54 protein-coding genes (2 of these 54 only partly in view) are annotated in these 57,671 nt (G+C 56.9%); 18 read left to right on the top strand and 36 right to left on the bottom strand.

What is annotated here, in order from left to right; genetic code table 11:
- The 8 genes from tolA to cydA all read right to left on the bottom strand — a co-directional run.
- Window positions 1-548, bottom strand: partial view of a cell envelope integrity protein TolA gene (gene tolA / locus ABLV30_RS10020; protein ID WP_038424229.1) — the start only. Its footprint begins 778 nt before the window's first position; the window shows 548 of its 1,326 coding nt (coding positions 1-548); it begins with the start codon at window positions 546-548; its stop codon lies beyond the left edge, outside the window.
- 105 nt (window positions 549-653) lie between these two features.
- Window positions 654-1,082 carry a colicin uptake protein TolR gene (gene tolR, locus ABLV30_RS10015; protein ID WP_004130580.1) on the bottom strand — a complete coding sequence of 143 codons (429 nt, stop codon included), beginning with the start codon at window positions 1,080-1,082 and terminating at the stop codon, window positions 654-656.
- A gap of 3 nt (window positions 1,083-1,085) precedes the next feature.
- Window positions 1,086-1,778 (bottom strand): Tol-Pal system protein TolQ, encoded by a 693-nt coding sequence (gene tolQ / locus ABLV30_RS10010; RefSeq protein WP_014228456.1) that lies wholly within the window; start codon window positions 1,776-1,778, stop codon window positions 1,086-1,088.
- On the bottom strand, window positions 1,775-2,179 hold the full coding sequence (gene ybgC, locus ABLV30_RS10005) for a tol-pal system-associated acyl-CoA thioesterase (protein WP_004100330.1): 405 nt from the start codon (window positions 2,177-2,179) through the stop codon (window positions 1,775-1,777). The genes tolQ and ybgC overlap by 4 nt, the downstream gene beginning before the upstream one ends.
- Window positions 2,180-2,328: 149 nt before the next feature.
- Window positions 2,329-2,619 (bottom strand): cyd operon protein YbgE, encoded by a 291-nt coding sequence (ybgE, locus tag ABLV30_RS10000; RefSeq protein WP_004100327.1) that lies wholly within the window; start codon window positions 2,617-2,619, stop codon window positions 2,329-2,331.
- Window positions 2,619-2,732, bottom strand: coding sequence for a cytochrome bd-I oxidase subunit CydX (gene cydX / locus ABLV30_RS09995; protein ID WP_004100325.1), 114 nt, complete (start codon window positions 2,730-2,732; stop codon window positions 2,619-2,621). The genes ybgE and cydX overlap by 1 nt, the downstream gene beginning before the upstream one ends.
- A gap of 15 nt (window positions 2,733-2,747) precedes the next feature.
- Window positions 2,748-3,887, bottom strand: coding sequence for a cytochrome d ubiquinol oxidase subunit II (cydB, locus tag ABLV30_RS09990; RefSeq protein WP_004848954.1), 1,140 nt, complete (start codon window positions 3,885-3,887; stop codon window positions 2,748-2,750).
- Between the two features lie 15 nt (window positions 3,888-3,902).
- Window positions 3,903-5,471: a cytochrome ubiquinol oxidase subunit I gene (gene cydA, locus ABLV30_RS09985; RefSeq protein ID WP_004130574.1), complete on the bottom strand. Its 1,569-nt coding sequence runs from the start codon at window positions 5,469-5,471 to the stop codon at window positions 3,903-3,905.
- A 1,228-nt stretch (window positions 5,472-6,699) separates the two neighbouring features.
- Between cydA and glmS the strand changes: the two genes are divergently transcribed.
- The 10 genes from glmS (at window position 6,700) to cobO (ending at window position 17,757) form a co-directional block, all read left to right on the top strand.
- Window positions 6,700-7,149, top strand: a complete 450-nt coding sequence (glmS, locus tag ABLV30_RS09980) for a methylaspartate mutase subunit S (protein WP_049084020.1) — start codon at window positions 6,700-6,702, stop codon at window positions 7,147-7,149.
- Window positions 7,149-8,537, top strand: a complete 1,389-nt coding sequence (gene glmL, locus ABLV30_RS09975; RefSeq protein ID WP_014228454.1) for a methylaspartate mutase accessory protein GlmL — start codon at window positions 7,149-7,151, stop codon at window positions 8,535-8,537. The genes glmS and glmL overlap by 1 nt, the downstream gene beginning before the upstream one ends.
- Window positions 8,538-8,553: 16 nt before the next feature.
- Window positions 8,554-9,999, top strand: coding sequence for a methylaspartate mutase subunit E (locus ABLV30_RS09970; protein ID WP_004848945.1), 1,446 nt, complete (start codon window positions 8,554-8,556; stop codon window positions 9,997-9,999).
- Complete coding sequence (locus ABLV30_RS09965) at window positions 9,999-11,240, top strand: methylaspartate ammonia-lyase (protein ID WP_025108135.1); 1,242 nt, start codon at window positions 9,999-10,001, stop codon at window positions 11,238-11,240. Before ABLV30_RS09970 ends, ABLV30_RS09965 begins: the two co-directional genes overlap by 1 nt.
- Before the next feature lie 3 nt (window positions 11,241-11,243).
- Window positions 11,244-12,614, top strand: a complete 1,371-nt coding sequence (locus ABLV30_RS09960; RefSeq protein ID WP_014228452.1) for an acyclic terpene utilization AtuA family protein — start codon at window positions 11,244-11,246, stop codon at window positions 12,612-12,614.
- Window positions 12,611-12,928, top strand: a complete 318-nt coding sequence (locus tag ABLV30_RS09955; protein ID WP_025108137.1) for a DUF4387 domain-containing protein — start codon at window positions 12,611-12,613, stop codon at window positions 12,926-12,928. Before ABLV30_RS09960 ends, ABLV30_RS09955 begins: the two co-directional genes overlap by 4 nt.
- Window positions 12,929-13,097: 169 nt before the next feature.
- Window positions 13,098-14,405: a dicarboxylate/amino acid:cation symporter gene (locus ABLV30_RS09950; protein ID WP_265801460.1), complete on the top strand. Its 1,308-nt coding sequence runs from the start codon at window positions 13,098-13,100 to the stop codon at window positions 14,403-14,405.
- Between the two features lie 74 nt (window positions 14,406-14,479).
- Entirely contained in the window at window positions 14,480-15,481 is a 1,002-nt protein-coding gene (gene glsA, locus ABLV30_RS09945; RefSeq protein WP_265801462.1) for a glutaminase A, read from the top strand.
- Window positions 15,482-15,492: 11 nt separating this feature from the next.
- Window positions 15,493-17,145: a class I fumarate hydratase gene (locus ABLV30_RS09940; RefSeq protein ID WP_014228449.1), complete on the top strand. Its 1,653-nt coding sequence runs from the start codon at window positions 15,493-15,495 to the stop codon at window positions 17,143-17,145.
- 9 nt (window positions 17,146-17,154) lie between these two features.
- Window positions 17,155-17,757, top strand: coding sequence for a cob(I)yrinic acid a,c-diamide adenosyltransferase (cobO, locus tag ABLV30_RS09935; protein ID WP_046878623.1), 603 nt, complete (start codon window positions 17,155-17,157; stop codon window positions 17,755-17,757).
- A 2-nt stretch (window positions 17,758-17,759) separates the two neighbouring features.
- On the opposite strand, the gene ABLV30_RS09930 is transcribed toward cobO, so the two are convergent.
- From ABLV30_RS09930 to sdhC, 11 genes are all read right to left on the bottom strand, one after another.
- Complete coding sequence (locus ABLV30_RS09930) at window positions 17,760-18,017, bottom strand: hypothetical protein (RefSeq protein WP_265801464.1); 258 nt, start codon at window positions 18,015-18,017, stop codon at window positions 17,760-17,762.
- Window positions 18,018-18,024: 7 nt separating this feature from the next.
- The gene (locus ABLV30_RS09925; protein WP_004848928.1) at window positions 18,025-18,927 is read right to left on the bottom strand and encodes a LysR family transcriptional regulator; all 903 of its coding nucleotides are present in this window, start codon (window positions 18,925-18,927) and stop codon (window positions 18,025-18,027) included.
- Between the two features lie 396 nt (window positions 18,928-19,323).
- A complete protein-coding gene (locus ABLV30_RS09920) occupies window positions 19,324-20,094 on the bottom strand; it encodes an AraC family transcriptional regulator (RefSeq protein WP_064358416.1) in 771 nt (256 codons plus the stop codon).
- 166 nt (window positions 20,095-20,260) lie between these two features.
- Complete coding sequence (gene sucD, locus ABLV30_RS09915) at window positions 20,261-21,130, bottom strand: succinate--CoA ligase subunit alpha (protein ID WP_004100288.1); 870 nt, start codon at window positions 21,128-21,130, stop codon at window positions 20,261-20,263.
- Window positions 21,130-22,296 (bottom strand): ADP-forming succinate--CoA ligase subunit beta, encoded by a 1,167-nt coding sequence (gene sucC / locus ABLV30_RS09910; RefSeq protein ID WP_004848923.1) that lies wholly within the window; start codon window positions 22,294-22,296, stop codon window positions 21,130-21,132. Before sucC ends, sucD begins: the two co-directional genes overlap by 1 nt.
- A gap of 99 nt (window positions 22,297-22,395) precedes the next feature.
- Window positions 22,396-23,619, bottom strand: a complete 1,224-nt coding sequence (gene odhB / locus ABLV30_RS09905; RefSeq protein ID WP_049071821.1) for a 2-oxoglutarate dehydrogenase complex dihydrolipoyllysine-residue succinyltransferase — start codon at window positions 23,617-23,619, stop codon at window positions 22,396-22,398.
- A 14-nt stretch (window positions 23,620-23,633) separates the two neighbouring features.
- The gene (gene sucA, locus ABLV30_RS09900) at window positions 23,634-26,441 is read right to left on the bottom strand and encodes a 2-oxoglutarate dehydrogenase E1 component (protein ID WP_004130528.1); all 2,808 of its coding nucleotides are present in this window, start codon (window positions 26,439-26,441) and stop codon (window positions 23,634-23,636) included.
- Between the two features lie 378 nt (window positions 26,442-26,819).
- Window positions 26,820-27,536, bottom strand: a complete 717-nt coding sequence (sdhB, locus tag ABLV30_RS09895) for a succinate dehydrogenase iron-sulfur subunit SdhB (protein ID WP_004130526.1) — start codon at window positions 27,534-27,536, stop codon at window positions 26,820-26,822.
- Between the two features lie 15 nt (window positions 27,537-27,551).
- A complete protein-coding gene (gene sdhA, locus ABLV30_RS09890) occupies window positions 27,552-29,318 on the bottom strand; it encodes a succinate dehydrogenase flavoprotein subunit (RefSeq protein ID WP_025106368.1) in 1,767 nt (588 codons plus the stop codon).
- Window positions 29,318-29,665 (bottom strand): succinate dehydrogenase membrane anchor subunit, encoded by a 348-nt coding sequence (gene sdhD / locus ABLV30_RS09885; protein WP_004100278.1) that lies wholly within the window; start codon window positions 29,663-29,665, stop codon window positions 29,318-29,320. Before sdhD ends, sdhA begins: the two co-directional genes overlap by 1 nt.
- Window positions 29,659-30,063 carry a succinate dehydrogenase cytochrome b556 subunit gene (gene sdhC, locus ABLV30_RS09880; protein ID WP_014837839.1) on the bottom strand — a complete coding sequence of 135 codons (405 nt, stop codon included), beginning with the start codon at window positions 30,061-30,063 and terminating at the stop codon, window positions 29,659-29,661. The genes sdhD and sdhC overlap by 7 nt, the downstream gene beginning before the upstream one ends.
- A 639-nt stretch (window positions 30,064-30,702) precedes the next feature.
- Between sdhC and gltA the strand changes: the two genes are divergently transcribed.
- Entirely contained in the window at window positions 30,703-31,986 is a 1,284-nt protein-coding gene (gltA, locus tag ABLV30_RS09875; RefSeq protein WP_004100276.1) for a citrate synthase, read from the top strand.
- Window positions 31,987-32,031: 45 nt separating this feature from the next.
- Here gltA and nei read toward each other — a convergent pair whose 3' ends face one another.
- The 8 genes from nei to ABLV30_RS09835 all read right to left on the bottom strand — a co-directional run bounded on the left by nei (window position 32,032) and on the right by ABLV30_RS09835 (window position 38,350).
- Entirely contained in the window at window positions 32,032-32,823 is a 792-nt protein-coding gene (gene nei / locus ABLV30_RS09870; protein WP_049080769.1) for an endonuclease VIII, read from the bottom strand.
- Between the two features lie 15 nt (window positions 32,824-32,838).
- Complete coding sequence (gene pcp, locus ABLV30_RS09865; RefSeq protein WP_014228439.1) at window positions 32,839-33,483, bottom strand: pyroglutamyl-peptidase I; 645 nt, start codon at window positions 33,481-33,483, stop codon at window positions 32,839-32,841.
- A gap of 9 nt (window positions 33,484-33,492) precedes the next feature.
- Window positions 33,493-34,488: a DUF979 domain-containing protein gene (locus ABLV30_RS09860; protein WP_025106370.1), complete on the bottom strand. Its 996-nt coding sequence runs from the start codon at window positions 34,486-34,488 to the stop codon at window positions 33,493-33,495.
- Entirely contained in the window at window positions 34,485-35,210 is a 726-nt protein-coding gene (locus tag ABLV30_RS09855; protein ID WP_004130515.1) for a DUF969 domain-containing protein, read from the bottom strand. Before ABLV30_RS09855 ends, ABLV30_RS09860 begins: the two co-directional genes overlap by 4 nt.
- Before the next feature lie 62 nt (window positions 35,211-35,272).
- Entirely contained in the window at window positions 35,273-36,019 is a 747-nt protein-coding gene (gene pxpA / locus ABLV30_RS09850) for a 5-oxoprolinase subunit PxpA (protein WP_025106372.1), read from the bottom strand.
- The gene (gene pxpC / locus ABLV30_RS09845; RefSeq protein WP_009651642.1) at window positions 36,009-36,941 is read right to left on the bottom strand and encodes a 5-oxoprolinase subunit PxpC; all 933 of its coding nucleotides are present in this window, start codon (window positions 36,939-36,941) and stop codon (window positions 36,009-36,011) included. The genes pxpA and pxpC overlap by 11 nt, the downstream gene beginning before the upstream one ends.
- The gene (gene pxpB / locus ABLV30_RS09840; RefSeq protein WP_048261204.1) at window positions 36,935-37,591 is read right to left on the bottom strand and encodes a 5-oxoprolinase subunit PxpB; all 657 of its coding nucleotides are present in this window, start codon (window positions 37,589-37,591) and stop codon (window positions 36,935-36,937) included. Before pxpB ends, pxpC begins: the two co-directional genes overlap by 7 nt.
- Window positions 37,592-37,606: 15 nt before the next feature.
- Entirely contained in the window at window positions 37,607-38,350 is a 744-nt protein-coding gene (locus ABLV30_RS09835; RefSeq protein ID WP_014228436.1) for a type 2 GTP cyclohydrolase I, read from the bottom strand.
- Window positions 38,351-38,620: 270 nt separating this feature from the next.
- On the opposite strand from ABLV30_RS09835, the gene dtpD reads away from it, so the two are divergent.
- Window positions 38,621-40,102, top strand: a complete 1,482-nt coding sequence (gene dtpD, locus ABLV30_RS09830) for a dipeptide permease DtpD (protein WP_048261206.1) — start codon at window positions 38,621-38,623, stop codon at window positions 40,100-40,102.
- Here the strand turns inward: dtpD and phrB are convergent.
- Window positions 40,065-41,513, bottom strand: a complete 1,449-nt coding sequence (gene phrB / locus ABLV30_RS09825) for a deoxyribodipyrimidine photo-lyase (protein ID WP_265801471.1) — start codon at window positions 41,511-41,513, stop codon at window positions 40,065-40,067. The two genes, dtpD and phrB, sit on opposite strands and share 38 nt — an antisense overlap.
- A gap of 244 nt (window positions 41,514-41,757) precedes the next feature.
- On the bottom strand, window positions 41,758-41,964 hold the full coding sequence (locus tag ABLV30_RS09820; protein WP_004848892.1) for a DUF2517 family protein: 207 nt from the start codon (window positions 41,962-41,964) through the stop codon (window positions 41,758-41,760).
- A gap of 309 nt (window positions 41,965-42,273) precedes the next feature.
- On the opposite strand from ABLV30_RS09820, the gene kdpF reads away from it, so the two are divergent.
- Genes kdpF through kdpE form a run of 6 tightly spaced genes read left to right on the top strand, consistent with a single transcriptional unit; the run spans window position 42,274 to window position 50,062 of the window.
- Window positions 42,274-42,363, top strand: a complete 90-nt coding sequence (kdpF, locus tag ABLV30_RS09815; RefSeq protein WP_009651669.1) for a K(+)-transporting ATPase subunit F — start codon at window positions 42,274-42,276, stop codon at window positions 42,361-42,363.
- Window positions 42,363-44,042: a potassium-transporting ATPase subunit KdpA gene (gene kdpA, locus ABLV30_RS09810; protein WP_025106376.1), complete on the top strand. Its 1,680-nt coding sequence runs from the start codon at window positions 42,363-42,365 to the stop codon at window positions 44,040-44,042. Before kdpF ends, kdpA begins: the two co-directional genes overlap by 1 nt.
- Window positions 44,043-44,063: 21 nt before the next feature.
- Window positions 44,064-46,112 carry a potassium-transporting ATPase subunit KdpB gene (gene kdpB / locus ABLV30_RS09805; RefSeq protein ID WP_004848888.1) on the top strand — a complete coding sequence of 683 codons (2,049 nt, stop codon included), beginning with the start codon at window positions 44,064-44,066 and terminating at the stop codon, window positions 46,110-46,112.
- A gap of 10 nt (window positions 46,113-46,122) precedes the next feature.
- The gene (gene kdpC, locus ABLV30_RS09800) at window positions 46,123-46,698 is read left to right on the top strand and encodes a potassium-transporting ATPase subunit KdpC (protein ID WP_064404739.1); all 576 of its coding nucleotides are present in this window, start codon (window positions 46,123-46,125) and stop codon (window positions 46,696-46,698) included.
- 2 nt (window positions 46,699-46,700) lie between these two features.
- Window positions 46,701-49,388, top strand: coding sequence for a two-component system sensor histidine kinase KdpD (kdpD, locus tag ABLV30_RS09795; protein ID WP_025106378.1), 2,688 nt, complete (start codon window positions 46,701-46,703; stop codon window positions 49,386-49,388).
- The gene (gene kdpE, locus ABLV30_RS09790) at window positions 49,385-50,062 is read left to right on the top strand and encodes a two-component system response regulator KdpE (protein WP_025106379.1); all 678 of its coding nucleotides are present in this window, start codon (window positions 49,385-49,387) and stop codon (window positions 50,060-50,062) included. The genes kdpD and kdpE overlap by 4 nt, the downstream gene beginning before the upstream one ends.
- Window positions 50,063-50,295: 233 nt before the next feature.
- On the opposite strand, the gene araD is transcribed toward kdpE, so the two are convergent.
- From araD to ABLV30_RS09755, 7 genes are all read right to left on the bottom strand, one after another.
- Complete coding sequence (gene araD / locus ABLV30_RS09785; protein ID WP_224262132.1) at window positions 50,296-50,991, bottom strand: L-ribulose-5-phosphate 4-epimerase; 696 nt, start codon at window positions 50,989-50,991, stop codon at window positions 50,296-50,298.
- Window positions 50,981-51,880 carry an L-ribulose-5-phosphate 3-epimerase gene (locus ABLV30_RS09780; protein WP_025106381.1) on the bottom strand — a complete coding sequence of 300 codons (900 nt, stop codon included), beginning with the start codon at window positions 51,878-51,880 and terminating at the stop codon, window positions 50,981-50,983. The genes araD and ABLV30_RS09780 overlap by 11 nt, the downstream gene beginning before the upstream one ends.
- On the bottom strand, window positions 51,877-53,355 hold the full coding sequence (locus tag ABLV30_RS09775; RefSeq protein ID WP_064375136.1) for an FGGY-family carbohydrate kinase: 1,479 nt from the start codon (window positions 53,353-53,355) through the stop codon (window positions 51,877-51,879). Before ABLV30_RS09775 ends, ABLV30_RS09780 begins: the two co-directional genes overlap by 4 nt.
- Window positions 53,356-53,382: 27 nt before the next feature.
- Window positions 53,383-54,312, bottom strand: coding sequence for an ABC transporter permease (locus ABLV30_RS09770; RefSeq protein WP_046878552.1), 930 nt, complete (start codon window positions 54,310-54,312; stop codon window positions 53,383-53,385).
- A gap of 67 nt (window positions 54,313-54,379) precedes the next feature.
- Window positions 54,380-55,864, bottom strand: coding sequence for a sugar ABC transporter ATP-binding protein (locus ABLV30_RS09765; RefSeq protein ID WP_004848870.1), 1,485 nt, complete (start codon window positions 55,862-55,864; stop codon window positions 54,380-54,382).
- Window positions 55,865-55,969: 105 nt separating this feature from the next.
- Window positions 55,970-56,836 (bottom strand): ABC transporter substrate-binding protein, encoded by an 867-nt coding sequence (locus ABLV30_RS09760; RefSeq protein ID WP_014228426.1) that lies wholly within the window; start codon window positions 56,834-56,836, stop codon window positions 55,970-55,972.
- Between the two features lie 280 nt (window positions 56,837-57,116).
- Window positions 57,117-57,671 carry the 3' portion of an erythritol/L-threitol dehydrogenase gene (locus tag ABLV30_RS09755; protein WP_004848867.1) on the bottom strand. Its footprint extends 519 nt past the window's final position, so only the last 555 of its 1,074 coding nucleotides appear in the window; the start codon falls outside the window, past its right edge — the gene reads right to left on this strand; its stop codon occupies window positions 57,117-57,119.

The following is a 57,671-nucleotide window of genomic DNA, read 5'->3' as shown; positions in this document are numbered from 1 at the left end:
TTCGCATCCGCCGCCGCTTTCGCCGCAGCGGCTTCGGCTGCTTTCGCCTGCGCATCGGCCTTCGCTTTCGCGTCAGCGGCGGCTTTGGCGGCAGCTTCCTGCGCCTCTTTCGCCTGTGCGTCCGCTTTGGCTTTGGCCGCTGCGGCGGCTTTCGCCGCGGCTTCTTCCGCCTGTTTCTGCTGTTCTTTCGCCTCTTTAGCCGCTTCCTGCGCCTGTAGACGATCCTGTTCCAGCTGTTTCAGCCGTTCCTGCTCGGCGGCCTGTTTTTCACGTAGCTCTTCCGCCTGCTGCTGAGCCTGCTTTTCACGCTGCTCGGCGGCGCGGCGGGCGCTGGCCTGCTGCTGCTGTTGGCGGTCATAATTCTTCACAACCGCCCCCGGATCGACCATTACCGCATCGATAGAGGAACCTCCGCCACCCCCGGCAGAAGCATCCAGATGCTCGTCAAACGAACTCCAGATCAGCAGCGCTATCAATACGATGTGCAGCGCGACTGATACTATGATCGCTCGTTTAAGCTTGTCGTTTTGTTCGGTTGCCTTTGACACTATCGGTTCCCAAAAACTGTTCGCCTGTTCCCGTTATATGACGTCGGCCACGAGACGCTGTTGTCCCAAAGCCGACGTGCTGGCGGGCGTGCATATTGCGAGCGATTAGATCGGCTTGGTCATCAAGCCAACCGATTTAACCCCTGCGCTGTGCAACAGGTTAAGCGCTTTAATAATCTCATCGTATGGCACCTCTTTAGCACCGCCGATCAGGAACACCGTTTTCTCATTCGCCTCAAGTCGACGCCTGGCTTCCGCAATAACCTGTTCCGGCGGCAGCTGCGATAACGTTTCCGGGCCAACTTTCACGCTGTACTGCCCGACGCCGGAGACTTCAACGATCACCGGCGGCTCATCGTTGCTTTTCACCGCCTGCGACTCCGTTGCGTCCGGTAGGTCGACCTCTACGCTCTGCGTAATGATCGGCGCTGTCGCCATAAAGATCAGCAACAGCACCAACAGGACATCCAGCAGCGGAACGATGTTGATCTCGGACTTCAGTTCGCGACGTCCGCGTCCACGTGCTCTGGCCATGGCTTACCCCTTATTGCTTTCGCTGCTGGTAAACGCCTGACGGTGCAGAATGGCGGTGAACTCTTCCATAAAGTTGTCGTAGTTCAGCTCAAGTTTGTTCACGCGCTGGTTCAGACGGTTATAGGCCATAACCGCCGGGATAGCGGCAAAAAGACCAATTGCCGTCGCGATGAGCGCTTCTGCGATACCCGGCGCAACCATTTGCAGCGTCGCCTGTTTTACCGCGCCCAGCGCGATAAAGGCATGCATGATCCCCCATACGGTACCAAACAGACCGATATATGGGCTGATAGAACCCACCGTACCGAGGAACGGGATGTGGGTTTCCAGGGTTTCCAGCTCGCGGTTCATCGAAATACGCATGGCGCGCGACGCCCCTTCGACAATCGCTTCCGGCGCATGGCTGTTCGCACGATGCAGACGCGCAAACTCTTTGAAGCCGCTGTAGAAGATTTGTTCCGAACCGGTCAGATTATCGCGACGACCCTGGCTTTCCTGGTACAAACGAGAAAGCTCGATACCGGACCAGAACTTATCTTCAAACGCTTCGGCCTCACGTGACGCCGAATTGAGGATACGCGTTCTCTGAATAATGATGGCCCAGGAGGCGATGGAAAAACAAACTAAAATCAACATGATAAGTTTAACCAGAAGGCTCGCCTTCAGGAACAAATCAAGGATATTCATCTCAGTCACTGCTTAAACTCCGCGACAATAGACTTGGGAAGCGCACGAGGCTTCATTAAGAGTGGATCAACGCACACGATAAGAACCTCAGCTTCATTCAAAACGACGTTCTCGGCGTTGACGATTCGCTGCGTGAAAACCAGGGTAGCTCCTCGCATTGAGGTTATCTCCGTCTGGATTTCGAGCATGTCGTCGAGTCTGGCGGGCGCAAAATACTCCAGCGTCATTTTGCGAACCACAAAGGCAACTCGTTCAGCCAGCAAAACCTGTTGGCTGAAGTGATGATGGCGCAGCATCTCTGTGCGTGCTCTTTCATAGAAAGCGACGTAGCTGGCGTGGTAAACCACACCACCGGCGTCGGTGTCTTCGTAATAGACCCGAACCGGCCATCGAAACAGCGTTGTATTCACTTTACATCCCGGTAATGCAACAAAAGGTTAGTGCTTTCAAACTTCGCTACTATACGCGCGGGAATCGTGGTTTGGAATGGGGGAAAGTAAACGAGGAGTAAATTTTTATGGGCTTATGCAAGCCCATATGGTTAACAGAGATTTCTTATTCAAAAGAAGAAAAAGAACAGGCCCAAAACGAGCACAATATCAGCGATAAGCGGACAAAAAATTCCCTGCCAGTGAATGGCGCGCGGGCGGAAGCCCACGCCGTGGATAACGCCGGTACAAACCGCCCACATCAGCAGGAAGCCGTGCCAGATTTCCAGCTCGCTGGTTTTGGCCGCAAAGCGCGACGGATCCCAGAAGATGCAGCCCGCTAGCGCCAGCGCCATCAATAAGGAAAGCGCCCTTAACGGGCGCTTGTCCATTATCGCGTAAAGAGTCGCGATAATACTCATCAGTGTTCTTCTTTACCTGCTTTGGTGGCTTCCACGTGCTCAAGCGCCAGCGCGGTAATCACCCCAAAAGCACAGGCAAGAAGCGTTCCCAAAATCCATGCGAAATACCACATATATAGCTCCTTACCTTAGTACAGCGAGTGGGTGTTCTTTTCGATGTCTTCGCGAGTGATGCGACCGAACATTTTCCAGTAACACCAGGCGGTGTAGGCCAGAATAATCGGTACGAAGACAATCGCCACGTAAGTCATCAGGTTCAGCGTCAGCTGGCTGGAGGTCGCATCCCACATGGTCAGGCTCGCGTTCATCGCCGTGCTTGATGGCATAATGAACGGGAACATGGCGATACCGGCAGTCAGAATGATGCACGCCAGCGTCAGCGAGGAGAACAGAAACGCCCATGCGCCTTTATCCGCTTTTGTCGAGATGACGGTCAGCAGCGGCAGCGCCACGCCCAGAGCAGGAATCGCCCACAGCGCCGGCATGTTATTAAAGTTCACCATCCACGCGCCGGCTTCACGCGCGACTTCTTTGGTCAGCGGGTTAGACGGGCCGGTATGATCCATCACCGATTTCACCACATAACCGTCGATACCGTAGTAGACCCAAACGCCCGCCAGCGCGAAGCAGACCAGCGTCACCAGCGCCGCCACCGTAGACACGGAGCGGGTGCGCAGGTGCAGTTCACCCACGGTACGCATCTGCAGATAGGTCGCGCCCTGCGTCAGGATCATCGCCACGCTAACAATACCGGCCAGCAGGCCAAACGGATTCAGCAGCTGGAAGAAGTTACCGGTGTAGTACAGGCGCAGATATTCATCAACGTGGAACGGAACGCCCTGCAGCAGGTTGCCGAACGCCACGCCAATCACCAGCGGCGGCACGAAGCTGCCGACGAAGATGCCCCAGTCCCACATGTTACGCCAGCGGTTATCCTCAATCTTCGAGCGGTAGTCGAAACCCACCGGACGGAAGAATAAAGAGGCCAGCACCAGGATCATGGCCACATAGAAGCCGGAAAACGCGGCGGCGTAGACCATCGGCCAGGCGGCAAACAGCGCGCCGCCGGCGGTGATCAGCCACACCTGGTTTCCGTCCCAGTGCGGGGCAATGGCGTTAATCATAATTCGACGCTCGGTGTCGTTACGACCGAGGAAACGGGTGAGCATCCCCACCCCCATGTCGAAGCCATCGGCGACGGCAAAACCAATAAGCAAAATGCCGATCAGCAGCCACCAGATAAAACGCAATACTTCATAATCGATCATTTGACGACTCCTGTCTTAGCGTGCCGACTGAATAGCCGCAGAGGACTGTTCAAAGTGATAGCGACCGGTTTTCAGGCTGCTTGGTCCTTTACGGGCAAACTTGAACATGAGGAACAGTTCAGCCACCAGGAACAGCGTGTACAGGCCACAAATCAGCACCATAGAGAAGATCAGGTCGCCCGCGGTCAGCGACGAGTTCGCGACGGCCGTCGGCAGCACCTCACCAATAGCCCACGGCTGACGGCCATATTCGGCGACAAACCAACCCGATTCAACGGCAATCCACGGCAGCGGCAGGCCATAGAACGCGGCGCGCAGCAGCCATTTTTTCTCACCGATGCGGTTGCGAATCACGCTCCAGAAGGAGGCGCCGATAATCAACAGCATCAGCACGCCGCACGCTACCATGATACGGAAGGCGAAGTAGAGCGGCGCCACGGCAGGAATAGAGTCCTTGGTCGCCAGAGCAATCTGCTCTTCCGTCGCGTCAGAGACGTTGTCGGTATAGCGTTTCAGCAGCAGACCGTAGCCCAGATCTTTCTTCACGTCGTTAAAGCGATCGCGCACGGCCTGGTCGGTTGAACCGGCACGCAGCTGTTCCAGCAGCGCGTAAGCTTTCATCCCGTTACGGATACGCTCTTCGTGCTGAACCATGAGGTCTTTCAGGCCGGTAACCTGTTTATCCACGGATCGAGTCGCAATGATGCCCAGCGCGTAAGGAATTTGAATCGCGAAGCGGTTCTCCTGCGCCTTCTGATCGGGAATACCAAACAGGGTAAAGGCCGCCGGAGCAGGCTGAGTTTCCCATTCAGCTTCGATAGCCGCCAGTTTGGTTTTCTGCACGTCGCCCATTTCGTAGCCGGATTCATCACCGAGAACGATAACGGAGAGAATCGCCGCCATACCGAAGCTGGCTGCGATAGCGAAGGAGCGCTTGGCAAAAGCGAAGTCGCGGCCTTTGAGCATATACCAGGAGCTGATGGCAAGAATGAACATCGCGCCGGTCACGTAGCCTGACGCCACGGTATGAACGAACTTAACCTGAGCAACCGGGTTCAGGACCAGCTCAGAGAAGCTGACCATCTCCATACGCATGGTTTCAAAGTTGAAGTCCGACGCAATCGGGTTCTGCATCCAGCCGTTAGCGACGAGGATCCACAGCGCCGACAGGTTGGAGCCCAGCGCCACCAGCCAGGTCACGGCCATGTGCTGAACTTTGCCCAGACGATCCCAACCGAAGAAGAACAGACCGACAAAGGTAGATTCGAGGAAGAAGGCCATCAAACCTTCAATGGCCAGCGGCGCACCGAAGATATCGCCCACATAGTGAGAGTAGTAAGACCAGTTAGTCCCGAACTGGAACTCCATGGTCAGACCGGTTGCCACACCCAGCGCGAAGTTGATACCAAACAACTTGCCCCAGAACTTGGTCATATCTTTATAAATCTGTTTGCCGGAAAGGACGTAGACCGTTTCCATGATGGCCAGCAGGAACGCCATACCTAGCGTCAGCGGCACAAACAGGAAGTGGTACATCGCGGTCAAGGCAAACTGTAAGCGCGACAGTTCGACTATATCTAACATCATGACTCCTTGCTCATCGCATGAAGACTCCGAGAGTGAACCCCGTTAGAAAGGGTCACACGCATGCCCCAATACAAATTTATTTGCTTCTTCTCGTCACGCCCGTTTTCTCATGCAAGAAAACGATAGTAATGAGAAGTTACAAACATGTTAACAAAACACCCAAATTGATCCCGTGATTATATTACGCTGCAAAACCCTTACAATAAATAGGTTTTTATTGTGATAAATTTGCAGTTTTCGACAGCGATCAATTTATAGCGAAAATACCAGATTTCGGTCAATTTGATCAGCGACAATTTAACTCCATTTCGCGACCTTTTCCAAGTTTTAAACATTGATTTAAATCAATTTTCATTTTAAATGTTAATTATGTATACCGTGTACCGTACAGGTAAACACTAGGTTAACAATATGTTTTTCAAGAGTATCAACGGTTACTGAAAATGATAGTCCATTTATTTCGCCGCGGAGGGGAATTTAATGGGATGAGCGCTGGGCGCATTAATCCGGGCATCAGCTGACAATGTCGTGTAGCTCACAGATTTTTTTTATCAAGTTAATGCCCTAAATTTTTTTGCTTATTACATTTATCATTGCGTTTACTTTCAATTAACACAGATGCGTAACTATCTCATTATCAAGTAAATGCGGCGTACATTCTCTTTCTCGTCGTTTTGTGACGCAACGCACCCTGCTCTTTATGCAGCAGACTTTCCCCCTTGCGCTTTTATCCACCCCGGACAGCTGCTCTCCTGCCCCACTCCGCCATTCAACAAAAATGAAATATTAAATAAACAAATCACCATTTTATATCTTTAATCTAACAAATTCGCCGTGACGCATATAAAAAACAGCACATAAATTCCGTTACTATGCTCACAGAAAAATTTAAAGAATTGTATTTACCGCTTATTATCAAAGGCAAAATAAACGCAAAATATAAAATAAGACCTTGCTCACAAACATCGCAATCTATTTATTAAAAAGATCTGAACAGAAATAACCCCAGACAATAAAAAAACTAACAACATCATGATACAAAAGGATTTTTTAAATAAAAATCAAAAACAAGATTTTTTTGAAAGATATTCTGAAAATAGATCAATTGCTTCCCCCCTTCGAACCACAGACACTCCAGCCCTATTAACAGGCGGCCATCATCAACGCTGCAAATATTAGAAAGTCGTTTTTATTTTTATACCATCAGCCTTACAGAGGATTACCCATGAAGAAATCAACACTTGTTATTGGCGTCATTGGTGCTGACTGCCATGCAGTAGGCAACAAAGTCCTGGACCGCGTTTTTACTGCCCATGATTTTCGCGTAATCAATCTGGGGGTGATGGTCAGTCAGGATGAATATATCGATGCCGCTATCGAAACCGGCGCGGACGCCATCGTTGTCTCGTCTATTTACGGCCACGGCGATATCGACTGCCTGGGCCTGCGCGAACGCTGCATCGAACGCGGTAACGGCGATATTCTTCTTTACGTTGGCGGCAACCTGGTGGTCGGTAAGCATGATTTTGCCGACGTCGAGGCCAAATTCAAAGAGATGGGCTTCAATCGCGTCTTTGCCCCAAGCCACGATCTGGAAGACGTCTGCAGGCTGATGGCGAACGATATCAACCAGCGCCACGGCGTTGAACAGCAGTGTCTGGAAGAGGCTATCTGATGCAAACCGTCTCTGTCGATATCGGCTCGACGTGGACCAAAGCGGCCCTCTTCGCACAGGAGGGGGATGAGCTGACGCTGGTAAACCACGTTCTGACCCCGACCACTACCCATCACCTGGCGGAAGGTTTTTTTGCCAGCCTGAACCGGGTGCTTAACGTTGCCGATGCGCGCCCGTTGCTGCACCGCGGTGACGTCACGCTGAAATACTCTTCATCGGCAAAAGGCGGTCTTGCCGTTGCCGCGATGGGTCTGGTGCCGTCCATCACCCTGGAATCAGCAAAAGTCACCGCCCACTCGGCGGGGGCCAAAATCGCCCAATACTACGCCTACAAACTCAACCGCCACGATATCCAGGCGCTGGAAGCCACGCCGCCGGATATCCTGCTGTTTACCGGCGGAACCGACGGCGGCGAGGAGAGCTACGGCCTGGCCAACGCCCATGCGCTGGCGGAGTCAACGCTCGACTGCGCCATTATCTATGCCGGAAACCGGGATATTCAGGACGAGGTTCAGGCCATCCTTGGCCACAAAGATTTGACCACGGTAGACAACATTCTGCCCGATCTCGATCACCCTAATCCCTACGCTGCCCGCAAGGCGATTTGCGATGTCTTCTTATCCCGAATCGTCAAAGGTAAAGGGCTGGACGTGATTGTCGCGGAAACCGGCGAAGAGCCGATGCCAACGCCGTGGACCGTCTACGAGCTGGTAAAAACCATCAGCCATTACGACAGCGCGTGGAAAGAGTTCATGCTGATCGATATGGGCGGCGCCACCACCGACGTCTACTCAGCCAGCGCCAACACGCTCTCTCCGGATACCGTTCTGCACGGGGTTCCGGAACCGTTTGTTAAACGTACGGTAGAAGGCGATCTCGGCATGCGCGTTTCAGCTGTCGTGGTCGGTGAAAGTACTCAGGAGCTGGTGAACGTGGTGTTTGCCCACCAGCCGCAGCGTCAGGAGGCCTTTTACCGCTACCTGCGCCATCTGGTCGCTCAGCCGGATTATCTGCCGCTCAATGAGGAAGAAAAATATTTCGACACCGTGCTGGCCGGGCTGTGCGTCGGCTACGCCAGCGAACGCCACGCGGGCACCAAAAAGCAGGTCTGCACCTGCGTGGGCAACGTCGATTTACAGATGGGCCGCGATCTGACCCCCGTGCGTAAAGTCGTCGGTTCCGGTGGATGGCTCTCCCGCGCCAGCGGCTTCGACATCCACCGCTGGCTGAAATACCGCGAACTGGATGACGACGGCAGACGCATTCTCCTGCCAACCCGGTTTGATTATTACCGCGATGCAAAAGGCCTGCTTCCGCTGCTGGCAAACGTTGCCAGGCTCTACCCCGAGCTCGCCGCTCGCACCAGCATTCACTGTTTAACCCTATAAATGAAGGCAGCTACGAATGGAACTTCGAAATAAAAAATTAACCCACGACGAATTCATGACCGAGCGGCATCAGGTATTGCAGACCTGGCATACCGGCAAGGACGTTGAGCACTTCGAAGATGGCGTGAAGTACCAGCAAACCATTCCTGAGAAAAAACGCTTTTCTCACGCTCTGCTTAAGGCCGACCAGGAGGGTAAAACCCTGAGCCAGCCGCGCGCGGGCGTGGCGCTGATGGATGAACATATTGCGCTGCTCAAAACCCTGCAGGAAGAGTGCGATCTGCTGCCCAGCACCATCGATGCCTATACCCGCCTCAACCGTTACGAAGAAGCGGCGGTCGGCATACAGAAATCCATCGAGGCGGGAACCTCCAAACTGAATGGTTTGCCGGTGGTTAACCACGGCGTCGCCGCCTGCCGCCGGATGACCGAAGCGCTGGAAAAACCGGTCCAGGTACGTCACGGTACGCCAGACGCGCGCCTGCTGGCGGAAATCTCCATGGCCAGCGGCTTTACCAGCTACGAAGGCGGCGGTATCTCCTACAACATTCCCTACGCCAAGCGCGTCACTCTGGAGAAGTCGATTCGCGACTGGCAGTACTGCGACCGCCTGATGGGCCTGTATGAAGAACACGGCATTCGTATTAACCGCGAACCGTTCGGCCCGCTGACCGGCACCCTGATCCCACCGTTTATGTCCCACGCGGTGGCCATTATCGAAGGTCTGCTGGCGCTGGAACAGGGCGTCAAGTCAATCACCGTCGGCTACGGCCAGGTCGGCAGCCTGACCCAGGACATCGCGGCGATTAAATCTCTTCGCGAACTCTCCCACGAATACTTTGGCAATTACGGATTCGACGATTATGAGCTGAGTACCGTCTTCCACCAGTGGATGGGCGGCTTTCCGGAAGATGAATCAAAAGCCTTTGCCATTATCTCCTGGGGCGCGGCGGTAGCCGGGATGTCCGGCGCCACCAAAGTGATCACCAAGAGCCCGCATGAAGCGTTCGGTATTCCCACCGCGGCGGCCAACGCGCAGGGGCTGAGGGCATCCCGCCAGATGCTCAATATGGTCAGCGATCAGAAGTTCCCGCCCTGCGCCGCGGTTGAGCAGGAAGTGGAGCTGATAAAAAGCGAGGTTCGCGCGGTGCTGAAGAAAGTGTTCGAGCTGGGCAACGGCGACATCGCCCGCGGTACGGTGCTGGCCTTTGAAGCGGGCGTCCTGGACGTGCCTTTTGCCCCCGCATCCTGCAACGCGGGCAAAATTTTGCCGGTTCGCGACAATGCCGGCGCCATTCGAGTGCTTGAAGCCGGCGCGGTTCCGCTGCCGAAGGACATCCTCGCCCTGCACCACGATTACGTCGCTGAACGTGCGCATTTTGAAGGACGCAAACCCTCATTCCAGATGGTTGTTGATGACATCAACGCGGTATCCCACAGTAAATTAATAGGAAGACCATAATGAAAATTAAACAGGCCCTTTTCACCGCTGGCTACTCTTCATTCTATTTTGACGATCAGCAGGCGATTAAAAACGGCGCGGGTCATGATGGGTTCATTTATACCGGTGCTCCGGTAACGCCAGGCTTCACCTCGGTACGCCAGGCGGGTGAATGCGTATCCGTCCAGCTGATTCTGGAAAACGGCGCGGTGGCGGTCGGTGACTGTGCCGCCGTACAGTACTCCGGCGCGGGAGGCCGCGACCCGCTGTTCCTGGCGGAGAACTTTATCCCGTTCCTCAACGATCATATCAAACCGCTGCTGGAGGGCCGCGATGTCGATACCTTCCTGCCGAACGCCCGCTTCTTCGACAAGCTGCGCATCGACGGTCATCTGCTGCATACCGCCGTCCGCTACGGTCTTTCCCAGGCGCTGCTCGACGCCACCGCGCTGGCCAGCGGCCGCCTGAAGGCGGAGGTGGTTTGCGACGAATGGCAGCTGCCCTGCATACCGGAAGCGATTCCGTTATTTGGTCAGAGCGGCGACGACCGCTACATCGCCGTGGACAAAATGATCCTCAAAGGCGTTGACGTCCTGCCGCATGCGCTGATTAACAACGTCGAAGAGAAGCTGGGTCTGAAAGGGGAAAAACTGCGTGAGTATGTCCGCTGGCTATCCGACCGCATCTTAAGCCTGCGCACCAGCCCCCGCTATCGCCCCACGCTGCATATCGACGTGTACGGCACCATCGGCCTGATTTTCGATATGGATCCGGTTCGCTGCGCCGACTATATCGCCAGCCTGGAGCAAGAGGCGCAGGGCCTGCCGCTCTACATAGAAGGCCCGGTGGATGCGGGTAATAAACCGGACCAGATCCGTATGCTCACGGCCATTACCAAAGAGCTGACCCGCCTCGGTTCCGGCGTAAAAATTGTCGCCGACGAGTGGTGTAACACCTACCAGGATATCGTTGACTTTACCGATGCCGGCAGCTGCCACATGGTGCAGATCAAAACTCCGGATCTCGGCGGCATTCATAACATCGTGGACGCGGTGCTGTACTGCAACAAACACGCGATGGAAGCCTATCAGGGCGGTACCTGTAACGAAACCGAGATCAGCGCCCGCACCTGCGTTCACGTCGCGCTGGCCGCGCGTCCGATGCGCATGCTGATCAAGCCGGGCATGGGCTTCGACGAAGGTCTTAACATCGTGTTTAACGAAATGAACCGCACCATCGCGCTGTTGCAGACTAAGGATTAAGAGATGGCTCGTACCTTTAAGATCTTATCGCCGACGGCAATCCTCGGCTATGGCTTCCCGGAAGAGAGCTTTCGTAAAGCTATGGAGGCATCGCCGGATCTGATTGCCGTTGACGCCGGTTCATCCGATCCCGGCCCCCACTATCTGGGGGCAGGCAAACCTTTTACCGACCGGGCCGGGGTGAAACGCGATCTGCGCTATATGATCGTCGCCGGGGTGAAGAACAACATTCCGGTGGTGATCGGCACCGCTGGAGGATCCGGCGCCGCGCCGCATCTGGAGTGGTGTCGGCAGATTATCCATGAGATTGCGCAGGAAGAAAAACTGTCGTTCTCCATGGCGCTGATCCCGTCTGATGTCGATAAAGCTATCGTTCATCAGGCGCTGGATAACGGCAAAATCACCGCCCTGGACTTTGTGCCTGAACTGACCCACGAGGCCATTGAAGAGAGTACCTATATCGTCGCCCAGATGGGGATCGAACCCTTTCAGCGGGCGCTCGCCGCCGGCGCCCAGGTGGTGCTTGGCGGCCGGGCGTACGATCCGGCCTGCTTCGCGGCGCTGCCGATTATGCAGGGCTTTGATGAGGGGCTCGCCCTGCACTGCGGCAAGATCCTCGAATGCGCGGCCATTGCCGCCACGCCAGGCTCCGGTTCCGACTGCGCCATGGGGATTATCGACGACAGCGGCTTTACGCTGAAAGCGTTTAATCCAAAGCGTAAGTTTACCGAAACCTCTGCGGCGGCGCATACGCTGTACGAGAAGTCCGATCCGTATTTCCTGCCCGGTCCGGGCGGCGTGCTGAACCTGAAAGGATGCACCTTCAAAGCCGTCAACGAAGGCGAGGTTTACGTCAGCGGTTCTCGTCATGAAGCGACGCCGTACGCGCTGAAGCTGGAAGGCGCGCGGCGGGTCGGCTTCCGCTGCCTGACCATTGCCGGAACGCGCGATCCGATCATGATTGCCGGAATCGATAATATTCTTGAAGAGGTACAGACCAGCGTCGCACGCAACCTCTCGCTGAACGATGACAGCATCCGCATGACCTTCCATCTGTATGGAAAGAACGGCGTGATGGGCAATCACGAACCGATGAAAACCGCCGGGCACGAACTGGGCATCCTGCTTGATGTCGTTGCGCCAACCCAGGATATCGCCAACAGCGTCTGTTCGCTGGTGCGCTCTACCCTGCTGCACTACGGCTATGAAAACCGCATTGCCACCGCGGGCAACCTCGCCTTCCCGTTCTCGCCTTCTGATATTCAGAGCGGTCCGGTGTATGAGTTCTCAATCTATCACCTGATCGAAGCCAGCGACGCGCTGCGCTTTGACTTCCATATCGAACAGGTGACGCCAGAAGGAGTTCAGGCATGAAACAATCCCTATGCTCACTGGCGCAGGTGATCCGCTCCAAAAACGCCGGACCGTATGAACTGGTTTTAGATATTTTATTTAAAACCCGGGAAGATTATCAGCGGGTCAAACGTTCTGAGCAATTAACCCCGCAGCTTATTGCCGGCTTATATAACGTAAAGCCTGATTTTATTCATCGCATAATCTGGTTCGATCCGGCCAACGCGGTAAAAATCGTCATGCCGCGGGATATTATTTCCGGCAACGTCGGAGACAATGATGTTTATGGCGCTCAGCAGCATGCGCCGTTATTAAGTATTGAGTTCGACCTGTAATTTCTAAAATACAACAACATCCATTGGGGTACAGAATTTCGCTGTATCACTGTATTCCAGACAATTTATGCGGTTGGTCACCACAGGCGTACGTCTGCGCTGCTACCTGGCGCAGGCGTACGCCGCCCTACACCACTTCACCGACTAACCCTGTTCCGATGGAGTAAATATGAAAAAAATAAGTTTAACCAAAATGATCATATTAGGCCTGATACTCGGCATGATTGCCGGGGTGATCATTAATAATATGGCATCAGCAGATACAGCAAAATCCTATGCGCAGGATATTTCCATTTTTACCACTATATTTTTACGCCTGGTAAAAATGATTATCGCCCCGCTGGTAATATCAACGCTGGTGGTCGGCATTGCCAAAATGGGCGATGCGAAAACGCTCGGGCGCATATTCTCTAAAACCTTTTTCCTGTTTATTTGCGCCTCGCTGCTGTCGATTGCGCTGGGTCTGGTGATCGTCAATCTGTTCCAGCCAGGCGCGGGCATCAACTTTGTCCCCCACGATGCCGGAGCCGTGGCCGCCGTTCAGTCCGAGCCCTTCACCCTGAAAGTGTTTATCTCGCACGCGGTACCCACCAGCATCGTTGATGCGATGGCGCGCAACGAAATTCTGCAGATCGTGGTGTTCTCTATTTTCCTCGGCTGCAGCCTGGCGGCGATCGGCGAAAAAGCCGAGCCCATCGTGAAGGTGCTCGATTCGCTGGTCCACGTGATGCTGAAGCTCACAGGGTACGTCATGCTGTTCGCGCCGCTGACCGTTTTCGCCGCCATCTCCGGGCTGATTGCCGAGCGCGGTCTGGGCGTGATGGTCAGCGCCGGGATCTTTATGGGTGAGTTCTACCTGACGCTGGGCATGCTGTGGGCAATCCTGATTGGCCTGTCGACGGTGATTGTCGGCCCTTGCATTGGCCGTCTGACCAAAGCGATCCTGGAGCCCGCGCTGCTGGCTTTCACCACATCCAGCTCAGAAGCCGCCTTCCCTGGCACCCTCGATAAGCTGGAAAAATTCGGCGTCTCTTCCAAAATAGCCAGCTTCGTCCTGCCCATCGGTTACTCCTTTAACCTGGTCGGCTCCATGGCCTACTGCTCGTTCGCCACGGTGTTTATCGCCCAGGCCTGTAACGTCCACCTCAGCATGGGCGAGCAGATCACCATGCTGCTGATCCTGATGCTGACCTCCAAAGGGATGGCGGGCGTGCCGCGCGCCTCAATGGTGGTTATCGCCGCGACGCTGAACCAGTTCAACATTCCGGAAGCGGGCCTGATCCTGCTGATGGGCGTCGACCCGTTCCTCGATATGGGTCGCTCCGCCAGCAACGTGATGAGTAACGCCATGGGCGCCGCCATCGTTGGCCGTTGGGAAGGCGAGCATTACGGAGAAGGCTGCCGCGGCACCGCCCCGGTCAAAAAACCGGAGCAGGAGCGCCCTGCCAGCGAAACGTCCGAAGTGGCGATGTCCTGACAGCAAAATGGCTATGAGCCCCAGGCCGGATACGTCCGGCCCGGTTCCCTCCAATCATCCCAACGGGACACACCATGAACGTGAAATTTCTTGGCACCTGCATCTTAACCGTCAGCTTACTGTTTAGCGCCGCCACGCAGGCGCAAAGCGCGCCGGACTACGCCAGCATCATCGAGCAGGCGCATCAGAAATATAAGAGTAACCACGACGGTAAAGTCGCCGACTATATCCCTGCCCTGGCGAGCTATAGCCCGAATAATTTCGCCATTACGCTCGCGACGGTCGAAGGCAAAATTTACCAGACCGGCGACGTGACAAAAACCTTTCCGATGGAATCATTAAGTAAAGTTTTCACCCTGGCGCTGGCGATGGAGCAGCGCGGGCCGCAGGAGGTGCTGGATAAACTCGGCGCGAACGCGACCGGCCTGCCCTTCAATTCCGGCTTAGCCGTGGAGCTCACGCAAGGCGCGCCGGAGAACCCGTTAGTCAACGCCGGCGCCATGAGCACCGTGAGCCTGATTGCGGCGAAAGACAAAACCGACCGCTGGAACAACATTCTCAACAACCTCAACGCCTGGGCCGACAGCTCCCTGAGAGTTAACGAGCCGGTATTTCAATCCGAAATGGAGACCAATCAGCATAACCAGGCGCTGGCGATGCTGATGAATTCATACCGCAGCTTCTATGGCGACCCTCAGGAAGCCGTCGAAATCTACACCCGTCAGTGTTCGGTGGATATCACCGTTGAGCAGCTCGCCAAAATGGGGGCCGTACTCGCCAACAATGGCAAATCACCGTTCAACGGCAAGCAGCTGCTCACCGCCAGCTATGTCCCGCAGGTGCTGGCGGAAATGGCGATCGCCGGGCTGTACGACGGCAGCGGCAAATGGCTGTACACCGTCGGTATCCCGGCAAAATCCGGCGTTGGCGGCGGGATGGTCGCCGTCGTTCCCGGGCAATACGCTATCGCCGTCTACTCTCCTCCGCTGGATGCAGCCGGCAACAGCGTCCGCGCCCAGCAGACCATCGAGTACGTCGCGAATGCGACGCGGGCCAATCTCTTTTTAGCGAAATAGTGAGAAGTAAAATGTCGAAACCCTTTGTCTGGCAGGAACTTTTTGTTCAGAGCAACGATAATACCGAATATGAACTGCTAACGAATCAACATGTTAAGGTGACAGAGTTAGATGGAGAAGAGGTCATCAAGGTTGCGCCGGAAGCGTTAACATTGCTGGCTCAGCAGGCATTTTATGAGGCGTCGTTTTTCCTGCGCGCCGGGCACTTAAAGCAGATCGCCAGCATCCTGCACGACCCGCAGGCCAGCGGCAACGATAAATACGTTGCGCTACAGCTGCTGCGCAACGCCGAAGTCTCGGCAAAAGGCGTGCTGCCAAACTGCCAGGATACCGGGACCGCCACCATCGTCGCGAGCAAAGGCCAGAACGTCTGGACCGGCGGCAACGACGCTGAAGCTCTGAGTCAGGGCATCTACACCACCTTTCAGGAAAACAATTTACGCTATTCGCAAAATGCCCCCCTTGATATGTATACCGAGGTCAACACCGAGACCAACCTGCCCGCGCAGATTGATATCAGCGCGGTGCCGGGCAGTGAATACCGCTTCCTCTTCGTCAATAAAGGCGGCGGTTCGGCGAACAAAGCCGCGCTATTTCAGGAAACAAAATCTATTCTGCAGCCGGAAAAACTCACCGCCTTCCTGATTGAAAAAATGAAGGCGCTGGGCACCGCCGCCTGCCCGCCGTACCACATCGCCTTTGTCGTGGGGGGCCTGTCGGCGGACCAGGCGTTGAAGGTGGCGAAGCTGGCTTCGACAAAATATTACGACAATCTGCCCACCAGCGGAAACGAACTGGGCCAGGCGTTTCGCGATACGTCGCTGGAAGCGGCGCTGCTCAAAGCCAGCCGCGAGTTCGGCATCGGCGCACAGTTCGGCGGCAAATACTTCGCCCACGACATTCGCGTGATTCGCCTGCCGCGGCACGGCGGCTCCTGCCCTATCGCCATGGCGCTTTCCTGCTCCGCCGACCGAAACATCAAAGCCAAAATCAACAAACACGGCATCTGGCTGGAGAAGCTGGAACATAACCCGGGCAAGTTTATCCCTGATTCTCAGCGCATAGAAAACGGGGCGCAGACCGTCCAGCTCGATCTGAACCGGCCGCTGCGCGACATCCTCCACGACCTGTCAGCCCTGCCCGTGGGCACCCGGCTATCGCTGAGCGGTCCGATTGTCGTCGCCCGCGACATCGCCCATGCCCAAATCAAAGCGCGTCTGGATAACGGCGAACCGATGCCGGAGTATATGCGCAAGCATATTGTCTACTACGCCGGCCCGGCGAAAACGCCGAATAATCTGGCCTGCGGCTCGCTGGGCCCCACCACCGGCGGACGCATGGATGGGTATGTTGACGCTTTCCAGGCGGCGGGCGGCAGTCTGATCATGCTTTCCAAAGGCAACCGCAGCCAGCAGGTGACCGAGGCCTGCCATAAACACGGCGGCTTTAATCTCGGCAGCATCGGCGGCGCGGCGGCCCTGCTGGCGCAGCAGTATGTTAAAAGTTTGCGCTGCCTGGAGTATCCGGAGCTGGGCATGGAAGCGGTATGGATGATGGAAGTCGAAAATCTGCCCGCGTTTGTGCTGGTTGACGACAAAGGCAACAACTTCTTTAGCCAGTTCGAGCAGCAGCACCGCTGCGCCACCTGTCCGGCAGGACACTAAGGAGCATTTATGCACGCGCGAGGCAATCCCGACCGCCATCGTCAGCGCCAGCAGAAGCTGAAAACGCAGGTGGCTACCCGCGTGGCGGCGGCAACGGAGCAAAAAGGCATTCTGATCGTCTTCACCGGCAACGGCAAAGGTAAATCCACCGCCGCCTTCGGCACGGCAACGCGCGCCGTCGGCCACGGTAAGCGCGTCGGTGCTGCCCAGTTCATTAAAGGCCAGTGGGATAATGGAGAGTACAACACGCTGCATCCGCTCGGCGTTGAGTTTCACATTATGGGCACCGGCTTTACCTGGGAAACGCAAAACCGGGAGGCAGATATCGAGGCGGCGTCGGCCGTATGGCAGGAGAGCAAGCGCATGCTGGCCGACCCGAGCTACGATCTGGTGGTGCTGGATGAACTTACCTATATGCTGGCGTATCACTATCTGGATACTCAGGAAGTGATCGCGGCGATAGAGAATCGTCCGCCGCGGCAGAACGTGATTGTCACCGGCCGCGGCTGCCACGCCCGGCTGCTGGAGCTTGCCGATACGGTTAGTGAGCTGCGTCCGGTGAAGCACGCCTTTGACAGCGGTATTCAGGCGCAGGTGGGAATCGACTGGTAGTTTTACCCGGCTCGCGCTGCGCTTAGCCGGGCTACGGGTTCACATTCGTCTGCGGGCCGGTAGCCCGGACAGATGCGCAGCATCGCCTCCGGGAAACTCAGCCACTCTGCGCTATGCTCCCGGGGGCGGCGCTCGACGCGCCTTGCCCGGGCTACGGGTTCACCGCCGTCTGCGGGCCGGTAGCCCGGACAGATGCGCAGCATCGCCTCCGGGAAATGATGCCGCTTTGCGCCCGGCACCGCCGTCTGCGGCGCTGACAACGCGCCGTCAGGCTGCCGAGACCACCGATTTTTGCAGCAGCCACTCGCGGAATACCTGTAAATGTCGGGATTCCGCTTTATCCTCCTGCCACGTCATAATGAAGCGGTTGCCGGTGCGAATCGGCACATCGCAGGGGATCACCATCTCACCGCTATCCAGGTCATGCTGAATGGCAAAACGCGGCAGCAGCGCCACCCCCAGGTTCGAACGCACCGCCGCAATCAGCATTGAGAGCAGGTCAAAACGCGGACCGATGTTGATCTGCGGGCTGGTGATATTCGACAACGCAAACCACTCCTGCCAGCCGTGAATTCGCGTGCTTTGATGCAGCAGCGGAAACTCACCCAGCAGCTCCTCGACCGCCAGCTTCTGCCCGGGCTCGGACAGCAGCCCGCAGCCGCACACCGGCAGAATTTCCTCTTCGAACAGATACTCAACCTCCGCCCACGGCGAGCAAAAATCCTCGCGCATAATGGCGGCATCGTACTCGCGGCTAAGAAAATCGCCAATATTAGCCAGCGAATGAATATTAACGATAATGCCCGGATGTAATTTATTAAACTCGCGCAGGTTGGGGATCAGCCAGTGGGTGCTAAAGGTAGGATTGACGGCCAGCTCAAGCACCTGCACCGTCGGTTGCCATGTCATAATGGAGTTGGTATCACGTTCCAGTTTGTTAAGCGTTTCCTTAACGATAGTCAAATAATGCTTGCCAGCCGCATTTAAAAAAATCCTTTTTTTAGCATGATTAAATAATGACGTATGGAGGAAATCCTCCAGCGCCGTGACCTGTCGGAACACGGCGCTTTGTGTTAAAGCCAACTCTTCCGCTGCTCGAGTATAACTTTCGTGGCGAGCCACAACCTCAAAGGTCACCAGTAATTCAGTTTTGGGGATTTTTCCTCTCATAACGTCTTCCATTTACGGCGTGCAAAAAATTGTTTAATAGATAAAAAAAGCGCGCAAGGACATCAGATTAGCCCCGGGTGTTATATTTTATTTTACCTTCAGATGTCATTGATCTATTCCATGATAAATGCACACTGTTATTGATCAAATAATAACCAATAATACCCAGGCACTACAATAAACACAATTTAAACAATGTGATTGCCATGCAAATAACAGCAATAAGTTGTCAATATTTTTTCACATTAACTTGTTTATTTGCGAAGTCAGTCGATGAGACTGATGAAATTTAATTGCCCGCTGGTGAGCATAAATGAAAATTTTTCCGCGATCGGCCACACATTATGAGCGCTCTAGGAAAAATCTGTATTAACGATAAAACGGCGGCTAATCGACTTACCGTGAAGCGGCTGCGAGATGCCGATCGCGGAACGACTGCGGGCTGGTGCGATGAGCGGCGCGAAACACCCGACAAAAGTAGCTGGTTTGCGCAAACTGAAGCTTACGCGCTACGCTGTCTACCGAATATGACGGATCGCCAAGCAGTTCTCCGGCACGCTGCATTTTGCGCTGATTAACCCAGACTTTAAAATTCATCCCCTGGCGTTTTTTAAAAAAACGACTAAAATAATTTGCGCTTAAACAAACGTGAGCGGCGACGGTCTCTAAAGACAGCTCACCATATAAATTCTCATCAATATAGCGTAATGCCGACAGCAGTTTTATTTCATGCGACGATTTTTGCGAATAATAAAACTCTCTCTTATGCCGCAACGGTTTCTCGTCCACTTCCCTGTTTTCTGCAATCGCAGACATATTATTAACGATAAAATGCAGTAATCTTATCGCCGCCGCCCGATGCTGGTTGTCGGTCGCGTTATGATGGTCGCAAATAATATAACCGGATAATGTATTGTCCTGAATCAGCGGTAAGGCAAAGAAATTTAACCCACCATAGCCAGCAGGTAATCGATTGTCATTTGCCTCAATCACCGTGGTCTCCAGCCCGGTAGCCCGCGAAAAAAGCGCTGCCAGCGAGCTAAAGCCCTCCCATTGTTCATGCCTTTTCTTTCGCACCACATTATTCCCCACCGCCTTTTGCAAGCACTTAATATGCAGAATAGCGCGGATAAAAAGGATGATGCCGGACGCAAAAAATAATCTCATTTGCGCAGATGAATATGATTAAACGGCATGAAATCGCGGGCGAAAACGGCGTAACGCCTGATGGCGCAACGGCAGGCAAAAAAAAGGCCATCATCAGATGGCCAACCATGTCGAAATTGGACCAGCCCTTAACCATGCAGAACGTCAGGGCTGTTTTTTTTACTTATTACTTAATTACGGTTTTCAGCGCTTCGCCGATATCGGCCAGGCTGCGAACGGTCTTCACGCCAGCGGCTTCCAGCGCGGCGAATTTCTCATCCGCCGTCCCTTTACCACCGGCAATGATGGCGCCCGCGTGTCCCATACGTTTGCCTTTCGGCGCGGTCACGCCGGCGATGTAGCCGACAACCGGTTTGGTCACGTGATCTTTGATGTAAGCGGCCGCTTCTTCTTCCGCGCTACCGCCGATCTCACCGATCATGACGATCGCTTCGGTCTGCGGATCTTCCTGGAACAGCTTCAGGATATCGATGAAGTTAGAGCCCGGGATCGGGTCGCCGCCGATGCCCACGCAGGTGGACTGGCCGAAGCCGTAATCAGTGGTCTGCTTAACCGCTTCATAGGTCAGGGTACCGGAACGGGAAACGATGCCCACTTTACCCGGCTGGTGAATGTGGCCCGGCATGATGCCGATTTTGCATTCGCCTGGGGTGATCACGCCCGGGCAGTTTGGCCCGATCATGCGCACGCCCGCTTCATCCAGCTTCACCTTCACGGTCAGCATATCCAGCGTCGGGATGCCTTCGGTGATGGTGATAATCAGCTTAATGCCTGCATCGATAGCTTCCAGGATGGAGTCTTTGCAGAACGGCGCCGGAACGTAGATAACGGATGCGGTTGCGCCGGTCGCTTCTACCGCTTCGCGCACGGTGTTGAACACCGGCAGGCCCAGATGGGTGGTGCCGCCTTTGCCCGGCGTTACGCCGCCAACCATTTGCGTACCGTAAGCGATGGCTTGTTCAGAGTGGAATGTACCCTGGCTACCGGTGAAGCCCTGGCAGATAACCTTGGTATCTTTATTAATTAAAACGGACATTATTTCCCCTCCACTGCGGCAACAACCTGCTGAGCTGCATCCGTCAGACTTTTCGCTGCAATAATATTCAGGCCGCTGTCAGCCAGTTTCTTCGCGCCCAGTTCGGCGTTGTTACCTTCCAGACGAACCACTACCGGGACGTTAACGCCCACTTCGGCTACCGCGCCGATGATGCCGTCGGCAATCAGATCGCAGCGTACGATACCGCCGAAAATGTTAACCAGAACCGCTTTTACGTTGTCGTCAGAGAGGATGATTTTAAACGCTTCGGTGACGCGCTCTTTGGTTGCGCCGCCGCCAACGTCGAGGAAGTTAGCCGGTTCGCCGCCGTGCAGCTTAACGATGTCCATGGTGCCCATGGCCAGGCCCGCGCCGTTCACCATGCAGCCGATGTTGCCGTCCAGCGCGACGTAGTTCAGCTCCCACTGCGCCGCCTGAGCTTCGCGCGGGTCTTCCTGCGACTGGTCGCGCATTTCGCGCAGATCCGGCTGGCGGAACAGCGCGTTGCCATCAGCGCCCAGTTTACCGTCGAGACAGATCAGGTCGCCCTGCTTAGTGATCACCAGCGGGTTGATTTCGATCAGCGCCAGGTCGCGCTCAAGGAAAATGGTCGCCAGGCCCATAAAGATTTTGGTGAACTGCTGAACCTGTTTACCTTCCAGACCCAGTTTGAACGCCAGTTCGCGGCCCTGGTAAGGCATCGGACCCGCCAGCGGATCGATGGCGATTTTGTGGATCAGGTGCGGGGTCTCTTCCGCTACTTTTTCGATTTCCACGCCGCCTTCGGTAGAGGCCATAAAGACCACGCGACGGGAGCTACGGTCAACAACCGCGCCCAGGTACAGCTCTTTATCAATATCGGTCGCCGCTTCAACAAGAATCTGGTTAACCGGCTGGCCGTTCGCATCTGTTTGATAGGTGACGAGGCGTTTGCCCAGCCAGTGTTCAGCAAATGCGCGAATGTCTTCTTTGCTCTTCACTACTTTCACACCGCCCGCTTTGCCGCGGCCACCAGCGTGAACCTGACATTTCACTACCCACGGACCCGCGCCGATTTTTGAAGCGGCTTCTTCTGCTTCACGCGGAGTAGTACAGGCATAACCCACCGGCGCCGGTAAGCCATAGCGGGCAAAGAGTTGTTTTGCCTGATATTCATGTAAGTTCATGTGTTCAGTCCATCCTTCAGGGAATAATTATAAACCTGTAGGCCTGATAACGGCGCTCGCGCGCTTTACCCGGCCTACGGTAGGTCATACTCTTGCTGACTACACGTCCAGCAGCAGACGAGTCGGGTCTTCCAGCAGCTCTTTAATCGCAACCAGGTAGCCAACCGACTCACGTCCGTCGATCAGACGATGGTCATAGGAGAGCGCCAGGTACATCATCGGCAGAATTTCCACCTTACCATTCACCGCCATCGGACGATCTTTAATGGCATGCATGCCCAGAATCGCGCTCTGCGGCGGGTTGATGATCGGCGTGGACATCAGAGAACCGAATACGCCGCCGTTGGTAATGGTGAAGTTACCGCCGGTCAGGTCGTCTACGGTCAGCTTGCCGTCGCGGCCTTTTACTGCCAGCTCTTTAATTTTCTTCTCGATATCCGCCATGCCCAGCAGATCGACGTCGCGCAGAACCGGGGTGACCAGGCCGCGAGGCGTGGAGACCGCCATGCTGACGTCGAAATAGTTGTGGTACACCACGTCGTCGCCATCGATAGAGGCGTTCACTTCCGGATAGCGTTTCAGCGCTTCCACGACCGCCTTCACGTAGAAGGACATGAAGCCCAGGCGGATACCGTGACGTTTTTCAAACGCGTCACCGTACTGCTTACGCAGATCCATAATCGGCTTCATGTTGACTTCGTTGAAGGTCGTCAGCATGGCGGTGGAGTTTTTCGCTTCCAGCAGACGCTCGGCAACGCGTTTGCGCAGACGGGTCATCGGCACGCGTTTTTCCGAGCGGTGGCCCAGCTGCGGAGCCGGAGCAGCTGCAGCGGGCGCAGCCGCCGGGGCTTGAGCTTTAGCCGGAGCGCTCGCCAGATGCTTCTCCACGTCTTCACGGGTCAGGCGGCCGCCAACGCCGGTGCCTTTAATGGCCGCCGCGTCGAGGCTGTGTTCCGCCAGAAGACGGCGAATCGCCGGGCTCAGCGCATCGTTGTTTTGTTCTTCCAGAGAAGCCTGCTGGCGCTGGGCCGGCGTCGACTCTTTGGCATCGGCTTTCGCACCGGACTCTTTGCCCGCGCTGTTGCCTTCACGCAGGCGGCCCAGGATCTGACGAGAGAGCACGGTAGCGCCTTCGTCTTCAATCACCGCGTCCAGAATGCCATCCGCTGAAGCCGGTACTTCCAGTACCACTTTGTCAGTTTCGATTTCTACCAGCACTTCGTCACGAACAACCGCATCGCCCGGTTTTTTATGCCAGGTGGCAACCGTTGCGTCAGCTACGGACTCAGGCAGGTCGGGAACCAGAATATCTACGCTACTCATTATGTATCCTTTAATTAATCGACGTTCAGCGCGTCATTGACCAGATCTTGTTGCTGTTTCTGGTGAACGGACAGGTATCCTACCGCCGGAGAGGCGGAGGCCGGGCGGCCTGCATAACGCAGAGAGGCCCCAAACGGAATCACTTCACGGAAGTGATGCTGGCTGCAGTACCACGCGCCCTGGTTGAGCGGTTCTTCCTGACACCAGACAAAATCATGCACGTGCGCATACGGTTTCAGCGCTTCCTGTACCGCCTGGTGCGGGAACGGGTAGAGCTGCTCTATGCGAACGATAGCGACATCTTTTTGCTCTTTCTTGCGGCGCTGTTCCAGCAGGTCGTAATAAACCTTACCAGAGCACAGCACAACACGCTTCACGGCTTTCGGGTCGAGATCGTCGATTTCACCGATTGCCGGCTGGAAGGTGCCGTTAGCCAGTTCGTCCATACTCGATACCGCCAGCGGGTGACGCAGCAGCGATTTCGGCGACATCACGATCAGCGGGCGACGCATACCGCGCAGCGCCTGACGACGCAGCATATGGTAAACCTGCGCCGGCGTGGACGGTACGCAAACCTGCATGTTCTGCTCGGCGCAGAGCTGCAGATAGCGTTCCAGACGCGCGGAGGAGTGCTCCGGCCCCTGGCCTTCGTAGCCGTGCGGCAGCAGCATCACCAGACCGCACATACGGCCCCACTTCTGCTCGCCGGAGCTGATGAACTGGTCGATAACCACCTGCGCGCCGTTGGCGAAGTCGCCGAACTGCGCTTCCCAGATGGTCAGAGTACGCGGCTCTGCGGTGGCATAGCCGTATTCAAACGCCAGGACCGCTTCTTCCGACAGCACGGAGTCCCAGACTTTAAAATGGCCCTGACCGTTGTGGACGTGCTGCAGCGGCGTATAGGTTGAACCATTTTTCTGGTTATGGATCACCGCGTGGCGGTGGAAGAAGGTCCCGCGCCCGGAGTCTTCGCCGGACAGACGCACCGAAATACCTTCATCGACCAGCGTGGCGTAGGCGAGGTTTTCCGCGCCGCCCCAGTCGAACAGCTTCTCGCCGGCGGCCATTGCCTGACGATCGCCATAGATTTTCGCGACGCGCGACTGCATCTCAACGGCTTCCGGCACCGTACTGATGCGTTTCGCCAGCTCCTGCAGACGCTTAGGTTCAACTTTGTCCGGATAGCTCTCATCCCACTCGTGGTTGAGGTACGGGGACCAGGTAAAGGAGTGCATGTTCATCGGACGCCACTCCTGCACCACGCATTCGCCGGCATCCAGCGCGTCGCGGTAGAGGTTAACCTGCTCGGTAGCGTCTTCCAGCGTCGCGACCTTATCGGCTTCCAGCTTGTCAGCGTAGATTTTGCGCGGGGTCGGATGCTTTTTGATTTTCTGGTACATCAGCGGCTGGGTTGCGCTCGGCTCGTCGGCTTCGTTGTGGCCGTGACGGCGGTAGCACACCAGGTCAATGAAGACATCGCGTTTGAAGGTATTACGGAAATCCAGCGCCAGGCGGGTCACGAAAGCGACCGCTTCCGGGTCATCGGCGTTGACGTGGAAAATCGGCGACTGCACCATCTTACCGATGTCGGTGCAGTACGGGGTAGAACGCGCATCCAGCGGGTTAGACGTGGTGAATCCCACCTGGTTGTTAATCACGATGCGTACGGTACCGCCCACTTCGTAACCGCGCGCTTTGGACATGTTCAGGGTTTCCTGAACCACGCCCTGGCCGGTGACCGCGGCGTCGCCGTGAATGGTGATCGGCAGAACTTTGTTGCTGCTCGGTTCGTCGAGACGATCGAGGCGAGCGCGTACGGAGCCGATAACCACCGGGCTGACGATTTCCAGGTGCGACGGGTTAAACGCCAGCGCCAGGTGCACCAGGCCGCCTTCGGTTTCCATGTCGGACGAGAAGCCCATGTGGTACTTCACGTCACCGGTACCGAGGTGTTCTTTATGTTTACCGGCAAATTCGTCGAACAGGTCCTGCGGTTTTTTACCCAGCACGTTGACCAGTACGTTCAGACGACCGCGGTGCGCCATGCCCAGCACCACTTCGCGGGTGCCGCTCTTACCCGCGTGGCGGATAATCTCTTTGAGCATCGGGATCAGCGCATCGCCGCCTTCCAGCGAGAAGCGTTTCGCGCCCGGGAATTTCGCCCCGAGGTAGCGTTCGAGGCCTTCCGCCGCGGTCAGCTCGCTCAGGAAGCGTTTTTTCTCTTCGGCGCTAAAGCTCGCTTTGCCCGCTACCGACTCGATACGCTGCTGGATCCAGCGTTTTTCTTCGGTAGAAGTAATGTGCATATATTCCGCGCCGATGGAGCCGCAATAGGTTTGCTTCAGGGCAGAGATCAGATCGCCCAGCTTCATCGTGTCTTTACCGATGGCAAAAGAACCTACGTTATAGATCTCCTGGAAATCGGCCTCGGTCAGATCGTGGTAAGCCGGATCGAGATCCGCCACTCTCTCTTGCTGCCACAGTCCCAGCGGATCGAGATTCGCATGCTGGTGACCACGGAAGCGGTATGCGTTGATGAGCTGCAGGACTTTAACCTGCTTCACATTGGTGTCAGGGTCGGAAATCGAAGAAGTGTAACGCGAGGCATCCTTCGCCAGGCGGCGGAAATAATCACGCGTTTTGGAATGAAATTGATCCGGTTTGACTCCGGTGCCAGGTAACTGCTGGAACATAGAACGCCAGTTGGCGTCAACAGAGTCAGGATCGGTTAAGAAGTCTTCATAGAGCTGTTCTATCCAGCTCTGGTTCGAACCAGAGAGGTAAGAAGAGTCCAGCCAGGCTTTCATTGCGCCGTTCTGCATCGTGATCCCTTAAGCATTTATATGCTTATTTCGCCGTAGAAACTACCACGCACAGAAGTTGTACGTGCCGGGGTTCACTTGTTGCGGATGAGTTGTGGTTTCGTCCGCTAAGGAACCTTTAAAAACTGTCTAATAATCTTCTTTGTTCAGGCTGCGACTGTGTTGCGACCCTCACTCACTCCGGTCACATAGTTCACTATGCTCCCGGAGATTCGTTCTGCTCGCGCCTTGTCTCGCACTGAACATCTCGATTATTACTATTAATGTGGCAGTTTTTAGAGGTTTCCTGCTATATCCCCGGCGGCGCGAACGCTGCCGGGGCGACTGCTTTTGGTAGCCCGGATAAGCGCTAGCGCCATCCGGGGCAGACCGGGTTACTTACGCACTGCGCTGCAGCAGCATCGACTTAATATGGCCGATGGCGCGCGTCGGGTTCAGCCCCTTAGGACACACACTGACGCAGTTCATAATGCTGTGACAGCGGAATACGCTGAAAGCATCGCTCAGCCCTTCGAGGCGCTCGCTGGTTTCGGTATCGCGACTGTCGATCAGGAAGCGATACGCGGCCAGCAGGCCGGCCGGGCCGATAAACTTGTCCGGGTTCCACCAGAACGACGGGCAAGACGTTGAACAACATGCGCAGAGAATACACTCGTACAAACCATCGAGTTTCTCACGCTGCTCTGGCGACTGCAGATGCTCGCGAGCCGGAGGATTTTGCCCATTATTCAACAAGTAAGGCTTAATCTTCTCATATTGTGCATAGAATTGCCCCATGTCTACCACCAAATCACGGATAACCGGTAATCCTGGCAGCGGACGGATAACAATTTTCTTACCCGGCTGATTCAGCGCGGAGATCGGCGTGATGCACGCCAGACCATTTTTCCCGTTCATGTTCAGACCGTCGGAGCCACAAACCCCTTCACGGCAGGAGCGGCGGAACGACAGCGACGGGTCTTTCTCTTTCAGCTGGATTAACGCGTCCAGCAGCATCATGTCGCGACCCTCTTCCGCTTCCAGGGTGTAATCCTGCATGCGCGGAGCATCGTCTACGTCCGGGTTATAACGATAAACTGAAAACTCGAGTTTCATATTCCTGTCTCCGCATTAATAAGTACGAATCTTCGGCGGGAATGCCGGACGCAGCTTCGGTTCCATATTGACGCTACGACGCGTCATGGATTCCGACTCTGGCAGATACAGGGAATGGCACAGCCAGTTTTCATCATCACGATCCGGGAAGTCGAAGCGGCTATGCGCGCCGCGGCTTTCGGTACGGTAGTTCGCAGACATCGCGGTGGCGTAAGCGGTTTCCATCAGGTTATCCAGCTCCAGGCACTCAACGCGCTGGGTGTTGAACTCGCTGGAAGTATCATCCAGGCGGGCGTTTTTCAGACGCTCGCGGATGGCTTTCAGCTGCTCAAGGCCCTTCGCCATTGCATCCCCTTCGCGGAAGACCGAGAAGTTATGCTGCATACACTCTTGCAGCGCTTTGCGGATTTCGACCGGGTCTTCACCATTCCGGTTGCCGTTCCAGCGGTTCAAACGTTCCAGAGAAGCGTCGATCTCTTCATCCGTCGCGTCGCGCAGTACGCCCTGCTCGGCGATAGACTCTTGCAGGTGCAGACCCACCGCGCGGCCAAAGACCACCAGGTCAAGCAGCGAGTTGCCGCCCAGACGGTTCGCGCCGTGTACCGATACGCAGGCGATTTCGCCTACCGCGAACAGTCCCGGAATAACCACATCTTCGCCCTGCTCGTTGACGGTCAGCGCCTGTCCGCTCACTTTGGTCGGAATACCGCCCATCATATAGTGGCAGGTTGGGATAACCGGAATCGGCTCTTTTACCGGGTCGACGTGGGCAAAGGTGCGGGAGAGCTCCAGGATACCCGGCAGGCGGGATTCCAGCACTTCTTTACCGAGGTGATCGAGCTTCAGCTTGGCGTGCGGGCCCCACGGACCATCGCAGCCGCGACCTTCACGGATTTCGATCATGATGGAACGCGCCACCACGTCGCGACCCGCCAGGTCTTTCGCATTCGGGGCATAACGTTCCATGAAACGTTCGCCGTGTTTGTTCAGCAGGTAGCCGCCTTCACCACGGCAGCCTTCTGTCACCAGAACGCCCGCCCCGGCGATACCGGTCGGGTGGAACTGCCACATTTCCATATCCTGCACCGGCACGCCGGCGCGGATCGCCATACCAACGCCGTCGCCGGTATTGATATGGGCATTGGTGGTGGACTGGTAGATACGACCGGCGCCGCCGGTAGCCAGCACGGTGGCGCGAGCCTTGAAGTAAACCACTTCACCGGTTTCGATACACAGGGCGGTACAACCGACCACCGCGCCATCGGCGTTTTTCACCAGATCCAGCGCGTACCACTCGGAGAAAATAGTGGTGTGATTCTTCAGGTTCTGCTGATAGAGGGTGTGCAGCAGGGCGTGACCGGTACGGTCAGCCGCCGCAGCGGTACGTGCCGCCTGCTCGCCGCCGAAGTTTTTCGACTGGCCGCCGAACGGACGCTGATAAATCGTGCCATTTTCGAGGCGCGAGAACGGCAGACCCATATGATCCAGCTCCAGAATCGCTTCCGGGCCGGTTTTACACATGTATTCGATGGCGTCCTGATCGCCAATGTAGTCCGACCCCTTAACGGTGTCGTACATATGCCATTCCCAGTTATCTTCATGGGTATTACCGAGCGCGACGGTGATACCACCCTGCGCGGAAACGGTATGGGAACGGGTCGGAAAAACTTTAGAGAGCAGCGCACAGGTCTGGCCGCTCTGGGAAATCTGCAGCGCCGCGCGCATACCTGCGCCGCCGGCACCAATGACAACAGCATCAAATTCTCTGACAGGCAATTTCATTACACACCCCACACCACAACAAATCCATAAAGAACGTAAGCCACCAGCGCAACAACGATCAGCAGTTGCAGAATTAAGCGCACGGCCAGTGGTTTAACGTAGTCCGTTAATACCTGCCACATCCCGATCCAGGCGTGGATCAGAATGGAAACGAGAGCCAGCAGGGTGAAGACTTTAGTGAACGCGGAGGAGAAAAAGCCCGTCCAGACTTCCCATGAAATTTCACCGGTGGTGGCAAAGAAGCCAACCATATAGATGATGTAGAGGGTCAGAACGATAGCGGTAGCACGGACCAGAATAAAGTCATGTACGCCGTTGCGTCCTAGTGCTGAGGCGTTGCTTACCATACGAGGACTCCTGCGAGAAGTGAAAGCACGACAGTAATAACAAAAGAAATTTTGGCGGAGCGTGTCCCTACTTCGAGGGTTTCTTCAAGGTAGCCAAAATCCATCAGCAGGTGGCGAATACCGACCACCGCGTGATACGCCAGCGCGGTCAGGATGCCCCACATGATGAACTTCACAAAGAAGCTATCCATAATGGATGCCGCAGTGAGAAAACCTTCGGGAGAGGAAAGGCTGGTGCCCAGCAGCCAAAGCAGAATCCCGATCGCCACGAAGGTGATCACTCCGGATACGCGATGGAGAATGGACGCTATCGCCGTGATTGGGAACCGGATCGTTTGCAGATCCAGATTGACAGGTCTTTGTTTTTTCACATTTCTTACCATGAATAACGCCCACATGCTGTTCTTATTGTTTCCTTCCTCCGGTCTGCTTGCGGGTCAGACAGCGTCCTTATCTATAACTAAAAGTCATGTTAAAACGCCTTTCCAGGAGTTAAAGCGTGACAAAATAACGCTGGGTGGCTCGGGATTGCAGGGTGTTCCGGAGACCTGGCGGCAGTATAGGCCGTTCACAAAATCATTACAATTAACTTACATATAGTTTGTCGGGTTTTCTCCCGAACAGTGATCCATGTCACGATAACAACATATTTTTAATTTTTAATCATCTGATTTGACAAATATTAAACATTATTGTTACAACCATTACCAGATAAATGCAATAATACGCAAAAGTTATGGGGTCACTCTTTTACCTGAGAATAAGTTATGCAACAGTGAGAGAGTATTGACCGATGTAATCAGGACAGTTATTAGTGGTATATAGTTTTATAATATTCGGGCTGCTAAAACGCTGATTTGCTGTTGTTTCGTCGTAGGCTGAAGACGTACCATCAAGCGCCCTTGCTCTGTACCCTGCCCTTTTCGCGACGCAGAGCGATGTGCAACATAACAAACTGGTAATGTCATCTGCTACGGGCTGAATGCAAATCCACCACCCGGCAGCCTTAAGCAATAAAGGCGCTAAGGAGACCATAAATGTCTGATGCTAAAGCAAAAATCACCCTGGGTGGTGATACTGCTATCGAACTGGATGTGCTAAAGGGCACGCTCGGTCAGGATGTTATTGATATTCGTAGTCTTGGTTCAAAAGGCGTGTTTACTTTTGACCCTGGTTTTACCTCCACCGCATCCTGCGAATCTAAAATCACCTTTATCGACGGTGATGAAGGTATCCTGCTGCACCGCGGTTTCCCGATCGATCAGTTAGCAACCGACTCCAACTATCTGGAAGTATGCTACATCCTGCTGAACGGTGAGAAGCCGACCCAGGCCCAGTACGACGAATTCAAAACCATCGTTACCCGCCACACCATGATTCACGAACAGATTACCCGTCTGTTCCACGCGTTCCGCCGCGATTCTCACCCGATGGCCGTCATGTGCGGTATCACCGGTGCGCTGGCCGCGTTCTATCACGATTCGCTGGATGTGAATAACCCACGCCACCGCGATATCGCCGCATTCCGCCTGCTCTCCAAAATGCCGACGATGGCGGCAATGTGTTACAAGTACTCTATCGGCCAGCCTTTCGTTTATCCGCGCAACGACCTCTCCTACGCGGGTAACTTCCTGAATATGATGTTCTCCACGCCGTGTGAAAAATATGAAGTGAATCCGATTCTGGAACGCGCCATGGACCGTATCCTGATCCTGCACGCCGACCACGAACAGAACGCTTCAACGTCCACCGTACGTACCGCCGGCTCTTCCGGCGCGAACCCGTTTGCCTGCATCGCTGCGGGTATTGCCTCCCTGTGGGGACCGGCACACGGCGGCGCCAACGAAGCGGCGCTGAAGATGCTCGAAGAGATCAGCTCCGTTGAACACATTCCGGAATTCGTCCGTCGCGCGAAAGACAAAAACGACTCTTTCCGCCTGATGGGCTTTGGCCACCGCGTGTACAAAAATTACGACCCGCGCGCCACCGTTATGCGTGAGACCTGCCACGAAGTGCTGAAAGAGCTCGGTACCAAAGACGATCTGCTGGAAGTGGCCATGGAGCTTGAGCACATCGCGCTCAACGACCCGTACTTCATCGAGAAGAAACTCTACCCGAACGTCGATTTCTACTCCGGTATCATCCTCAAAGCGATGGGCATTCCGTCTTCTATGTTTACCGTTATCTTCGCGATGGCGCGTACCGTGGGCTGGATTGCGCACTGGAACGAAATGCACAGCGACGGCATGAAAATCGCCCGTCCGCGCCAGCTGTATACCGGCTACGAAAAGCGCGATTTCAAAAACGATATCGCCCGTTAAGAGGGCTATCGCAGCGACAAAAAACGCGCCTGAAGGCGCGTTTTTTTATTGCTGACATCCCGGGCACCAGTAAAACGGCCGCGACGATAGCATCGTTCTCTCGATTATTCCGCCGCAGCGCTCGCAGGACTCCCCTTCGCGATGAAAAACCTTAAAGCGAAACAGCGCGCCGTGGTGCTTATTCTCGTCCACCAGACCGCGGGTGTTGTAGGACAAGCGCGGGATCTCCAGCAGCGCATGCGCCAGCGCATCGAGCTGTTTTTCATCCAGTTCAGAGGCTTTATGCCGCCCGGTCAGCCCCACCTGCCAGAGGATCTCCACGCGCAGATAGTTGCCTAATCCGGCAAGAAACGCCTGATCCAGCAGCAGACCGGAGAACTGGCGGTTGCGGAATTTCGCCGACAGCAGCCGCGCTTTGACCTGTTCAACGCTAAGGCGCATATCGAGCACATCCGGCCCGACCCGCAGCAAAAACGGATGGCGGGCGAGCTGCTCGGGCGTCAGCATCTCAATATCAGAGGCGCTGTAGAGCAAAATCGCCCTGCGCGCGGTCTGCAGCCGAACGCGCAGAACGCGCGTCGTTTCAGGCTGCTCCCCCGCGTCCACCACTCGCCAGACGCCGTACAGCTGATTGTGGCTATACAGCGTTAGCCCGCCGGAGAAGTGGGTCAGCAGCGCCTTACCGCGAGTTTCAATGTGCGTCACTCGCTGGCCGACCAGCTGAGATTGGTAATGTTGTAACTGCGGGAAGGCGAACCACGCCCCGGTCAGGGGTTCGCCTTTAATCGCCGCTTCCAGGCTATCCGCCGCGCGGCGAATTTCCGGACCTTCCGGCATAATCTTGTCCTTGTGTTAATGCGTTGCCCCACCGCCGACTTTCACATCGCCATCCTGCTGCAGGGCAACGGCGATGGCCGTTTCCAGCGCGGCCTGCACCGTCTCTACCGCCATACTGGCTTCGCCGGGGTGAGCCGCGGCCTGCTCCGGCAAATACGGAATATGGATAAACCCGCCCTTCGCGCCGCTGCGATGACGCAGGCTGTGCAGCAGGCCGTACATCACGTGATTACAGACAAACGTCCCCGCCGTCTGCGACACCGACGCCGGGATCCCCCGGCTGCGCAGGGCGGTTACGATCGCTTTGATCGGCAGCGTGCTGAAGTACGCCGCCGGCCCGCCGGCAGCGATCGGTACGTCGATCGGCTGCAGGCCTTTATTATCAGGGATCCGCGCATCATCGACGTTGATCGCCACCCGTTCAACGGTGATGTCGACGCGACCGCCCGCCTGGCCAATCGCCAGGGTCAGGACGGGATCCAGCTCATCCAGCGCGGCGTTCAGCGCCGTCAGGGCGTCGCCAAAGACGCACGGCAGCTGCCGCGCCGCCACCGGCTGTCCGCCGATAATAGCGCCATCCAGCCGCTTTACCACTTCCCACGAAGGGTTAACCGCTTCGCCGCCGAACGGCTCAAAACCGGTAATTAACACGCCAGCCATGATCCCTCCTTACAGGAACATCAGGAAATAGAGCAAAAATACGTTCACGATAAGCAGCATAACGCCGGTCGGCACCTGGGCTTTTATGACCGCGTTTTTATCCGGCAGCTCCAGCAGCGCAGCCGGCACGATATTGAAGTTCGCCGCCATGGGCGTCATCAGGGTACCGCAGTAGCCGGAGAACATGCCAATGGCCGCCATCACCGCCGGGTTCCCCCCGTGCTGCAGCACCAGAATCGGGATCCCGACTCCCGCCGTCACGATAGGAAACGCGGCGAAAGCGTTGCCCATCACCATCGTCAGCAGCGCCATTCCCAGGGTATAGACGGCAACGGCGATAAACCGGCTATCTACCGCCAGGTAGTGCTGCGTCAGCAGGGAGATGCTGTTGCCAACGCCGGCGGCGGTAAACAGCAGCCCGAGCACCGCGAGGATCTGCGGCAAAATAAACGCCCAGCCCACCGAATCCAGCAGGCGGCGGGCTTCCTGTAACGGCTGCGCCGCCGTTTCATGGGTCATGCGGATAGCCATCACCAGACCGAGCAGCGTGCCCGCGGTCATCGAAAATAGCGTGATCAGCGTGGCGTGATTGCCCGGGCCAAAGATAGCGACCTGCAGCGAGGGGAGATTATTAAACAGCAGCACGCCGATCACCGTCACCACCGGGATCGCCAGCGCCGGGAAAAACAGCCGGTTGCCAAGACGCGCGGCGCTGGCGGTACGTTCTTCCTGCGAGCGCTGATGATAGCGGCCGAGGCGCACGCCGCCAAAACCGGCGATCAGCGCCAGCACCACCACCACCACGCCAACGCCGATATTAACGGCCCGCTTGTCGCCGACCAGCTCATAGGTCCAGTCGCCAAACAGAAACACCAGGCCATACAGCCCCCAGAACAGGCCGGTTGTCAGCCTGCGCGGGTTGGCCTTATCGCGCCATGACATCACCGCCACCACCAGCAGAACCGCGCCCGCCAGCCAGTACAGCCAGGTTTGCTGAAAATTCATGCGGCACCGCCTTTCGCCTGCCCGGCGTTAACCTTGTCCAGCTCGCGCTGGAGATGGCGGTCGAGGCGCCACAGGCGGGCGGAGTGGATCAGGAAGGCGCAGACCGCCGTTGGGATCCCCCACAGGGCGATATGCAGCGGCTCGGTCTGAATGCCGCCCGACTCCAGCATAAAGTTATGCATAAAGATAATCGCCCCGAAGGCGACGAAAATATCTTCCCCGAAGAACAGGCCCACGTTGTCGGTCGCCGCCGACATCGCACGCAGACGATAGCGCACCTCGCCGGGCAAGGCGCCGAAGTTTTTCTCCGCCGCCCCTTCCGCCATCGGCGCCAGCAGCGGGCGCACCATCTGCGGATGACCACCCAGGCTAGTGAGGCCCATCGCCGCGGTCACTTCACGCACGAACAGATAGACGATAAGCAGACGACCGGCGGTGGCGCTGCGGATCTTCGCGATCCACGTCTGCGCGCGCTCTTTCAGACCGTGCCGCTCCAGCAGGCCAATCACCGCCAGCGGCAGCAGAAGAATAAACGGCAGGTTGCGGGTATTAAGAAATCCTTCTCCCAGCTTTTCCAGAATGGTCGCGATCGGCATATGCGCCGTCAGACCCGTGATGATCCCGGACACAATAACCACCAGTACCGGGTTAAAACGCAGAACAAATCCGACCACGATCGCAGCAATGCCGATCAGTGGCCAGAGAGATAATGACTCTCCCATAGTTACATCCTGTATGTTGTTGTGAATTGTTGTCTAATGTTAATTGCTTGATAATATTGTTTTTATTCTTCTACTTCCGCACTGACCTGTATATTGCGCCCGGCAAACGCCGCGCGCAAGCGGCGCGCAAAATCCAGCGCGTGCTCGCCGTCGCCATGCAGGCAGACGGTTTCCGCCACCACGTGCGCCCATTCGCCGGTGATGCTCCGCACCCGGCTGTGCTGCACCATTTCCAGGGTTTGCGCCAGCGACTGCTCTTCGCTCTCGATCAGCGCGCCGGGCTGGGTGCGCGGCACCAGGCTGCCGTCCGCCAGATAGCCGCGGTCGGCGAAGACCTCCTGGCGGGTGGTCAGCTGATAACGATGCCCGGCGCGAATCAGCTCGCTGCCCGCCAGGCCTACCAGCACCAGACCCGCGTCAACGTCATATACCGCTTTGGCGATAGCGTCAGCAAGCTGCGGATCTTTTGCCGCCTGGTTATAGAGCATGCCGTGCGGCTTGACGTGCTGCAGCTCGCCGCCCTGCGCGCGCACCAGCGCCGCCAGCGCGCCGACCTGATACAGCGTTTGCGCATAAACCGTTTCCGGCGGCAGCTGCATCGCCGTACGGCCAAAATTTTCCCGGTCAGGAAAGCTGGGATGCGCGCCCACCGCGACGCCATATTTCAGCGCTTCGCGGACGCACTGCAGCATCATCACCGCATCGCCCGCATGGAAACCGCAGGCGATATTGGCGGAAGAGACCAGCTGCAGCAGCGCGCTATCGTTGGCGCAGCCTTCGCCCAGGTCGGCGTTTAAATCAATCTTCATCGTTCAGTCTCCATGCCAGCTGTTCAAAATAACGTTGTCTGTCGGCGCGCGCCTTCAGCGCCTCCTCCAGGGAGCAGGGAACAAAGTGGATCGGCTGTCCCAGCGGGATCTGCGCCAGCTGGTACATATCAGCCTCGATAATGGTCGCAATCCGCGGATAGCCGCCGGTGGTCTGCGCGTCGTTCATCAGTACGATGGGCTGGCCATTATGCGGAACCTGTACCACGCCGGGCAGCAGGCCGTGCGAAAGCATCTCGCGGTCGGTCGTCCGCTTCAGCGGTTGCCCCTGCAGACGATAGCCCATACGATTGCTCTGCGGGCTAAGCTGCCACGGCGAGCGCCAGAACGTGTCCTGCGACACGCTATCAAACTCCTGGTACTCGGGCCCGGGCAGCGCGCGGATGCGGTTGCCGATGGGGAGCTGCTTCACGCCGCGCGGCCCGCGGAACTGCTTATCCGATTTCCCCAGCTTCAGCCGGTCTCCGTCCTGCAAACGTCGACCTTCCAGACCGCCAATCCCCACTTTCAGATCGGTGCTGCGCGAACCCAGCACCTTCGGCACCGCAATCCCCCCCGCCACCGCCAGGTAGCTGCGCACGCCGTGCTGCGGGTTCTTGAGCACCAGATGCTGCCCGGCCTTGACCGCCGTTCGCCAGCCCACCCATACCGGCTCGCCATCGAGCTTCGCCTCGCAGGCGGCGCCGGTCAGCGCAAACCAGCCGCTGCGTTCAAACTGAATATCTACCTGGCCCAGCGTTATCTCCAGCGCCGCGGCGTTAGCGCCGTTACCCACCAGCAGATTAGCGGTGACCAGCGCCGGCTTATCCATAGCGCCACAGCGGCTGATGCCCAGCTGACGCAGCCCTTCACGCCCGCCGTCCTGCACCGAGGTATACATTCCGGCGCGGATAATTTTTAACATACGCCCTCCTTTTGCGGCACGAAACGCACTCTGTCGCCGGAACGCAGCAGCACCGGCTCCTTGCGCTTCGGATCAAACAGCGCCAGCGGCGTACGCCCCAGCAGCTGCCATCCCCCCGGCGTCGCCAGCGGATAGATCCCGGTTTGCGCCCCGCCAATACCGACGGACCCGGCGGGAACCAGCAGGCGCGGCTCCGCCCGTCGCGGCATCGCCAGCTGATCCGGCAGGCCGCCGAAGTACGGGAACCCCGGCTGGAAGCCGAGGAACCACACCACGTACTCCACCGACGAATGCAGCTCAACCACCTGCTTTTCGCTCAGGCCGCTGTGGCGGGCAATTTCTCCCAGATCCGGTCCGTATTCGCCGCCATAAACTACCGGGACCGAGACCTCCCGCGATTCCGGTTCGAGCGTATCGCACTCCTCCCACCAGAGCTGCAGGCGCTCAATCGCGTCCCACGCCGTCTGCTGCGGGTTGCGCAATATCACGGTAATGTTGTTCATGCCCGGGATGGCTTCCACCACCTCGGTATGGCCTACCAGCCGCTGGGTTAACCGCCAGATCCGCTTCTGGCTTTCCAGCGTCACCGGAGGCTCAAGCTCCAGTACGACTGCCGTTTCACCTAATAAATAACAACGCGCTCGCTGCACTTTTGCCTCCGTTCATCAGGCCGGGTTCGGGATATCAATAAACGTGACGTCCAGTTCGGTATTTTCCGTCAGCCATTCGCTTAACGCGCGAATGCCGCCGCGCTCGGTGGCATGGTGCCCGGCGGCGTAGAAATGCAGCCCCTGCTCGCGCGCCGAGTGTATGGTTTGCTCTGAAACTTCACCGGTAATAAACGCATCGACGCCAAAGCGGGCCGCGCTGTCGATAAAGCTTTGCCCACCGCCGGTGCACCAGGCCACGCGGGCGACTTTATCCGGCCCGGTGTCGCCGCACCACAGCGGTTTGCGACCCAGCCGCGCTTCAATCCATGAAGCCAGCTCCAGGCCCGATACCGCCATCGACAGTTCGCCCCACGGTACCAGCGGTTCAATTTCCCCCATCACATTGATGCCGAGCAGCGACGCCAGCTGAGCGTTATTGCCCAGTTCCGGGTGAGCGTCGAGCGGCAGGTGCCAGCCATAGAGGTTAATGTCGTTAGCCAGCAGCGTTTTGAGGCGATTGCGCTTCATGCCGCGAATGACCGGCGATTCGCCTTTCCAGAAGTAGCCGTGATGGACGATCACCGCATCGGCCTCCAGGCGGACGGCTTCATCCAGCAGCGCCTGGCTGGCGGTCACGCCGGTGACGACTTTTTGTATCGTTTCGCGCCCTTCCACCTGGAGCCCGTTGGGGGCGTAATCACTGATGGCCGCGCTATTGAGTTTTTCATTAATCAGTTGTTCCAGTTCACTATTTTTCATTGCCGTTCCACCAGGTCATCGTTCTATGCAGAGGAATAACATAACGGTATCCGTCCGGTCAGTCGATAGTTCTGCCGCTTCGCCGTCCATTTTGACTTTTCGCGAAATCCCGCAATTTGTCTACTCCCTCGTTCGCGCATTCGTGTATATTTATGCACTATTACAGCATATTAAATAACCAGAAAGCCCATAAGGCCATGAATATCGCTAGTTAATGGCTATTCATGCAGAAAGATCGACTTTCTTTTTTACGGCAGGACAAGGCATTACATGAACACACAATCCTCACAGCCGCGGGCGATTTATTACGTCGTCGCGCTGCAAATCTGGGAATATTTCAGTTTTTACGGCATGCGCGCGCTGCTGATTCTTTATCTCACCAACCAGCTCAAGTATGACGATAATCATGCTTATGCGCTGTTCAGCGCCTACTGTTCTTTAGTCTACGTCACGCCGATTCTCGGCGGCTTCCTGGCCGATAAGCTGCTGGGCAACCGCATGGCGGTGATGCTCGGCGCGCTGCTGATGGCCATCGGCCATCTGGTGCTCGGCGCCAGCGAAATCGCCCCCACCTTCCTCTATCTGTCGCTGGCGATTATTGTCTGCGGCTACGGGCTGTTTAAATCCAACGTCAGCTGCCTGCTCGGCGAGCTGTATGAACCCACCGACCCGCGCCGCGACGGCGGTTTTTCGCTGATGTACGCGGCGGGTAACGTCGGGTCTATCGTTGCGCCAATCGCCTGCGGCTACGTGCAGGAAGAGTACAGCTGGGCGATGGGCTTCGCGCTGGCGGCCGTCGGCATGATCGCCGGGCTGGTGATTTTCCTCAGCGGCAATCACCATTTCCGCCACACCCGGGGCGTCAATCGCGAAGCGCTGCGGGCGCGGACTTTCGTCTTACCAAACTGGGGCTGGCTGCTGGTGCTGCTGATCGCCGCGCCGCTGCTGATCACCGTGCTGTTCTGGCAGGAGTGGTCGGTTTACGCGCTGATTGTGGCGACGGTTATCGGCCTGGCGGTACTGACGCGGATCTACCTGCGGGCGGAGACCGCCAGGCAGCGTAAAGAGCTGCGTCTGATTATGGTGCTCACCTGCTTCAGCCTGCTGTTCTGGGCCTTTGCGCAGCAGGGCGGCAGCTCCATCAGCCTCTATATCGACCGTTTTGTTAATCGTCATTTTATGGGCTATGAGATACCGACCGCGATGTTCCAGTCGGTGAACGCCTTTGCGGTGATGCTCTGTGGGGTGGTGCTGGCGTGGCTGGTGAAGGAGAATATTAACGGCAACCGTACCGTGCGCATCTGGGGCAAATTCGCGCTGGGCCTCGGCCTGATGAGCGCCGGTTTCTGTATCCTGACCCTCAGCGCACGCTGGTCGGCGGCTTACGGACAATCTTCAATGCCGCTGATGGTGCTGGGCCTGGCGGTGATGGGCTTCGCCGAGCTGTTTATCGACCCGGTGGCGATGTCGCAGATTACCCGTATTGAGATCCCCGGCGTGACCGGGGTGCTGACCGGTATTTATATGCTGCTCTCCGGCGCTATCGCTAACTATCTGGCAGGCGTGATTGCCGATCAAACCTCGCAGGGGTCGTTCGATGCCGCCGGGGCCGTCAACTACTCGATCAACGCCTACATTGAGGTATTCAGCCAGATAACCTGGGGCGCGCTGGCCTGCGTCGGCCTGGTGCTGGCTATCTGGCTGTATCACGCCGTTAAGATCCGGACTCGTCGCCTGGCGATGGAGTCTTAAGCTCTCTGGCGGCTTCCCAGGCCGCCAGCGTCGCCAGCCGCGCCTGCTTGTGGTCAACAATCGGGCGCGGATAATCCAGCGTTACGCCCTGTTTCTCCGCCCACAGCCACGGTTGATGCACCGCTTTTTCAGGTACCCCGGCCAGCTCCGGCAGCCATTGACGAATAAACTGCCCCGCTTTGTCGAAGCGCTCTCCCTGGGTCGTCGGGTTAAAAATACGAAAATAGGGCGCGGCATCGGTACCCGTTGAAGCCGCCCACTGCCAGCCGCCGTTATTCGCCGCCAGATCGCCATCAATAAGCTGTTCGATAAAGTAGCGCTCGCCCAGCCGCCAGTCGATGCGCAGGTCTTTCACCAGGAAACTGGCGACAATCATCCGCAGGCGGTTATGCATCCAGCCGGTCGCATTAAGCTGACGCATCGCGGCGTCGACAATCGGGAAGCCGGTTTGCCCGCGCTGCCAGGCCTGAAGCGCGGATTTATCGTCCAGCCACGCCACGTTATCGGTCCAGTCGATAAAAGGCCGCCCCTTACACAAGTTTGGGTAGTAAACCATCAGGTGACGATAAAACTCGCGCCAGATAAGCTCGTTGAGCCATACCGATCCGGCTTCGCCATCCAGCGCCCGCGGCTGCTCAACCCGCAAACGGTGCAGGCACTGGCGCGGTGAGAGCGCGCCCACCGCCAGGCACGGCGACAGTCGGCTGGTCCCCTCGATGGCGGGAAGATCGCGCTGCTGCTCATAGTCGGCGGCCTTTTGCTGGCAGAAGCCGCGAAGCCGGGCGATGGCGCTTTTTTCATCCGCGGCGAACAGCTCGCTATCAAATGGCGTCTGCGGATAATCTATTTTCACTTCAGTCGCCGCAGCGATGGGCCCGCCCGCGCGGACTTGCGGCGCGGCGACGCACTCCGGCAGCGCTTCCTGCAAACGGCGAATAAAGGCATTTTTAAACGGCGTGAAGACCTTATACATTTCACGACTGCCGGTCAGTACGCTGCCCGGCGGCAGCAGAACGCTGTCATCAAAGCCCTGACAGGTCACCTCCGCTAAGGTTTTCTCCACCGCCGCATCGCGCTGGCGTTCATTGATTTCGTACTGGTAGTTATAAAACAGATGGGTCACCTGCCGCTGCCGGCAAATGCTGGCGAGCAGCGCCACGCTGGCGGTGAAATCTTCGGCATGTTCAATCTGCAGCGGGATCCCCTTTTCGGCCAGCGCCGCTTGCAGGCTGTGAAGGTGGCTGACCATAAACGCCGCCTGGCGCGGCGCCATACCGTGCTGGCGCCATTGCCCTGGCGTGGCGATAAATAATCCCAGCACCTCGGCATGGGGATCGCGGCAGGCGGCGGCGAGCGCAAGGTTATCGTGGATGCGCAAATCCGCGCGAAACCAGACCAGATGGGTGGCCATAGCATTCCTTTCATCATGAAAATTGATAAGTTCGACTTATATTTAACCCTCCCGCAGGCTTAACCTTCGGGGAGTGAATAAGTGTAAGCCACTCATGGCAAAAAAAAACCGCCGGGTAAACCGGCGGCATGATGATAAGGCAATCTGTTGGCACGCTGTGCCGGGGAAGACAGGGTAAATAAGCCAGGATATCAATCCATTAGCCCGTTTCCGCAGCGCGCGCCCGCTGAGCCATAAACCGTTATTAATAAAAATCTGCGGAGACTTTTTCAGCCTGCGCCAGCCATACCGGCTGTTCGCTGGTTTTCGCCCACACGCGGTGCAGCCAGCTGTAAAAACGGGCGCGATCTTTCCAGAACAGCATTACCGGCAGCGCCAGCACGCCAGCCGCCACGGCGAAAGCGCGACGCGCAAAGATGATATGAGCAGGATAAGTTTTGTACAACGCCATAATTTCTCTCCCCTTTGTCAGGCCGGCAAGCAAAGCCGGTAAAGTTAATCTGTTTCTCTGCTTAAAATAGTACCGCTTTGGCTGTAATTTTACTACTCATCCGACCACTAAAAAGCACGTATTTAGCCTTTATTTACATTCACCCGGTAACTTAGTTACAAAAAAGTTAAATTAATACTAACCATTAGTTAAATTGTGGTCTTGGCGATTTTTATATTTTTTTTACACCCCCGCCGCTGATTTTTGCGAAATCTTTGCGCCCGACTGCCTATTCTCCTCGTAAATCAAAAAGACATCCGGAGGTGGATTGTGAGTGCAGGCGTAATCGCTGGCGTAGCGCTGGTGTTCCTGTTGCTGGTTTATCTGGTTTATGCCCTGATACACGCGGAGGCATTCTGATGGCCGCTCAAGGATTTTTACTCATCGCGAGCTTTATTCTGCTGCTGTTGATCCTGGCTCGTCCGCTGGGCACGGCGCTGGCGACGATGATCAATGATGCCCCGCTACCGGGCCTGGCCGGTATCGAACGCGGTTTATGGCGGGCGGCGGGCATTCGTTCGCAGGAGATGAACTGGTATCAATATTTATTCGCTATTCTGCTGTTTAACGCGCTGGGTCTGCTGGTCCTGTTCACGCTGCTGATGTTCCAGGGCTCGCTGCCGCTCAATCCGCAGCACCTGCCAGGCCTGTCGTGGGACCTGGCGCTGAATACGGCGGTGAGCTTTGTCAGCAACACCAACTGGCAGGCCTATGCCGGTGAAACCACCATGAGTAGCCTTAGCCAGATGGCCGGGCTGGCGGTGCAAAACTTCCTCTCCGCCGCCACCGGCATCGCGGTGATCTTTGCCCTTACCCGCGCTTACTCCCGGCAAAAAGTCAGCACCCTTGGCAACGCCTGGGTCGATCTGACCCGCATCACCCTCTGGCTGCTGCTGCCCATTTCGCTGCTCATCGCGCTGTTCTTTATTCAGCAGGGCGTGCCACAGAGTTTTTCCCCGAATCAGGGCTTTACCTCGCTTGAAGGGGTACGCCAGATGCTGCCGATGGGGCCGGTGGCTTCACAGGAGGCGATCAAAATGCTGGGTACTAACGGCGGCGGCTTCTTTAACGCCAACTCAGCGCATCCGTTTGAAAACCCGACCGCGCTGACCAACCTGGTGCAGATGCTGGCGATCTTTCTCATCCCGGCGGCGCTGTGCTTCGCTTTCGGCGAGGTGGTGGGCGATCGCCGTCAGGGACGGGCCATTCTATGGGCGATGACGCTCATCTTCATCGTCTGCGTGGCGGTAGTGATGTGGGCGGAAACCCGCGGTAACCCGCATCTGCTGAGCCTTGGCGCCGACAGCAGTATCAATATGGAAGGCAAAGAGAGCCGGTTCGGTATTCTCGCCAGCAGCCTGTTTGCCGTGGTCACCACCGCCGCGTCCTGCGGGGCGGTCAACGCCATGCACGACTCCTTTACCGCGCTGGGCGGAATGGTCCCCATGTGGCTGATGCAGATAGGCGAAGTGGTCTTCGGCGGCGTCGGCTCGGGTCTGTACGGCATGCTGCTGTTCGTGATGCTGGCGGTATTTATCGCCGGGCTGATGATTGGCCGCACCCCGGAGTACCTCGGGAAGAAAATTGACGTCCGCGAAATGAAAATGATTGCGCTGGCGATCCTCGTGACCCCGACGCTGGTGCTCCTCGGCACGGCGCTGGCGATGATGACCGAAGCCGGTCGCGCGGGCATGTTCAACCCCGGGCCGCACGGCTTCAGCGAAGTGCTGTACGCCGTCACCTCGGCGGCCAACAACAACGGCAGCGCCTTTGGCGGCCTCAGCGCGGCGACGCCGTTCTGGAACCTGCTGCTGGCGTTCTGCATGCTGGTTGGCCGCTTCGCGGTCATTATCCCGGTGATGGCGATTGCCGGTTCGCTGGTAACGAAGAAAATTCAGCCCGCCGGCAGCGGCACGCTAGCCACCCATGACGCGCTGTTTATCGGCCTGCTGATCGGCACCGTGCTGTTGGTTGGCGCCCTGACCTTTATTCCCGCGCTGGCGCTCGGCCCGCTGGCGGAACACTTTTCCTTACTTTAAGCGATTGCGGAGCAACCTGTTATGAGTCGCAAATCATTAGCCCTGCTGGAGCCGACGCTGGTGCGTCAGGCCCTGCTGGACGCCGTGAAAAAACTGAGCCCTGCCGTACAGTGGCGTAACCCGGTGATGTTTATCGTCTGGATTGGCAGTCTGCTCACCACCCTGCTGGCTCTTGCCATGGCAAGCGGGCAGATCGCCGGCAGCGCCGGATTTACCGCCGCCGTTAGTCTCTGGCTGTGGTTCACCGTCCTGTTCGCCAACTTCGCCGAAGCGATGGCGGAAGGCCGCAGTAAAGCGCAGGCTAACAGCCTCAAAGGGGTCAAAAAGACCGCCTTTGCCCGTAAGCTGCGCGCGCCGCAGCACGATGCGCAAATTGACCACGTCCCCGCCGAAGAGCTGCGTAAAGGCGACGTGGTGCTGGTCGAAGCGGGGGATATTATTCCCTGCGATGGCGAAGTTATCGAAGGCGGCGCGTCGGTGGATGAGAGCGCCATTACCGGTGAATCCGCGCCGGTTATCCGCGAGTCCGGCGGCGACTTCGCCTCGGTGACCGGCGGGACGCGTATTCTCTCCGACTGGCTGGTGATCCGCTGCAGCGTCAACCCCGGCGAAACCTTCCTTGACCGGATGATCGCCATGGTTGAAGGCGCCCAGCGCCGCAAGACGCCGAACGAAATCGCGCTGACTATCCTGCTTATCGCCCTGACCCTGGTGTTCCTGCTGGCCACCGCCACCATCTGGCCCTTCTCCGCCTGGAGCGGTAACGCGGTCAGCGTCACGGTGCTGGTGGCGCTGCTGGTGTGCCTGATCCCCACCACTATCGGCGGCCTGCTGTCGGCCATCGGCGTCGCCGGGATGAGCCGCATGCTCGGCGCGAACGTGATCGCCACCAGCGGCCGCGCGGTTGAAGCGGCGGGCGACGTCGACGTCCTGCTGCTGGACAAAACCGGCACCATTACCCTCGGCAACCGCCAGGCTTCGGCATTCCTGCCTGCGCAGGGCGTGGAAGAGAAAACCCTTGCCGATGCCGCCCAGCTGTCGTCGCTGGCCGACGAAACGCCGGAAGGCCGCAGCATCGTGGTGCTGGCAAAACAGCGCTTTAATCTGCGCGAGCGCGATCTGCAATCGCTGCATGCCACCTTCGTGCCGTTTACCGCCCAGACCCGGATGAGCGGCATCAACATCGACCAGCGGATGATCCGCAAAGGTTCCGTGGATGCCATTCGCCGCCACGTTGAGGCCAACGGCGGTCACTTCCCGGCCGACGTCGATAAACAGGTTGAAGACGTGGCGCGTCTTGGCGCTACGCCGCTGGTGGTCGCCGAAGGCGAACGCGTGTTGGGGATTATCTCGCTGAAAGATATCGTCAAAGGCGGCATCAAAGAGCGTTTTGCCCAACTGCGTAAAATGGGGATTAAGACGGTGATGATCACCGGCGATAACCGCCTGACCGCCGCCGCTATCGCCGCGGAAGCGGGCGTGGACGACTTTCTCGCCGAAGCGACGCCGGAGGCCAAGCTGGCGTTGATCCGCCAGTATCAAGCGGAAGGACGGCTGGTGGCGATGACCGGCGACGGTACCAACGACGCCCCGGCGCTGGCGCAGGCCGACGTGGCGGTTGCGATGAACTCCGGTACCCAGGCGGCGAAAGAGGCGGGCAATATGGTGGATCTCGACTCTAACCCCACCAAACTGATCGAGGTCGTACATATCGGTAAACAGATGCTGATGACCCGCGGTTCGTTAACCACTTTCAGTATCGCCAACGACGTGGCGAAGTATTTCGCCATCATTCCGGCCGCCTTTGCCGCCGTCTATCCGCCGCTGGCGATGCTTAACGTGATGCATCTGCACTCGCCTTCTTCGGCGATCCTGAGCGCGGTGATTTTTAATGCGCTGATTATCATCTTCCTGATCCCGCTGGCGCTGAAGGGCGTGAGCTATAAGCCGCTGACGGCCTCGGCGATGCTGCGCCGCAACCTTTGGGTCTACGGCCTGGGCGGACTGCTGGTGCCCTTTATCGGTATCAAAGCGATCGACCTGTTATTGACCCTGACCGGGCTGCTGTGAGGAAAAAACCATGTCATTCATTCGTCCTGCTGTTGTGCTGTTTATTCTGTTAACGCTGCTCACCGGCGGCGTCTATCCGCTGTTAACCACCGCGCTGGGACAGTGGTGGTTCCCGCAGCAGGCCAACGGCTCGCTGGTGCGGATTGACGGCGAAGTGCGCGGTTCCCGCCTTATCGGGCAGAACTTTACCGCGCCGGGCTACTTCCAGGGCCGCCCTTCCGCGACGGCGGAGATGCCGGATAACCCGCTGGCGTCCGGCGGCAGCAACCTCGCCGCCAGCAATCCAGCGCTGGACAAAGCCATCAGCGAACGGGTGCAGGCCCTGCGCGCCGCCAATCCGGACGCCAGCGCAACGGTTCCGGTGGAGCTGGTGGCCGCCTCGGCGAGCGGACTGGATTACAGTCTGACGCCTGCCGCCGCTCTGTGGCAGGCGCCGCGCGTCGCCAAAGCGCGCCAGCTTAGCGTGGAGCAGGTCACGCAGCTGGTGAACGAGGCAACGCAAAAACCGTTGCTCAGTTTTCTCGGCCAACCTGTGGTAAATATACTGCAGCTGAATATGTCGCTGGATGCCCTGAAGGATAAGTAAAAATGAGTGACGAGCCGCTGCGTCCGGACCCTGACCGCCTGCTGCAACACGCCGCCGCCCCGCATCGCGGTAAGCTAAAGATATTTTTTGGCGCCTGCGCCGGGGTCGGTAAAACCTGGGCGATGCTGGCGGAAGCGCAGCGGCTGCGCGCCCAGGGGCTGGATATTCTGATTGGCGTGGCGGAAACCCACGGACGCAAAGAGACGGCCGCAATGCTTGAGGGGCTCAGTACCCTGCCCCAGCGCCGCCTTTCCCACCGCGGGCGCTACGTAAAGGAGTTTGATCTTGACGGCGCGCTGGCCCGTCGCCCGGCGCTGATTCTGGTCGATGAGCTGGCGCACAGCAACGCGCCCGGCTCGCGTCATCCTAAACGCTGGCAGGACGTCGAAGAGCTGCTGGAAGCCGGCATTGACGTATTTACCACCGTTAACGTCCAGCACCTCGAGAGCCTGAACGATGTCGTCAGCGGCATCACCGGCGTGCAGGTTCGCGAAACCGTCCCGGATCCGTTTTTCGACGCCGCCGACGATGTGGTGCTGGTGGACCTGCCCCCCGACGATCTGCGTCAGCGGCTCAATGAGGGAAAAGTCTATATCGGCGGCCAGGCCGAGCGGGCCATCGAGAACTTCTTTCGCAAGGGCAACCTCATCGCCCTGCGCGAGCTGGCGCTGCGCCGTACCGCCGATCGGGTCGATGAGCAGATGCGCGCCTGGCGCGACCGTCAGGGCCAGGAAAAAGTCTGGCATACCCGCGACGCCATTTTGCTGTGCATCGGCCATAACACCGGCAGCGAAAAGCTGGTCCGCGCCGCCGCCCGGCTGGCGGCCCGGCTGGGGAGCGTCTGGCATGCGGTGTATGTTGAAACCCCCTCTCTGCACCGCCTGCCGGAGGCGAAACGGCGGGCGATTCTCGCCGCGCTCAGGCTGGCGCAGGAGCTGGGCGCGGAAACCGCCACCCTCGCCGATCCTTCTGAAGAGAAGGCCGTTCTCCACTACGCCCGCGAACATAATCTCGGCAAGATAGTGATTGGCCGCCAGCAGAAAAGGCGCTGGTGGGATCGCAGCGGCTTCGCCGATCGCCTGGCCCGTCACGCGCCGGATCTCGACCTGGTGGTGATCGCGCTGGATGAGAAGGCCGCCTCCCTGCCGGCGCGCGCCAGCGATAGCCGGACGGCGATGGAAAAATGGCGTTTGCAGCTCCAGGGGTGCGTCGTCGCCATCGCCCTGTGCGCGGTTATTACCGTCGTCGCCATGCAGTGGCTGATGGCCTTTGAGGCCGCCAACCTGGTGATGCTGTACCTGCTCGGCGTGGTAATTATCGCCCTCCTGTACGGCCGCTGGCCGTCGGTACTGGCGACGGTGATTAACGTGGTCAGCTTCGACCTGTTTTTTGTCGCGCCGCGCGGCACGCTGGCGGTTTCTGACGTGCAGTATCTGCTGACCTTTGGCGTGATGCTAACCGTCGGGCTGCTTATCGGCAACCTCACCGCCGGCGTACGCTACCAGGCGCGGGTGGCGCGCTACCGCGAACAGCGCACCCGGCATCTGTACGAAATGTCAAAAGCGCTGGCGGTGGGCCGCAGCCGTGAAGATATCGCCGCCACCAGCGAGCGGTTTATCGCCTCAACGTTTCAGGCGCGCAGCCAGCTGCTGCTGCCCGATGAAACATTAAGACTCACGCCGCTGACGCAGCCCGCGGCGGCAATCACCTGGGATGACGCGATTGCCCGCTGGAGCTTTGATAAAGGCCAACCCGCCGGCGCGGGCACCGATACGCTTCCCGGAGTGCCCTACCAGATCCTGCCGCTGAAAAGCGCCGCCCGCACCTGGGGGCTGCTGGTCGTGGAGCCGGCCAACCTGCGCCAGCTGATGATCCCCGAACAGCAGCGCCTGCTGGAAACCTTCACCCTGCTGGTCGCCAGCGCGCTGGAACGGCTGGCGCTCACCGCCAGCGAAGAGCAGGCCCGGCTGAACAGCGAACGGGAAAGCCTGCGCAACTCGCTGCTGGCGGCGCTGTCCCACGATCTACGGACTCCGCTTACGGTGCTGTTTGGCCAGGCGGAGATCCTGACGCTCGATCTCGCCAGCGAAGGATCGAAGCACGCGCCGCAGGCCAACGAGATACGCCAGCACGTGCTCAATACCACCCGCCTGGTGAATAATCTGCTGGATATGGCGCGGATCCAGTCCGGCGGCTTTAATTTGCATAAAGAGTGGCTAACCCTGGAAGAGGTCGTCGGCAGCGCGCTGCGTATGCTGGAGCCGGGGCTCGGCGGGCGGCATATTCAGCTTGCGCTGCCGGACCCGCTGCTGCTGGTTCACGTCGACGGTCCGCTTTTTGAGCGGGTACTGATTAATCTTCTGGAAAATGCGGTGAAATACGCGGGAGTACAGGCGCAAATCGGCATTACCGCGGACGTCGATCCGCACACTTTAGTGCTTGAGGTATGGGATAACGGACCGGGTATTCCCGCCGGGCAAGAACAGGCTATCTTTGATAAATTCGCTCGCGGCAATAAAGAGTCGGCGATCCCCGGCGTCGGGCTGGGGCTGGCCATTTGCCAGGCGATCGTTGAGGTGCACGGCGGGACCATTAGCGCCGCGACGCGCCCGCAGGGCGGCGCCTGCTTCCGTGTTACACTGCCGAGGGAAACGCCCCCTGAACTGGAAGAGTTAGCCGAGGAAATGTGATTAACGTTCTGATCGTTGAAGACGAAAATGCTATCCGCCGCTTTCTGCGCACCGCGCTGGAAGCCGACGGCATGCGCGTATTTGAAGCGGAGACCCTGCAGCGCGGGCTGATCGAAGCCGCGACCCGCAAGCCGGATTTAACCATTCTCGATCTTGGACTACCCGATGGTGACGGCAACGCGTTTATTCGCGAGGTTCGCCAGTGGAGCCAAATGCCGATTATCGTGCTGTCGGCGCGCACCGAGGAGCAGGACAAAATCGCCGCGCTTGACGCCGGTGCCGATGACTATCTCAGTAAACCCTTTGGTATTGGCGAGCTGCAGGCGCGGCTGAGGGTGGCGATGCGCCGCCATGCCGGCGCCCAGGCCGACGAACCGCGGGTGCGTTTTGCCGATATTGACGTTGATATCCCCGCCCGCCGCATCGTACGCGGCGATCAGGAGATCCACCTCACGCCGATTGAATTTCGCCTGCTGGCGGTACTGCTCAATAATCCCGGCAAGGTGCTGACCCAGCGGCAGCTGCTCAATCAGGTTTGGGGGCCGAATGCGGTGGAGCACAGCCACTATCTGCGCATTTATATGGGGCACCTGCGGCAAAAGCTGGAGGCCGATCCGGCGCGTCCGCAGCATTTGCTGACCGAAACGGGGATCGGCTATCGGTTTATGCCCTAGCCGTTGTCCCCGGCTCGCGCTTCGCTTAGCCGGGCTACAGTTCCGCCGTCGTCTGCCAGGCGGTAGCCCGGACAGGCGCGTCAAGCGCCGCCTCCGGGAAATGTGCCAGGCCTCATAAATCAACGCTGTTTCATCCCGGTGGCGCTGCGCTGACCGGGCTACGGGTTCACCGTCGACTGCGGGCCGGTAGCCCGGATAAGGCGTTTACGCCGCAATCCGGGGAAGGCAGGCGATTATTGTCCGTAGTAGGCCCCTGCCCCGTGTTTACGCAAATAGTGTTTATCCAGCAGCGTCGCAGAGACCGGCTGTTCGTCAATGCTCAGCTGACGGGTCCACATATTCATATAGGCAATCTCCTCCAGCACCACCGCATTATGCACCGCGTTCGCCAGATCTTTTCCCCATGCAAACGGGCCGTGGCCGTGGACCAGCGCGGCGGGCACGCTGAGCGGATCGGTATGCTGCGCGCCCAGCGTTTCAATAATCACGTGACCGGTATTGGTTTCATAATCACCGCGGATTTCATCATCGCTGAGCGGGCGGGTACAGGGGATCGGCCCATAAAAATAGTCGGCGTGGGTGGTGCCCATCGCCAGCAGCGGCCTGCCCGACTGCGCCCAAATCGTCGCGTGGCGCGAATGGGTGTGCACAATTCCGCCCACGCCGCTAAACGCCTTATACAGCTCCAGATGGGTCGGCGTATCCGACGAGGGCTTATAGCGCCCCTCCACCACCCTGCCGGTCGCCAGCTCCACCACCACCATATCCTCGGCCGTCATCACGGCGTATTCCACGCCGGAGGGTTTGATTACCACCAGCCCGGCCTCGCGATCGATACCGCTGACGTTGCCCCAGGTAAAGGTCACAAGATGAAATTTCGGCAGCGCCAGATTGGCGTCAAGAACCGCCTGCTTGAGGTTATCCAACATACTTCACTCCTGAATTCACAATGCCTTCATACTGAGGCGGGAGAAACGCCTGCTGGTATTTATCCGTTAGCCACGCTTTAGCGTCGGCGATTCTCTCGCTGTCCCGCCCGTCATTTTTGGCCCACATCTCAATCAGCCAGGCGCCGCGATAGTTCAGCGCCGAGAGCGTACGAAATATCTCGGTAAAATCGACGCAGCCGGTCCCGAATGGCACATCGCGGAACTGCCCCAGCGAAGCGTGCGAAACGGGCTGGGTATCCTTCAAATGAATGGCGGTGATTTTATGAATGCCCTTCCTCAACTCTTCGGGAACGTCGTTTTGCCAGGCGCTTAAGTTGCCAACGTCCGGGTAGACGCAAAACCACGGGCTGCAAACCTTCCGTTCAAGATCCAGCCAGCGGGAGATATTGCTCATAAAGGCGGTATCCATAATCTCCATTGACAGCATCACCTGCGCTTTCGCCGCTTCGGCCACCGCCCAGTTGATGCCCTCGATAAAGTATTCCCGGGTCTGCGCCGAAGAGGATTCGTAATAGACGTCATAGCCTGCCAGCTGGATGTTGCGAATGCCGACGTGGCTGGCAAAATCCAGCGCATCAAGCATCAGTTCCCGCGCCTTAAGCCGGGTATCGCGATTGACGCTACCAAAAGGATGGCTGCGGTGCGCGGAGAGGCACATGCTCGGCACATCAATGCCGCTGTTAATTTTGTCGGCCACGAACGCCAGCCGCTGCCCCCGGTTCCAGCGCAGCCTGGCCTGGCGCTCGGGGCTTTCGTCAACGGAGATTTCAATAAAATCAAACGCCAGGCCCGCCGCCATTTCAAAGCGTTTCGGCCAGTCCAGCGCCGCGGGGAGCGCTTTTTCGTAGATGCCAAGTCTGGGTTTCATTGCGCCGCTCCCGTCGCCCTGGAGAGGCTTTGCGCGACCGCTAAGTAACGGGCGTAGCCTTCACGCAGCTGCTGATGCCGATTGCTGTCGGGTTGATAGCAGACCACCTCGGGCTGCGTGGCGGCAATCGCTTCGCTGAAGTTAGCGTAGGCGCCGCTGCCGGCCGCGGCGCACAGCGCGGCGGCTCGACAGCCGGCCTGTTCGATATCCACCACTTCCAGCGGAAGATTGGCCGCATCGGCGTACATCTGCGTCCAGCCTCTCGACTGGCTCGGCCCGCCGGTAAAGCGAATTTTTTGAATATCCCGATTGAGTTCAATAATGCGGTCCTGATGCACCAGGTGAGAAAAAACGATGCCGCGATAGATAGCCGCAATAATATCCTTTTTCGTATGATGCCCCGCGAGGCCCACCAGCGCGCCGGGCAGATCCATCGCCAGATTGGAACCGAACAAATAGGGTAAAAAAATGAGGTTGCTGTCGGTATCTTGCGCGATCCAGCTTTCGAAATGGTCGTAGCAGCGGTCATCGTCAGGGAAAAACTGCTTCACAAACCAGGAGAGATTGCTCGCCGAAGTGGGGCTGCCCTCGTGAACGAAGTATTTGCCCGGAATGCAGTATTTCCCCCAGATGTAGGGAAAGTCGCTGGCAATAATGCTATCCGTCACCGAGGTGGCGATACTCCAGGTGCCGGCTACCGCGCTCAGGGTATCCGCCCGGTCAATCCCCGAGGAGACGGCGGAGGCCACCACGTCGAAAAAGCCGCCGAAAACCGGCGTCCCCGGGCACAAACCGCAATCCAGCGAGGCCTGCAGGGTAATGTGGCCCACGCAGTCCGTCGAGTTCACCACCGACGCGGTTTTATCCGCCACTTCCTCAATGCCAAACAGCGCCATCATGTCGCGGTCATAGCGGGAGGTAAACTGGTTATAAAAATTGCTGCCGGAAATATTGGTGATCTCCGCCGTCGCCTCGCCGGTCAGGCGGAAACGAACGTAGTCGTGCACCATTAAAACGGCGTCGATCCTGTCGTAATTGGCCGGCTCATGCGCTTTCAGCCACGCCAGTAGCGACACCGGATGTCCGGTCCACAGCTGCTGCAATCCTTTTGGGTATGCCAGCTTGTCTATACCTTCGCGATACCATTTTTTGACAAACGCCAGCGCCCGGGTATCGGATGAGATAATCCCGTTGCGCACCGGCTCGCCTTTTTTGTCAATCGCGTAGAGCCCTTTGCCGTGCGAGGAGAAACCGATCCCGCCGATGCTTAGCGGCGGCACCTGGCTTTCATACAGCGCTTTTTTTATCACGCTGCAAACGGTGTCCCATAGCTCATGCATGTTCCGCTCGGTAAAGCCCGGCTGTTCGGATAATACCTGCGCATATTGCGACGCCACGTGAATCTCTTGCCCTAACTCATTATATATACCGGCTTTGGTGACCGTACCACCGATATCAACCCCGATAAAATTCATATTCCTTCGCCTCATATTTAAAATAAGTTAACGTCTGGCTGAGCTAATAAAGGTGGCGCCCCAAATAATAAGCCCTTTCACCACGTACTGAACGTAAGGTGAGATCCCCAGAAGGTTTAAACCATTATTCAGTACGCCGAGCATCATGGCGCCAATCAGGGTGCCGATAATCATTCCGCGGCCGCCGGCAATGGATGCCCCGCCGAGCACCACGGCGGCAATGGCATCCAGTTCAAATCCGACGCCGGCATTCGGCTGGCCGCTCATCACCCGCGAGGTGAAAATAAGACCGGCAAAACTGGCGGTAAAACCGCTGATCACGTAAACCAGCAATTTATAATATTTCACCCGCAGACCGCTCAGGCGCGCCGCTTCTTCATTACCGCCGAGGGAATAAACATAGCGACCAAACGGCATATGATTCAGGACGATATAAAAGATGAGATATAAAACCACCATCAGAATAATAGGCACCTGAATACCGAACAGATATTCACGGCCCCAAAAAGCGAATGAATCCGGTAAGCCGGAGATGGGGTAGCCGCCGGTATAGATCAGCGCCAGCCCCTTCGCAATAATCATTGCCCCGAGGGTCACGATAATCGGCGGCATTTTACCGTAGGCGGTTAAAAAGCCGTTCAGCGCGCCAAAGGCGACGCCGGAGCACAGACCGATAAGAATGGCTAACCACGGATCTAAACCATAGTACTTCATTAATCCCGCCATCAGGGTACCGGCCAGGGCCATGACCGCGCCGACGGAGAGGTCGATCCCGCCGGTCAGGATGGCAAAGGTCATCCCGATGGCAATGATGGCATTAATCGAGACCTGACGGGCGACGGTCGATAAGTTATCGACCGTTAAAAAGTAGTCATTAAAAATAGCCATACAGGAGAACAGGAGTACCAGACCAACAAACGGCAGGAACGCGGGCATTTTTAATAAACCATGGAGCATCTTTTTATTTTTATCAGGAGATGCGGCGGGCGCTAATGACACGTTTTCATTACTCATTTAATACTCCCTAAATAATATTACCGGCAGCGTGCAGCATAATCACAGTGGAATTGATTTGGTCGTTCTCGAGTTCGGCAACAATATTACCGTCGCGAAAAACCATTACCCGGTCGCTAACGCCAATCACCTCTGGTAGCTCAGATGAAATCATAATTATTGAAATACCCTGGGCGGTGAGGTCGCGCATAATCTGATAGATTTCTGATTTCGCTCCGACATCAATACCGCGAGTCGGTTCGTCAAAAATAAGAATATTGACATCATGATTTAACCAACGGGAAATAACGACTTTCTGCTGGTTACCGCCGCTCAACGTCCCCACCGCGGTCCCGGCATCCGGCGTTTTCACGCCAACGTGATTAATTAAACGCTCGGCGGTCAGGCGCTCTTCGTTATCGCGGATAAGCGAGAACTGGCAGGCGTGTTTGTTAAGCCAGATATTATCTTTGACCGAAAAAGGCAGCACCAGTCCCTGCGTTTTGCGGCTTTCCGGCAACAGACCAATGCCCAAACGCAGAGCCCGGTCGGTGGATTTTATCGTCACCTCTTTTCCGGCCAGGCGGACGCGCTTTTTGAAGCATTTATCCGCGCCGGTCAGGGCCAGGATCGCTTCGGAACGCCCCGACCCCACCAGCCCGGCGAGGCCCAGGATCTCCCCTTTGCGCAGCGTCAGTCGATTGAGCTGGCTACTCTCGGTAAGCTGAATTTCGGCCTCCAGCAGTATCTCATCATGCGCCAGCGTCCGCCGCTCGGGATAGATATTCTCCACCTCACGGCCGACCATCATCTGGATCATCTCGGCGATATCGATATTGTCGACCTTTGCCGACCCGATATATTTGCCGTCGCGGAGAATGCTCAGGCTGTCGCAGATCTCATATATCTCCTCAAGATGGTGTGAGATAAAGAACATCCCGACGCCTTTGGCCTTTAAATCGCGCATCACGCGGAAAAGATGCTCCGCCTCGCTCGGGGTTAAGGTCGCGGTGGGTTCATCCAGAATGAGAATTCGCGCATCCAGCGACAGCGCTTTGGCAATTTCCACAAACTGCTGTTCGGCGACGCTGAGATGGCAAATTTGCTCATCGGGATCGAGGGTCACGCCAAGATCTTTAAAAATGCGTAACGCCTCGCGGCGCATCGCTTTACGATCTAGCAGGCCAAAACGATTTACCTTTTCGCGATTAAGGAAAATATTCTCATAAGCGTTCAGATAGGGAATAAGAGAAAACTCCTGAAAGATAATCCCTACGCCGCAGGCAATCGCGTCACGATAGTTATGAAAATGCTGCTGCTTACCGTCAATAAAAATATTACCAGCGTCAGGTTGATATATCCCGCAAAGGATTTTCATTAACGTCGATTTACCCGCGCCGTTTTCACCTAATAAAGCATGCACCTCCCCTCGGCCAAGGGTGATATTGACATTATCCAGCGCCTTGACCCCGGGGAAGCTTTTACTGACGTTTTTGACTTCCAGTAAGCTGGGCATAAACATCGCTCCATAATGGCTCGATAAAATAGCGAGCCATACTTTAAGAAGAATCCGGCACGGCTCACCTGAATAAGCGAGAGCCGCTGTGGCGTAATAATGCGATTACCAGTGGAAATCTTTGGCGTTGGTTTTATCGATAAGCTTCACATCAACAGGGATCTCTTTAGGAATATTCGCCCCCCAATGTTTGGCCAGGGCAATACCTAAACCAATACGCAGCTGATCGCGCGGGAACTGAGCGGCGGTGGCAATAAACGGCGTATTACCTTTAGCAATTTCAGCGACCGCTTCCGGGGAACCATCAACGCTCACTAGCTTCACATCGCGTCCTGATGCCTGAATCGCCGCCAGAGCGCCGAGTGAGCCAACATCATTCACGCTAAAAATACCGTTGAGCGTCGGGTTGGATTGCAGCATATTTTCCGTCACGCTCATGGAGGTATCGCGCTCTTGTTTACCATTCAGTTTGGTAATCACTTTAATATTGGGATGCTTTTTCATGGCATCTTCAAAGCCGCGCACGCGCTCCAGAATAGGTACCACCGGAATCCCGTCGAGAATCGCTACGTTGCCTTTATCACCCAGCGCTTTGGCTAAGTGTTCCCCGGCAATAAAGCCCGCATCATAGTTTTTTGAGCCGACAAAAGAATCTATCGGGCCATTAGCCTGAGCATCTATCGCCACCACCACCACGCCGGCTTTTTTAGCGGCCAGCACGGCGGTTTCCGCACCGACGCTATCAGCCGGGTTAATCAGCAAAATATCTATTTTCTTTTGCAGCATATCCTCAACGTCACTAATCTGCTTGGAGACATCATGCGCCGCATCCGCGGTATAGACGGTGGCGTTAATATCTTTTGCCGACTGCTCAAGCGACTCTTTCATGGTGACGAAATATTCGTTATTCAATTCCTGGAACGACATACCGATAGTCAAAGGTTTAGCATTAACGCAGGCAACCATGCTCATCGCAAGAAGTCCTGAGAGTATTGCTTTAGTCTTAAATTTTACAGGCATTCACTATCTCCTTATTGAGTAATGCGCTGAGAAATAAAATTTATTTATCAGCGTTTTCATGGTACGGATGCTGCCTGATATACTGAGCAATAAATACGCCGCAGGCAGATAGCCAGAAGCCACTGATATTGATCTCAGTTATCCCCATGATTGAAATCCAGTATTTAATGAACAGCCATCAGCGGTCATTTGCGTAATAATTAAAAATGGCGAACTTAACTAGTTAAAAAATTTATGGCTTAATGACGACCTTAATCGAATCGAGCGATTTAGCCATCTCAAAAGCGGCTTTCCACTCATCAATAGAATAGAAATGCGTCACCACGCCTTTGGCGGTCAGCAGACCGCGCGCAAAGAGATCGATGGCGATTTCATAGCTGTAAGGCCCCAGATGCGCGCCGCGGATATCCAGCTCTTTACGGTCGCCAATAATCGACCAGTCGGCGGTCGTTTCTTTACCAAACACGCTGAACTCAACGAAGCGTCCCAGCTTACGAATCATCTCCAGACCCTGGGTCACGCCGATAGGGGCGCCCGTCGCTTCGATATACACATCGCAGCCGTAGCCATCGGTCATGGATTTTACGATAGCGATGGCGTCCTCTTGCGCCGCATTGATGACCACGTCGGCGCCAAACGCTTTCGCCAGCGCCAGGCGGTCGTCCATCGTGTCGATGACCACCAGTTTCTTCGGCGTTTTCAGATGAGCGACCTGCACCATACACAGCCCCAGCGGCCCGGCGCCGGCGATAACAACCACATCATCCAGTTCGATATCTCCGCGGCG

The organism is Klebsiella sp. CN_Kp113, from assembly GCF_040064585.1.
Taxonomy (GTDB): domain Bacteria; phylum Pseudomonadota; class Gammaproteobacteria; order Enterobacterales; family Enterobacteriaceae; genus Klebsiella; species Klebsiella michiganensis.
Note: the sequence above shows the minus strand (reverse complement) of the source record. Positions and strands in the feature narration are given on the sequence as shown.

Excerpts from the sequence above, each read along its gene's own strand:
- sdhB (WP_004130526.1), bottom strand. The coding sequence starts at position 27,536 with ATGAAACTCGAGTTTTCAGTTTATCGTTATAACCCGGACGTAGACGAT.
- kdpD (WP_025106378.1), top strand. The coding sequence starts at position 46,701 with ATGAGTGACGAGCCGCTGCGTCCGGACCCTGACCGCCTGCTGCAACAC.
- ABLV30_RS09760 (WP_014228426.1), bottom strand. The coding sequence starts at position 56,836 with ATGAGCATGGTTGCCTGCGTTAATGCTAAACCTTTGACTATCGGTATG.
- glmL (WP_014228454.1), top strand. The coding sequence starts at position 7,149 with ATGCAAACCGTCTCTGTCGATATCGGCTCGACGTGGACCAAAGCGGCC.
- kdpC (WP_064404739.1), top strand. The coding sequence starts at position 46,123 with ATGTCATTCATTCGTCCTGCTGTTGTGCTGTTTATTCTGTTAACGCTG.
- phrB (WP_265801471.1), bottom strand. The coding sequence starts at position 41,513 with ATGGCCACCCATCTGGTCTGGTTTCGCGCGGATTTGCGCATCCACGAT.
- pcp (WP_014228439.1), bottom strand. The coding sequence starts at position 33,483 with ATGGCTGGCGTGTTAATTACCGGTTTTGAGCCGTTCGGCGGCGAAGCG.
- ABLV30_RS09780 (WP_025106381.1), bottom strand. The coding sequence starts at position 51,880 with ATGAAACCCAGACTTGGCATCTACGAAAAAGCGCTCCCCGCGGCGCTG.
- ABLV30_RS09765 (WP_004848870.1), bottom strand. The coding sequence starts at position 55,864 with ATGCCCAGCTTACTGGAAGTCAAAAACGTCAGTAAAAGCTTCCCCGGG.
- araD (WP_224262132.1), bottom strand. The coding sequence starts at position 50,991 with ATGTTGGATAACCTCAAGCAGGCGGTTCTTGACGCCAATCTGGCGCTG.
- sdhC (WP_014837839.1), bottom strand. The coding sequence starts at position 30,063 with ATGTGGGCGTTATTCATGGTAAGAAATGTGAAAAAACAAAGACCTGTC.
- nei (WP_049080769.1), bottom strand. The coding sequence starts at position 32,823 with ATGCCGGAAGGTCCGGAAATTCGCCGCGCGGCGGATAGCCTGGAAGCG.
- ABLV30_RS09920 (WP_064358416.1), bottom strand. The coding sequence starts at position 20,094 with ATGAGATTATTTTTTGCGTCCGGCATCATCCTTTTTATCCGCGCTATT.
- ABLV30_RS09960 (WP_014228452.1), top strand. The coding sequence starts at position 11,244 with ATGGCTCGTACCTTTAAGATCTTATCGCCGACGGCAATCCTCGGCTAT.
- cydB (WP_004848954.1), bottom strand. The coding sequence starts at position 3,887 with ATGATCGATTATGAAGTATTGCGTTTTATCTGGTGGCTGCTGATCGGC.
- ABLV30_RS09970 (WP_004848945.1), top strand. The coding sequence starts at position 8,554 with ATGGAACTTCGAAATAAAAAATTAACCCACGACGAATTCATGACCGAG.
- ABLV30_RS09820 (WP_004848892.1), bottom strand. The coding sequence starts at position 41,964 with ATGGCGTTGTACAAAACTTATCCTGCTCATATCATCTTTGCGCGTCGC.
- glmS (WP_049084020.1), top strand. The coding sequence starts at position 6,700 with ATGAAGAAATCAACACTTGTTATTGGCGTCATTGGTGCTGACTGCCAT.
- ABLV30_RS09835 (WP_014228436.1), bottom strand. The coding sequence starts at position 38,350 with ATGAAAAATAGTGAACTGGAACAACTGATTAATGAAAAACTCAATAGC.
- sucD (WP_004100288.1), bottom strand. The coding sequence starts at position 21,130 with ATGTCCGTTTTAATTAATAAAGATACCAAGGTTATCTGCCAGGGCTTC.
- sucC (WP_004848923.1), bottom strand. The coding sequence starts at position 22,296 with ATGAACTTACATGAATATCAGGCAAAACAACTCTTTGCCCGCTATGGC.
- cydA (WP_004130574.1), bottom strand. The coding sequence starts at position 5,471 with ATGTTAGATATAGTCGAACTGTCGCGCTTACAGTTTGCCTTGACCGCG.
- cydX (WP_004100325.1), bottom strand. The coding sequence starts at position 2,732 with ATGTGGTATTTCGCATGGATTTTGGGAACGCTTCTTGCCTGTGCTTTT.
- ABLV30_RS09950 (WP_265801460.1), top strand. The coding sequence starts at position 13,098 with ATGAAAAAAATAAGTTTAACCAAAATGATCATATTAGGCCTGATACTC.
- pxpA (WP_025106372.1), bottom strand. The coding sequence starts at position 36,019 with ATGAAGATTGATTTAAACGCCGACCTGGGCGAAGGCTGCGCCAACGAT.
- ABLV30_RS09940 (WP_014228449.1), top strand. The coding sequence starts at position 15,493 with ATGTCGAAACCCTTTGTCTGGCAGGAACTTTTTGTTCAGAGCAACGAT.
- gltA (WP_004100276.1), top strand. The coding sequence starts at position 30,703 with ATGTCTGATGCTAAAGCAAAAATCACCCTGGGTGGTGATACTGCTATC.
- sucA (WP_004130528.1), bottom strand. The coding sequence starts at position 26,441 with ATGCAGAACGGCGCAATGAAAGCCTGGCTGGACTCTTCTTACCTCTCT.
- ABLV30_RS09925 (WP_004848928.1), bottom strand. The coding sequence starts at position 18,927 with ATGAGAGGAAAAATCCCCAAAACTGAATTACTGGTGACCTTTGAGGTT.
- kdpB (WP_004848888.1), top strand. The coding sequence starts at position 44,064 with ATGAGTCGCAAATCATTAGCCCTGCTGGAGCCGACGCTGGTGCGTCAG.
- ABLV30_RS09860 (WP_025106370.1), bottom strand. The coding sequence starts at position 34,488 with ATGAATTTTCAGCAAACCTGGCTGTACTGGCTGGCGGGCGCGGTTCTG.
- ABLV30_RS09955 (WP_025108137.1), top strand. The coding sequence starts at position 12,611 with ATGAAACAATCCCTATGCTCACTGGCGCAGGTGATCCGCTCCAAAAAC.
- sdhD (WP_004100278.1), bottom strand. The coding sequence starts at position 29,665 with ATGGTAAGCAACGCCTCAGCACTAGGACGCAACGGCGTACATGACTTT.
- ABLV30_RS09770 (WP_046878552.1), bottom strand. The coding sequence starts at position 54,312 with ATGCTCCATGGTTTATTAAAAATGCCCGCGTTCCTGCCGTTTGTTGGT.
- ABLV30_RS09775 (WP_064375136.1), bottom strand. The coding sequence starts at position 53,355 with ATGAATTTTATCGGGGTTGATATCGGTGGTACGGTCACCAAAGCCGGT.
- odhB (WP_049071821.1), bottom strand. The coding sequence starts at position 23,619 with ATGAGTAGCGTAGATATTCTGGTTCCCGACCTGCCTGAGTCCGTAGCT.
- ABLV30_RS09965 (WP_025108135.1), top strand. The coding sequence starts at position 9,999 with ATGAAAATTAAACAGGCCCTTTTCACCGCTGGCTACTCTTCATTCTAT.
- sdhA (WP_025106368.1), bottom strand. The coding sequence starts at position 29,318 with ATGAAATTGCCTGTCAGAGAATTTGATGCTGTTGTCATTGGTGCCGGC.
- pxpC (WP_009651642.1), bottom strand. The coding sequence starts at position 36,941 with ATGTTAAAAATTATCCGCGCCGGAATGTATACCTCGGTGCAGGACGGC.
- ABLV30_RS09855 (WP_004130515.1), bottom strand. The coding sequence starts at position 35,210 with ATGGGAGAGTCATTATCTCTCTGGCCACTGATCGGCATTGCTGCGATC.
- cobO (WP_046878623.1), top strand. The coding sequence starts at position 17,155 with ATGCACGCGCGAGGCAATCCCGACCGCCATCGTCAGCGCCAGCAGAAG.
- kdpA (WP_025106376.1), top strand. The coding sequence starts at position 42,363 with ATGGCCGCTCAAGGATTTTTACTCATCGCGAGCTTTATTCTGCTGCTG.
- glsA (WP_265801462.1), top strand. The coding sequence starts at position 14,480 with ATGAACGTGAAATTTCTTGGCACCTGCATCTTAACCGTCAGCTTACTG.
- ybgE (WP_004100327.1), bottom strand. The coding sequence starts at position 2,619 with ATGAGTATTATCGCGACTCTTTACGCGATAATGGACAAGCGCCCGTTA.
- tolR (WP_004130580.1), bottom strand. The coding sequence starts at position 1,082 with ATGGCCAGAGCACGTGGACGCGGACGTCGCGAACTGAAGTCCGAGATC.
- dtpD (WP_048261206.1), top strand. The coding sequence starts at position 38,621 with ATGAACACACAATCCTCACAGCCGCGGGCGATTTATTACGTCGTCGCG.